37 protein-coding genes (1 of these 37 running past the window's edge) are annotated in these 40,705 nt (G+C 60.8%); 12 read left to right on the top strand and 25 right to left on the bottom strand.

The genetic code is table 11. The features are described from left to right. Positions 1 to 240 precede the first annotated feature (240 nt). The 13 genes from YA0848_RS04525 to yaaA all read right to left on the bottom strand — a co-directional run bounded on the left by YA0848_RS04525 (position 241) and on the right by yaaA (position 18,317). Positions 241 to 1,692: a mannose-1-phosphate guanylyltransferase/mannose-6-phosphate isomerase gene (locus tag YA0848_RS04525; RefSeq protein WP_169902778.1), complete on the bottom strand. Its 1,452-nt coding sequence runs from the start codon at positions 1,690 to 1,692 to the stop codon at positions 241 to 243. An 87-nt stretch (positions 1,693 to 1,779) separates the two neighbouring features. Further along, positions 1,780 to 2,436: an alginate O-acetyltransferase AlgF gene (locus tag YA0848_RS04520; protein WP_034095990.1), complete on the bottom strand. Its 657-nt coding sequence runs from the start codon at positions 2,434 to 2,436 to the stop codon at positions 1,780 to 1,782. A gap of 16 nt (positions 2,437 to 2,452) precedes the next feature. Continuing rightward, positions 2,453 to 3,628 carry an alginate O-acetyltransferase gene (locus YA0848_RS04515; RefSeq protein WP_034095991.1) on the bottom strand — a complete coding sequence of 392 codons (1,176 nt, stop codon included), beginning with the start codon at positions 3,626 to 3,628 and terminating at the stop codon, positions 2,453 to 2,455. 11 nt (positions 3,629 to 3,639) lie between these two features. After that, positions 3,640 to 5,172, bottom strand: a complete 1,533-nt coding sequence (locus YA0848_RS04510; RefSeq protein ID WP_034095992.1) for an MBOAT family O-acyltransferase — start codon at positions 5,170 to 5,172, stop codon at positions 3,640 to 3,642. A gap of 217 nt (positions 5,173 to 5,389) precedes the next feature. Continuing rightward, positions 5,390 to 6,499: a mannuronate-specific alginate lyase gene (locus tag YA0848_RS04505; RefSeq protein ID WP_034111835.1), complete on the bottom strand. Its 1,110-nt coding sequence runs from the start codon at positions 6,497 to 6,499 to the stop codon at positions 5,390 to 5,392. 8 nt (positions 6,500 to 6,507) lie between these two features. After that, positions 6,508 to 7,956 (bottom strand): alginate O-acetyltransferase, encoded by a 1,449-nt coding sequence (locus YA0848_RS04500; RefSeq protein WP_034096761.1) that lies wholly within the window; start codon positions 7,954 to 7,956, stop codon positions 6,508 to 6,510. A gap of 11 nt (positions 7,957 to 7,967) precedes the next feature. Then, a complete protein-coding gene (gene algG / locus YA0848_RS04495; protein WP_034095994.1) occupies positions 7,968 to 9,536 on the bottom strand; it encodes a mannuronan 5-epimerase AlgG in 1,569 nt (522 codons plus the stop codon). Next, positions 9,536 to 11,023, bottom strand: a complete 1,488-nt coding sequence (locus tag YA0848_RS04490) for an alginate export family protein (protein ID WP_034095995.1) — start codon at positions 11,021 to 11,023, stop codon at positions 9,536 to 9,538. The genes algG and YA0848_RS04490 overlap by 1 nt, the downstream gene beginning before the upstream one ends. Then, the gene (gene algK / locus YA0848_RS04485; protein WP_231980868.1) at positions 11,020 to 12,543 is read right to left on the bottom strand and encodes an alginate biosynthesis TPR repeat lipoprotein AlgK; all 1,524 of its coding nucleotides are present in this window, start codon (positions 12,541 to 12,543) and stop codon (positions 11,020 to 11,022) included. The genes YA0848_RS04490 and algK overlap by 4 nt, the downstream gene beginning before the upstream one ends. An 8-nt stretch (positions 12,544 to 12,551) precedes the next feature. Further along, entirely contained in the window at positions 12,552 to 13,718 is a 1,167-nt protein-coding gene (locus YA0848_RS04480; RefSeq protein ID WP_034095996.1) for an alginate biosynthesis protein Alg44, read from the bottom strand. A 38-nt stretch (positions 13,719 to 13,756) separates the two neighbouring features. After that, a complete protein-coding gene (gene alg8 / locus YA0848_RS04475; RefSeq protein WP_034095997.1) occupies positions 13,757 to 15,247 on the bottom strand; it encodes a mannuronan synthase in 1,491 nt (496 codons plus the stop codon). Positions 15,248 to 15,321: 74 nt separating this feature from the next. Continuing rightward, positions 15,322 to 16,638, bottom strand: a complete 1,317-nt coding sequence (locus YA0848_RS04470; protein ID WP_047881700.1) for a nucleotide sugar dehydrogenase — start codon at positions 16,636 to 16,638, stop codon at positions 15,322 to 15,324. A gap of 899 nt (positions 16,639 to 17,537) precedes the next feature. After that, positions 17,538 to 18,317 (bottom strand): peroxide stress protein YaaA, encoded by a 780-nt coding sequence (gene yaaA, locus YA0848_RS04465; RefSeq protein ID WP_040267337.1) that lies wholly within the window; start codon positions 18,315 to 18,317, stop codon positions 17,538 to 17,540. A gap of 120 nt (positions 18,318 to 18,437) precedes the next feature. Between yaaA and YA0848_RS04460 the strand changes: the two genes are divergently transcribed. The 5 genes from YA0848_RS04460 (at position 18,438) to moaE (ending at position 22,557) form a co-directional block, all read left to right on the top strand. After that, positions 18,438 to 19,562 (top strand): polysaccharide deacetylase family protein, encoded by a 1,125-nt coding sequence (locus tag YA0848_RS04460; protein ID WP_034095999.1) that lies wholly within the window; start codon positions 18,438 to 18,440, stop codon positions 19,560 to 19,562. A 339-nt stretch (positions 19,563 to 19,901) separates the two neighbouring features. Beyond that, positions 19,902 to 21,296, top strand: coding sequence for a PhoH family protein (locus tag YA0848_RS04455; protein WP_024073562.1), 1,395 nt, complete (start codon positions 19,902 to 19,904; stop codon positions 21,294 to 21,296). 96 nt (positions 21,297 to 21,392) lie between these two features. Continuing rightward, the gene (gene moaC, locus YA0848_RS04450) at positions 21,393 to 21,866 is read left to right on the top strand and encodes a cyclic pyranopterin monophosphate synthase MoaC (protein ID WP_034096000.1); all 474 of its coding nucleotides are present in this window, start codon (positions 21,393 to 21,395) and stop codon (positions 21,864 to 21,866) included. Continuing rightward, positions 21,863 to 22,105 carry a MoaD/ThiS family protein gene (locus tag YA0848_RS04445; RefSeq protein WP_034096001.1) on the top strand — a complete coding sequence of 81 codons (243 nt, stop codon included), beginning with the start codon at positions 21,863 to 21,865 and terminating at the stop codon, positions 22,103 to 22,105. Before moaC ends, YA0848_RS04445 begins: the two co-directional genes overlap by 4 nt. 2 nt (positions 22,106 to 22,107) lie before the next feature. Continuing rightward, on the top strand, positions 22,108 to 22,557 hold the full coding sequence (moaE, locus tag YA0848_RS04440; RefSeq protein ID WP_169902776.1) for a molybdopterin synthase catalytic subunit MoaE: 450 nt from the start codon (positions 22,108 to 22,110) through the stop codon (positions 22,555 to 22,557). 134 nt (positions 22,558 to 22,691) lie between these two features. Here moaE and rhlB read toward each other — a convergent pair whose 3' ends face one another. Together rhlB and YA0848_RS04430 are read right to left on the bottom strand one after the other, a co-directional pair. After that, the gene (gene rhlB / locus YA0848_RS04435) at positions 22,692 to 24,161 is read right to left on the bottom strand and encodes an ATP-dependent RNA helicase RhlB (protein WP_034096003.1); all 1,470 of its coding nucleotides are present in this window, start codon (positions 24,159 to 24,161) and stop codon (positions 22,692 to 22,694) included. A 96-nt stretch (positions 24,162 to 24,257) separates the two neighbouring features. Next, positions 24,258 to 24,914: an alpha/beta hydrolase gene (locus YA0848_RS04430; protein ID WP_034096004.1), complete on the bottom strand. Its 657-nt coding sequence runs from the start codon at positions 24,912 to 24,914 to the stop codon at positions 24,258 to 24,260. A 347-nt stretch (positions 24,915 to 25,261) separates the two neighbouring features. Between YA0848_RS04430 and YA0848_RS04425 the strand changes: the two genes are divergently transcribed. From YA0848_RS04425 to YA0848_RS04410, 4 genes are all read left to right on the top strand, one after another. After that, the gene (locus YA0848_RS04425) at positions 25,262 to 26,293 is read left to right on the top strand and encodes an amino acid ABC transporter substrate-binding protein (RefSeq protein WP_034096005.1); all 1,032 of its coding nucleotides are present in this window, start codon (positions 25,262 to 25,264) and stop codon (positions 26,291 to 26,293) included. Positions 26,294 to 26,365: 72 nt separating this feature from the next. Further along, positions 26,366 to 27,547, top strand: coding sequence for an amino acid ABC transporter permease (locus YA0848_RS04420; RefSeq protein ID WP_099312812.1), 1,182 nt, complete (start codon positions 26,366 to 26,368; stop codon positions 27,545 to 27,547). A 10-nt stretch (positions 27,548 to 27,557) separates the two neighbouring features. After that, positions 27,558 to 28,655 carry an amino acid ABC transporter permease gene (locus YA0848_RS04415; protein WP_034096007.1) on the top strand — a complete coding sequence of 366 codons (1,098 nt, stop codon included), beginning with the start codon at positions 27,558 to 27,560 and terminating at the stop codon, positions 28,653 to 28,655. Between the two features lie 11 nt (positions 28,656 to 28,666). Continuing rightward, positions 28,667 to 29,431 (top strand): amino acid ABC transporter ATP-binding protein, encoded by a 765-nt coding sequence (locus YA0848_RS04410; RefSeq protein WP_034096008.1) that lies wholly within the window; start codon positions 28,667 to 28,669, stop codon positions 29,429 to 29,431. Between the two features lie 66 nt (positions 29,432 to 29,497). Here YA0848_RS04410 and YA0848_RS04405 read toward each other — a convergent pair whose 3' ends face one another. Together YA0848_RS04405 and YA0848_RS04400 are read right to left on the bottom strand one after the other, a co-directional pair. Further along, positions 29,498 to 29,986 (bottom strand): type II toxin-antitoxin system MqsA family antitoxin, encoded by a 489-nt coding sequence (locus tag YA0848_RS04405; protein ID WP_169902774.1) that lies wholly within the window; start codon positions 29,984 to 29,986, stop codon positions 29,498 to 29,500. Continuing rightward, positions 29,983 to 30,294, bottom strand: a complete 312-nt coding sequence (locus YA0848_RS04400) for a type II toxin-antitoxin system MqsR family toxin (protein WP_169902772.1) — start codon at positions 30,292 to 30,294, stop codon at positions 29,983 to 29,985. Before YA0848_RS04400 ends, YA0848_RS04405 begins: the two co-directional genes overlap by 4 nt. A gap of 158 nt (positions 30,295 to 30,452) precedes the next feature. Between YA0848_RS04400 and YA0848_RS04395 the strand changes: the two genes are divergently transcribed. Continuing rightward, positions 30,453 to 31,112 (top strand): FadR/GntR family transcriptional regulator, encoded by a 660-nt coding sequence (locus YA0848_RS04395; protein ID WP_099312811.1) that lies wholly within the window; start codon positions 30,453 to 30,455, stop codon positions 31,110 to 31,112. After that, positions 31,102 to 32,367 (top strand): CynX/NimT family MFS transporter, encoded by a 1,266-nt coding sequence (locus YA0848_RS04390; RefSeq protein ID WP_034111844.1) that lies wholly within the window; start codon positions 31,102 to 31,104, stop codon positions 32,365 to 32,367. The genes YA0848_RS04395 and YA0848_RS04390 overlap by 11 nt, the downstream gene beginning before the upstream one ends. On the opposite strand, the gene YA0848_RS04385 is transcribed toward YA0848_RS04390, so the two are convergent. From YA0848_RS04385 to YA0848_RS04350, 8 genes are all read right to left on the bottom strand, one after another. Next, the gene (locus YA0848_RS04385) at positions 32,364 to 33,014 is read right to left on the bottom strand and encodes a DUF1120 domain-containing protein (RefSeq protein WP_034096012.1); all 651 of its coding nucleotides are present in this window, start codon (positions 33,012 to 33,014) and stop codon (positions 32,364 to 32,366) included. The two genes, YA0848_RS04390 and YA0848_RS04385, sit on opposite strands and share 4 nt — an antisense overlap. Positions 33,015 to 33,031: 17 nt before the next feature. Beyond that, positions 33,032 to 34,177: a DUF1120 domain-containing protein gene (locus tag YA0848_RS04380; RefSeq protein WP_169902770.1), complete on the bottom strand. Its 1,146-nt coding sequence runs from the start codon at positions 34,175 to 34,177 to the stop codon at positions 33,032 to 33,034. 11 nt (positions 34,178 to 34,188) lie between these two features. Further along, positions 34,189 to 36,603, bottom strand: coding sequence for a fimbria/pilus outer membrane usher protein (locus YA0848_RS04375; protein WP_169902768.1), 2,415 nt, complete (start codon positions 36,601 to 36,603; stop codon positions 34,189 to 34,191). 92 nt (positions 36,604 to 36,695) lie between these two features. Beyond that, on the bottom strand, positions 36,696 to 37,397 hold the full coding sequence (locus tag YA0848_RS04370) for a fimbria/pilus chaperone family protein (protein ID WP_034096013.1): 702 nt from the start codon (positions 37,395 to 37,397) through the stop codon (positions 36,696 to 36,698). A gap of 19 nt (positions 37,398 to 37,416) precedes the next feature. Further along, positions 37,417 to 38,043: a DUF1120 domain-containing protein gene (locus tag YA0848_RS04365; protein ID WP_052448334.1), complete on the bottom strand. Its 627-nt coding sequence runs from the start codon at positions 38,041 to 38,043 to the stop codon at positions 37,417 to 37,419. Positions 38,044 to 38,128: 85 nt separating this feature from the next. After that, positions 38,129 to 38,749 (bottom strand): DUF1120 domain-containing protein, encoded by a 621-nt coding sequence (locus YA0848_RS04360; RefSeq protein WP_034096014.1) that lies wholly within the window; start codon positions 38,747 to 38,749, stop codon positions 38,129 to 38,131. 32 nt (positions 38,750 to 38,781) lie between these two features. Then, the gene (locus YA0848_RS04355; RefSeq protein ID WP_034096015.1) at positions 38,782 to 39,396 is read right to left on the bottom strand and encodes a DUF1120 domain-containing protein; all 615 of its coding nucleotides are present in this window, start codon (positions 39,394 to 39,396) and stop codon (positions 38,782 to 38,784) included. 45 nt (positions 39,397 to 39,441) lie between these two features. Continuing rightward, on the bottom strand, positions 39,442 to 40,068 hold the full coding sequence (locus YA0848_RS04350) for a DUF1120 domain-containing protein (RefSeq protein ID WP_040267346.1): 627 nt from the start codon (positions 40,066 to 40,068) through the stop codon (positions 39,442 to 39,444). 379 nt (positions 40,069 to 40,447) lie between these two features. Between YA0848_RS04350 and YA0848_RS04345 the strand changes: the two genes are divergently transcribed. Continuing rightward, positions 40,448 to 40,705: the 5' end (the start) of a response regulator gene (locus YA0848_RS04345; RefSeq protein WP_034111851.1), read on the top strand. The gene runs 552 nt beyond the window's last position; only the first 258 of its 810 coding nucleotides appear in the window; the start codon lies at positions 40,448 to 40,450; the stop codon falls past the right edge of the window.

Genomic DNA, 40,705 nt, shown 5'->3' with positions numbered 1-40,705 from the left:
TGGAATGTATTCACAGATCAAAGGCAGTAGGGGGCTTGCCCCCGATAGGGCCCACACAGCCAGCGAAAATCCAAAAAAAGCCCGCACCCACACTGGAATGTATTCACAGATCAAAGGTGGGAGGGGGCTTGCCCCCGATAGGGCCCTCACAGCCAGCGAAAATCCAAAAAAAAGCCCCCACCCAACCCACTGCGGATAGGGGACGCAATGGGTTGGGCGAGGGCTTCTTGTACGACTGTTTTACTGCGCGATAGTTTTCACCGACACGCCACGTTCGATCGGCGTCGAGCGGCCGTAGATGTCTTCGAAGCGTTCGATGTCGTCTTCGCCCAGGTAGCTGCCCGATTGCACTTCGATGATCTCCAACGGGATCTTGCCTGGGTTGCGCAGGCGATGCACCGAAGCGATCGGGATGTAGGTGGACTGGTTTTCGGTGAGCAGGAACACGTTCTCGTCACAGGTCACTTCGGCGGTGCCGCTGACCACGATCCAGTGTTCGGCGCGGTGGTGGTGCATTTGCAGCGACAGGCACGCGCCCGGCTTGACCGAGATGTGCTTGACCTGGAAGCGGCCGCCCATGTCCACCGAATCGTAGGAGCCCCACGGACGATACACTTCGCAGTGGTTCTGGGTTTCGCTGCGGCCCTGTTCGTTGAGGGTGTTGACCATCTGCTTGACGCCCTGGACCTTGTCCTTGTGGGCAATCATCATCGCGTCCTTGGTTTCCACCACCACGATATTGTCCAGGCCGATCACCGACACCAGTTTGCCGTTGCCGTGCACCATGCAGTTGCGGCTGTCCTGGATCACCACGTCGCCTTTGCTCACGTTGCCGTTGGCGTCTTTGTCGTTGACCGCCCACAACGATGCCCAGCAACCCACGTCGCTCCAACCGGCGCTCAGCGGCACTACGCAGGCGCGTTGGGTTTTTTCCATCACGGCGTAGTCGATGGAGTTGTCCGGGCAGCAGGCGAATGTCGCGTCGTCGAAGGACACGGTGTCGGTGGTCTGCTCGCTGCGTTCCAGGGTCAGCACGCAGGTGTCGTAGATGTCCGGATCGTGTTTTTTCAGCTCTTCCAGGAAACGGCTGGCACGGAACAGGAACATGCCGCTATTCCAGAAGTAACCGCCGCTTTTGACGAACTCGACGGCGCGTTTTTCATCGGGTTTTTCCACGAACTGTTGCACGCGGCTCACGCCTTCGGGCAGCAGCGAATCGTTGGTGGACTTGATGTAGCCATAGCCGGTTTCCGGACGGGTGGCCGGCACGCCGAACAGCACCATCTCGCCACGCTCGGCGGCTACGGTGGCCAGGGCCAGGGCACGCTGCAGGGCTTTTTGATCGTCGATCACGTGGTCGGCGGGCAGCACCAGCATCAGCTCGTCGCGGCCTTCGTTGACCAGCATCATCGCGGTCAGGGCCACGGCCGGTGCGGTGTTGCGGCCAAACGGTTCCATCAGGATGCGCTGGCATTCGAGCTTACGCGCGGCCAGTTGCTCGTTGACGATAAAGCGGTGGTCCTTGTTGCAGACCACGATCGGGGAGTCCATGCCTTCGAACACCAGGCGTTCCAGGGTTTGCTGGAACAGCGTGTGCTCGCCGGTCAGGGCCAGGAATTGCTTGGGGAACTGTTTACGGGAAAGCGGCCAAAGACGTGAGCCGCTACCACCGGAAAGGATTACTGGGATCATGGGTGTTTCTCCTTGAATTGATTTGGGTCAGAGCCTGTGGGGGGGTAAGCCCGCGCCCACAGGGTTAGCGTCAATTTCAGAATCTAATCAGCGGGTCGACACAGGGCGTTTCACCCACACTGGCGACAGGCTCGAACCCGAGCCCGTTACATACAGCACCGCCGCTTCACCACGTTCCAACGCAACCGGCTTCACATCGCCGACTTTCTTGTCACCGTCATACAACGCCAGGCTCACCTTCACCGGGTTGATTTCGCGCTCGCCACGGCCTTTGGCGGCCACCGACTTGACCACATCGGTCTTGCCATCGGCGGTTTTCAGGGTCAGGGCCTTGTCGCTGAGGTTCTGCACGCGCACCAGGGATTTCTGCTTGTTCTTGAACGGCGGTTCTTCGATCAGCTGTGGCTGACCGCTACCGCTGTTGACCAGGGTGTAGTAGTGATCGGCGGCGAGTTTGACCGGCACGGTCTGGCTGCCGACTTTGGCGCTGTAGTCACCGCCAGGCATAAAGCTGAAGTCGCTGCTGGCCAGTGGGGCCACTTCGCTCAGGTTGGTGTTGCCAACGGTAGCGCTGACTTCCTGGTTGCTGGCGTTGTATACACGCACGAAGCTCGAACCTTTTGGCGCGGTCGGGCCGTACAGGGCTGCGTCACCACCGGCGAAGGCGGACATCGATACGACGCTCAGGCCGGCAGCGATGGCCAGAGTCTTGGCGAGACGACGAGGAGTTGTAGTGAAAGTCATGTGAGTTACCTCTCTTTCAGTTTTGCGCCCGTTCGGGCGTCTCGGATTTTTCAAGGGTGTTGAGTGCCATGTTTTGTTGGCGCGAACCGGCTTGTTTAAGTTGCGCAACCCACGATGGGTCGGCATCACCGATTTCGTTGTTGACCGGCAGATAACGTTCAGGGAACTCCCAGATCAGTACCTGGGGCGGGCTGTTCTTGAAGTCGTCGCTTTTGAGGTAGCTGAGCATCGGCAGGATCGGGCCGTGGCCGTCTTCGGCATAGCTGATCACATCGCTGCCCAAGGCTTGCTTGAGGGCGCCGACGAAGTTCCAGTTGGGGTTGGCGCTGTAGCTGGTGCCCACCAGCGCCACTGGGGTTTCGCTGTCGCTGAACAGCGCGTCGTCGCCTTTGGTTTCGGCCAGGTGCGTGACGCGTTTTTGCAGCGGCTCTTTAGGTGGCATCAGGTTTTCGAACAGCGGGTCCAAGGGCAGGAACAGACGCAGGTCGCCTTTATGCGGCTCGGTTTTTTCGGCCTCGGTGACAAAGCGCTGTGGCTCGCCACTGAGCGGGGTCTGCTCGGCAATCGCCTTGGCCAGTTGCTTGGCGGCGACTTCCGCGCCGTCCGGCGTCCAGTGGGTGTCGGTGCGCAGGAACACTTGCTTGCCGCTCAATTTGGCCTGTTGCAGCGGGCCAAGCAGGTCGGGGGCCGGGATCTTGTCGGCGGCGACACGGGCGTGGAAGTCCTGATACAGGTTGGCGTGGATGCTGGCCGGCTTCACTTCACCCAGGTGTTCTGGATACAGGCGTACCTTGGCCGGCACGATCGCCATCACCAGTTGAATGCCCTGGGCCTTGAGCTTCTGGCGCACACCTTCGACCAGCGCGTAGTTGCCTTCCAGGTTCTGGTCTTCGTTGACGGCGGGGTTGAACTCCTCGTCGCTGTACAACCAGTGATCGCGGCCCAGTACCACGCCAGGACGGCCTTCGTTGAACAGCTTGTAGTCCAGCGCGGCCCACAGGTTGGTGCCCAGGCGTTTGATTGGGAACTCGTCGTCGTAGTGGGTTTCGACGGCTTTGGTCCAGCGACCGTTGAGCACAGTGGCGTCGGCGTTGGTGCTAAAGCCGAAGAAGCTGCGCAGCGACCAGGCGCCCAGTGCCAACAGCAGCACCAGGAACAGGCCGATATAGAGGACGCGTAATGAACGGGTCATGGTCGGCTCCCTCAGAATTGGAAGTAAAGGAACGGCGAGAAACTCTGCGCCGACAGTTTGAGAATCGACGCCACGAATAGCAGCAGCACCGCAGCGCGCATGGCGTAGCGTGGCCAGTCAGCGGTCCAGTAGGCCGGTTGCACGGCAGCGTCCTGGCCCACGGTAAAACCGGGCTGGTGGATGCTGCCGGGGTTGTCGCCCGGTACGGCCTTGATCAGGCTCGGGTCGGCCGGCTTGGTTTTGTCGGCGGGGCGGTTGGTGTAGAAGTCGCGCAGGCCGAAGAACGCCAAAGTCGCATACGCCACCACCAGGGTTGCCACTTGCAGGCCAGTGAGGCTGGCGCGGTTGAGTTCCGACAGCGACCACTCGCCAAAGCTGAACATCGCACCGTACATACGGCCGGCGACGTGCAGGTTTTCGGCGCGGAAGATCACCCAGCCCATCACCACCAGCAGGAAGGTGAAGGCCCAGCGCAGCACATTGAAACTGCGCGGCGCGGTGTTCAGGCCGATGGCTTTTTCGATCGCCAGCCACATGCCGTGCCAGGCGCCCCACACGATGTAGGTGATGTTCGCGCCGTGCCACAGGCCACCGAGCAGCATGGTCAGGAACAGGTTGCGATAAGTAATCAGCGTGCCTTTACGGTTGCCGCCCAGGGTGATGTAGAGGTAGTCACGCAGCCAGGTCGACAGGCTGATGTGCCAGCGGCGCCAGAACTCGGTGATCGACTGGCTGATATACGGCTGTTTGAAGTTTTCCATAAAGCGGAAACCCATCATCAAGCCCAGGCCGATGGCCATGTCGCTGTAGCCGGAGAAGTCGAAGTACAGCTGCGCGGTATACGCCAGCGCGCCGAGCCAGGCATCCCCGGTGGTGGGGTTTTGCAGGGCGAAGCAATGGTCGGCCACCACCGCCAGGGTGTCGGCGATAAAGACTTTCTTGATAAAACCCTGCATGAACCGCGTGCAGCCCTCGGAGAACTTATCCAGGGTGTGGGTGCGGTTGTTGAACTGGTCGGCCAGGTCGCGGAAACGCAACACCGGGCCGGCGATCAGGTGCGGGAAAATCGCCACGAACGCCGCAAAGTCGATGAGGTTGCGCGTGGCCGGGGTGTCGCCACGGTATACGTCGATGATGTAGCTGATGGACTCGAAAATGTAGAACGAGATACCGATCGGCAACAGCACGTGGGTCAGGATGAACGGCTCCAGGCCCATCGATTTCATCATCACGTTGATGCTGTCGACACCGAAGTTGGCGTACTTGAAGTAGCCGAGGATGCACAGGTCGACGGCCACGCCGAGCAGCAGCCAGCGTTGGGCCGGTTTGGTGCGCACACCGGCGGCACCGACCTTGAGGCCGATCCAGTAATTCCACAGCGTCACGGCGGCGAACAGCGCCAGGAAGTCCACTCGCCACCAGGCGTAGAACACGTAGCTGGCAATCAGCAGCAGCAGATTGCGATAGCGTTGCCCGCTCAAGTAATACAAGCCGAGAAAGATCGGCAAGAACAGAAACAGGAACACATTGGACGAGAAAACCATCCCGATCTCTCCATGTTTAACCAACAGTCAAGGGCCAGAGCCCCCCCAAACCCCCCACGAAAAAAACGGGGGGCGGTACTACATTCCTACTGATGAAACCGGCTCAAAAATGTGGGAGGGGGCTTGCCCCCGCTGGCGGTGAGTCAGTCACCGGATGTATCAACTGATACACCGCTATCGGGGGCAAGCCCCCTCCCACATGTCTAACCGCGTTGCGTCAGGAGCCTTTATTGCCTTTCTCATGCGCCGGGTCGTAGACCTTGGTCAGGTCGCCGCCCAGGCGGAAGGTCTTGAACGGCTGCATGCCATGCTTGCGTTCGATCACATCCGGTGCACAGGTGTAGAGGTTGCAGAACGGTTCGAGCCAGGCGAATTTCATGGCCTGCTTCAGGTCCTTCATGTCCTGTTCCTTGCCGTTCTTCTGCTCGAAGATTTCCGGGTCTTTAACCCCGGCCAGCACCTTGTCGCCCAGGCGCTTGAGCGCGCTGTTGTTTTCCTGGCGCAGGTCCACGCCGTTGACCAGGGCGAAACTGGCGATCATCGACAGCGGCGGCAAGGCGTAGTTGTGGTACGACAGCGCGCGTTGCTGGCGCTTCAATTCGTTAGGCAGGAAACCTTGGTCGTCGACCTGGTTCACGCCGACCTTGTATTCCTTCACCGCCCAATCGAACAGGTCGCGGCGGTTGGTGGCGATGGAGGTTGCCATCACCGACCAGGCGGCCCAGTAGGAGTGGTTGTTGGTCTTCTCCAGCGGCAGGTTGTCCCAGTCGCTCACTACCTGATCGGCCAGTTTGTTGAACCAGGCTTCGATCAGCTGCGACTCCTGCTGGTGGTTGGCCAGCGGGTGCGAGTCGGAGAACTTCAGGCGCACATAGGCCGAGGCCATGCTGCCCAGCGCCCATTTGCGCATGGACTTGCCGGTGTGGTTGAAGTCCTTGGACATCAGCGCATCGGCCTTGGCCCAGGACACCAGCCAGTTCAACGTGCATTCGAGCTGCTCGGGGCGACCGTCGCGCATGAACTGCATCACGCGCTTGCTGGTGTCTTTTTCCAGCTTGGTAATGTCAGCGGTGCTGTCGCGGAACGCCTGCTCGGACTGCACATTCAGCGTGGCGCGTGCCTTGTCCGAACCTTCGTACTTGCTGCGAAATTGCAGCGGCCCGGTGTAGGGCGTGGGCATGGTGTCGCAGTTTTCCTTGAAGTCGCCGGTCTTGAACGCTTCGATCGGTGCGAAATAGCCCTGGGGCGGACGCAGCGGCGCGGCGGCGTTGACGGCGCCGGCGAACATCGCCAGGCCCAGCAGGGTAGGGAGCATCAGCTTTTGCATAAGTAACCTCACTTCCCGAGTTGGGCGGTCTGTTGACCACCGCTTGGGAATACGTTGCGTGTGCAAATTTTCGCTTCGACCTTCTGCGCGGCAGTGCCCTTCTCCGGGCCCTGCACTTCCACGGCCAGCAAGTTCTGCGAGGCCCAGTCTTCGTCGGTGCGCAGTTCAAAGGCGAAACGCCCGTCTGTATCGGATGTTTCGGGTTTCTCGATCTTGATGTCCTCGTGGCGCCCGTTCATGTACCAGAGGGTGGCTTGCAGGGTTTTCACCGAGGTGTCGGCGAAGCGGATGTCGACCTGATGGTTGGCGTTGCGCAGGTCTTTGTTCGAACTGTTGACCAGCAATTCGTTCTTGCCCGGTTTCAAGGTGGCGCTGGCGCTCATCTGCGCGGGCTTGCCTTCGCAGCCGTTGTCGAGCAGCGACATCATCTGGCGGTAGATGGTCTCCTGGTCGAGGCGATACAGCGGCGAGAATTCCCAGATCAGGATCTTCGGCGGGCTTTTCTGGAACTCGTCGCTGCCCAGGTACTGCAGCATCGAGCCTTCCAGGCCGCCGCCGGGGAAGGCGACGTTGAGGATGTCGGCGCCGATTTCTTCTTCCAGGAACCCGGCGAAGTTGTAGTTCTTGCCGCTATGGCTGGTGCCCACCAAGGTGATCTGCGGGTTGCCGGAATCGCCGAACAGGTCGCCGTCGCCCGCTTCGCCCTTAGGCTCGGTGGTGAACTGGTCCATGTACTGGATCGCGTAACTGGTGCCGCACAGTTGCCCGGCCATGTTGTGCAGGGTGCCGGTCTTGCCCATGCGCCCGGAGCGCTTGGTTTCGAATTCACGCTTGGGAATATCGGCGAATTCCGGCATTTGCTTGACCTTGGCCGCGACGATTTTCGCGGTGCGCTGGGCGCCGTATGGGGTCCAGTGTTGGTCGCCACGGAAGTAGAAATCGTGGGCCGGTAGTTCGTCGGGCAACTGCTCGTTGGTCAGCGGCGACAGGTCCGGCACCACGTAACCCATCTTGGCGAAACGGCCGAGCATGGTCTTGTAGTTGGTCAGGGCCTTGTCGAAGTCGTACGAGGCTTTCTCTGCGGGATTGAGCTTGTTGCGGTTCACCAGGCCACGGGTCGGCTGGTAGACCACCACCAGTTCCACGCCTTTGCTTTTGAACGCGTCATGCAACTGCTGCATGCGCTTGTAGCCGGCCGGGGTGGTGTCGAACTCGGTGCGCAGGTCTTCCTGGGTACGGAACAGCCAGTCGCCCTGGGCTTGCACCAGGGTGGTGAAGTTCTGCTGGTAGCGTGTGGTGTAGTTCTTCGCGTCGTGGGCGGCCGGGCACAGGCTGCAGCACGGTTCGGCGGTAAAGGTCGGTGCCTTGACTTCGTCGGCGCGCACGCCCTGGCTGGCCGCGAGCAGGCCGAGGGTCAGACCCGAGAGGCTCAGCAGTTTGATCATGTGTGGGTGCATAAGGGTCATCCTCAGTCCTGCATTTCGGTCTGGCGTTCGACAGGGTCGATCAGCACGGCTTTCTGCTGGCGCACCAGCAGGTCGAGAATTTCTTCCTGGCGATCGCCGAGGACGCCGGAGAAGCTGATGCCACTGGATTTGGTCGGCGCCAGCATCGACACGCGGTACAGCTCGATACTCAACGGCGAGTCGATGGACAGCGGCCCGCTGCCGTTCCCCGCCAGTTCACCGCCGACCACGATCAGGGAAACCTTGGCGTCGAACGGATCGAGGGCGATGTCGCGGTCGGTGTCGGTCAAGTCCTTGATGTGGCCGTAGACGCCGGTCAAACCGTTGGCCATCGCGACGTTTTCGTACAGCTTGATGTTTACGCTGTTACGCACGCGGATGCCGTGGCGGCGGTTGCTGATCACCTTGTTGCCCCACAGCAGGTTGTCGCCGCTCTCATAGAGGGTGATGCCGTCGGTGTGGTTGCGGTAGATCTCGTTGTCGGCGATCAGGTTGTTGACGCTGTTACGGTCGATCACCAGGCCCGAGAGTTTGTTGTCGTAGCTGCGGTTGTTGAAGATGAAGCTGTCGTTCACTTCCCGGGAAATGATGATGCCGTGCTTCTTCTTGGTGCCGTAGACGGTGTTGTCCGCAATGATCAGGCCGTGGGAACGGTCGTGGGGGTCAATGCCGTAGACGATGTTGTCTTTGTAGGTATTGCCCTTGATCACGAAGCCGGTGGTCTCGTAGCAGTAGAAGCCGTACCACATGTCCGAGAACTCTGAATCAATGATCCAGCCGGTCGGCTCAGGACGCTTGAGTACCTTGGCCATATTCGGCGTGTACTGGGAAATACTCACCCCGTACGACTTACTGTTGGCGTAGCCGAAACTGGCCATTTTGCTGTTGGCGACGTAGGTCTCGGTGCCGCCCCAGGCCAGCAGGAACGGGCGGAATTCCTTGGGCGACTTGAACAGCGCCGGGCCATTGGCCTTTTCGCTCCAACCGGTGATTTTGGTGTCGCGCACAAACAGCTGGCCGTCGTTGATCAGGAACGAACCGGCTTCCTGGGACAGGCGCAGCTCTTGGGTGCGCTTGTCGATTTCGAGGATGCCCTTGCGCCCGACCACGATCGGCAACTTGGCCAGGAACACGCCCGGCGAGGTTTCGCTCAGGTACTGCTTGGGCACTTTGCCCAGCAGGTCCTTGAGGTTCATGTAGCCGTCGTCGATAAAGATCGCCTGGGGAATGCCATGCTGGCGCACCACCCATTCGGCCATCTTGTTATCGCCGCCGATAAAGTCCTTGAGCGCGTCTTCCTGCATCATGCGACGGATGCTGATTTTGCCCGGCTTGGTGCGTACGATCTTTTTTTCCATGGCCGCGGCGGTGTAGCCCGACAGGTCGGGCAGGGCCGGCTTGGCCATTTCCAGCGGCGCGGTCGGCGGGCTGGAAATGGTGTAGGTCTTGGCCTGTTGCAGTTCCTTGGCGATGGTCGGCGCCTTGGCCGTCGTATCGGCAAACGCGGTGGTACTGGCCACCAGCATTGCCGCGACGAGTAGGCTTTGAGCATTCATTGCGCAGGCTCCCATCAGAATTTCCAGATCACGTCGACAAACGCGCGATGCATGTACGAGTCGACCTGGCTGCCGTAGGCGTCACCCGGTTTGAACACACCCGCACGCAAACGCACCAACGCCGACGGCTCGTCGATCGACTGGCTGAGCGCGGCCGGCAGCAAGCCGGTCTTGAAGTACTTGGTGACCACCAGGTCCATCTCCTGACCCAGGTCTTTCTTACCGTCTTCCAGCGGCAGGGACGTGCTGGAGAGGATCGCGCCGGTCACGTCGTCGGTGTTGTTCTGCACCGCGTCGATACCGTTGCTGCCCACCGGCTTGTTGCCGTCCACGCGCCAGAACTTGTGGTACACCAGGCTGGCGTCATAGTCCTCACGCAGTTGCCAGGAGCCGAACAGGCTCATGGACTGCATGTTGTTCATTTCGCCGCGAAACGCTTCGCCGAAGCGATGCACACGGGATTGGGTGCCGGTCCAGTTCGAACGGTTGCTCTGCAGGCCGTTCTGTTCGTATTCGGCGCTGGCGCGGGCATAGGCCGCACCCACTTGCCACTGCGGGTCGAGACGCAGGCGGATACCCAGGTCGGTGGCCCAGCCGTTCACGTTATCGCTGCGCTTGGCCTGGTCCGGGCGGCTGCCGTCTGCTTTGAGGGCGTTGACCGTGTCGCGGTCGCCCTGCATACCGGTGACGCTGGCCCAGTAGTTGACGGTGTTGGTGTTGCGCCAGTTGTAGGCGTCGCTGTTGGCTTCGATGCCGAGCCAGGTCAGGTCGCCGTTTTCGCGCTTGTCCAACGAGTCGGTGGGCACGCCCGGTTCCGGGTAATCCAGCTTGCCGTCGTCATGGGTGTGATGGCCGCGCAGGCCGATCCACTGGCCCGGCATCCACTGGTAGGAAGCGTCGGCGTAGAAGTGCTGGCGGTCCTTGTCCTTGGGCGACAGTTCCTTGAGGTCGGTGCGGTATTCGCTGAAGCGTTCGGCGGCGCCCACATTGGCTTTGAGCAAAGTGGTGTCGAAGGTCCAGTTCAGCGCTTCGATGTTGGTGTCGCGCCATTGGCCGTCGTCGTTGCGCAGGCGCTGGCGGCCGAACTTGAGGATCTCGCCGGGGTAGGGCGTGAAGCCGCTGTAGCCCACCCAGAACTCACGCATCGCCAAGTAGTTTTTCTTGGCTTTGCGGTCGTCATTGGTGGTGGGCTGGTCTGCGTCATCGGCCGACTGTTGCAGGGTGTCGGTCTCGATAATGTCGCTGGACACCACCGCCTGGCCCATGGCGTAGGCGCTCCAGTTGCCGCTTTCGCCGTAGATCCACGGGCGCAGGTCCAGGCCGACGCCGTTGACGTCGCCGCCTTTCTGGGTGCCCAGGTCGCGGTCGTCTTCGGATTGCGCGGTGGCTTTGACTTCCAGGCCGAAATTCTTGGCTTCGGTCAGCGCGGCCAGGGTCGGGCACGACCACAGCAGGGCGAAGGTCAGGCCAATACCGGCCTTGACGAATGGGTTGAGCTTCATAGGGATTCCTCGCCGTCTTCTTCTTGCAGGGCGTGCAGTTGCAGCGTGCTTTGGGCCAGGGTGCCGCGCGCGGCCAGCTCCTGTTGCACCAGGCGTTGGCCTTGGGCGCGTTGTTCCGGAGTCAGCGGGGCTTCGAGCTGGGCGGCCAGGTCATTGGCCTCCGGCGTGTCCTGGGCCTTGGCCAACTGGCTGAAGACATAGGCATTGACGGGGTCGGGCTTGGTGCCCTTGCCTTGGGAAAACAATTGGGCGATGGCGAAATCGGCGCTGTTCTGGCCGTTGCGCGCAGCGGTCAGCAAGTGGTCCAGGGCCTTTTGCGGGTAGACCTTGCCCAGGTAGCCACGGCGATAGATCTGGCCGAGGTAGTAATCGGCGGCCACTTCTTTGCCAACGGCTTTTTCGAAATGCGCTTCGGCGGCCTTTGCATCGGCCGGCACCCACTTGCCTTCGTAGTAGAGTTTGCCGAGCAACAGTTCAGCGCGCGGCTGGTCGGCGGCGCGGCCGTTGTCCAGGTACTTCATCATTTGGTCGACGTCGCCCAGTTCGGGGAAGTCGTAGAGCAGTTGCGCCAGGCTGACCCAGGACGCGGGGTAGCCGGGGGCGATTTTTTCCAGCAGCGCCTGGGCCGTCTTTTCGTCGGTCTTGCCCAGGGAGGCATCACCCAATACGCGGGCAACGCTATCGACCCGTTGAGCGGTGACGGTGCCACGGCTGTAGCCGGCTTCCATCTGCTTGAGCAGTTCGGCTTGTTTTTCTGGCTCGGCTTTCTTCTGATAGACCGTAGCCAGTTCGACGTAGCAAATATCGGTGGTGTTCAGCGCGGCTTTGCAGATGCGCTCCACATCATCCAGATGCTGATCGTAGGTGTTCTGGGTGCGATACAGCAGCACCTGGGCCAGGCCCGCTTCCGGATAACCCGCCGCCTGCCACTGACTGATCTGCTGCTGGGCATTCACATTGGGAAAGCTGTGAGGGTATTGCAGGTACAGCATCGCCAGTGGAATCAGGGTGTTGCCTTCGCCATTGGCAAAAGCTTTTTTCAGCAGGGTTTCGGCTTCGTGGTGCTCGGCCTCGGTGGCGCCGGGCTTGGCCACCAGCAGGCGACCCAGGCGCGCCTGGGCGCGGGGCGAAGTATCCGCTGCGGCGCGGTACGTGGCCTCGGCCTGTTTGATCTGCGCCGGGTCACGAGTGCCAACCTGGATATCGGCCAGGCCCACTTGGGCCTCGCTGTAACCCAGGTCGGCCAGTTGCTGGTAGTTCTGCTGCGCGGTGACGGTGTCGCCGCGCTTGAGCGCTTCATTGGCCAGGCGTTGGTCGGGCAGGCCGACGCAACCGGCCAGCGAGATGGCCAGGGCCAGCGCACAGTAGGCCGAGGCGAAGTGGGATTTGCGCTGTGCGGGAGATGGCTTGCCTGCGAGCGTATCGGCGCGGTCAGCCTGGTAAACCGAGTCGCCAGCATCGCGGGCAAGCCCGGCTCCCACAGGGGCCAGTGTTGTTGTCGAGATAAGGTTCACAGGCATGTCCTCGCTTACAGACCGTGAGCCATGGCTTTGTCGATCAGCCAGTTCAGCGATGGGCCGCGGTCGCTGATCACTTCCACCGGGCGGCCGGCGTAGGTGCTGTCCAGCGGGGCATCAGGCTTGATCTGCACGCGGATGTCGGAGGACAGGTCGGCGCTGTTCAGGCTGGTGCTGCTGACGATGGTGCCGGTGCGGGTCTGTTCTTCGTCGGCGACCTGGAAGCTCACCGGTGTACCTGGGCGCACGTCGGCGAACTGGCGATAGGTGAAGCGCGCTTCGACGTTGGCTTCGCTGCCGCGTGGAACCAGTTGGAAGATCACGTCGCCCTTGCTGGCGTATTGGCCGTCGGCGACCAGTTGCTGCGCCACCACGCAATCGCAGGGCGAAGTCAGGGTGCCGGTCATTTGCTTGCCGAACAGCTCTTCGACTTTGGCCGGTTGCAGTTGGTCTTCGTCGAGGTGGCCTTTGAGCACATCGAGCATGCTGGTGCTGAAGGTGGCCAGCGGCGCGCCCTTGGCGGCGACCGCATCACCTTTGAGCAGGCTCTGCACGGTGCCGTCGCGCGGCATGGTCACGTTCATGCCCGGTACGCTGACCAGGCCGGCCTGGGCGTGGCTGACAAAGTACATGCTGTAGATCGACTTGAAGACGAACCCGAACGCTGCCAAGCCAACCAGGAAGATCGCCAGGCTGAAGGTCACGGCACGCAAGCGACCGAAGGCGCTCATGTTGCTGCCGCCGTCCTTGACCTTGCGCGCCTTGGTGAAGTTGTCGCGCTGCAGAGTCGCCAGCACGTCGCCCATGGTCACGATGTCACCGGACAGGTGCGAGGTGATCAGGTGGCGCAGGGTGGAAATATCCTGGGCGTCGAGGTTCTGGAACTGGCAACCGGTGCGGCCGGTCTGGCGGTCGTAGGAGCGAATCTGCAGCTCGACGTCCATGGCCAAGCCAAGGTTATCGATGACGAATTGCAGACGACCCTTGTGCACTTCACCCACGTTCAGCGGCTGGGTGGCGGTGAACGCCAGGCCGCCGGCGGACAGGTCGATCACCCGTGCTTCGGTCTGGCTGCGGTCGGTGTTGAAAAAGCGCAGCTTGGCCGGGATTTTGACCCGGGCGTGCTGACGCTGGGCTTCGGATTCGTGGACAACGTTGGCGTTTACTTGGCTGTTCATGACTGTGTAATTCCTAGGTTAATTCAGGCTTGGCTGGGTCAGACCATCATCAGCAACACGGCGACGAAAATGCTGCCGGCGGAGAAGGTCATGGTCCGAGACGACCAGGTGTTGAACCAACGTTGAAAGCTGGCCAAATCGCGGGTCAGTTTGGTGTCCTGGCGGGTCCAGGACTGTTGATCAAGGCGGAAGAACACGTAGATCTTCACCAACGCGCCCATGATCTGGTTGTAATAGAGAATCAGCGGGTAGGCCGGGCCGATCTTGTGGCCGGAGCACGACAGCAGCAGGGTCAGGATCAGGCGGGTGATGCCGATCCACAGCAGGTACGCGAGGATGAATGCGCCGCCGTACTTGAAGGTGGCGATGATTGCCACGGTCAGGCCGAGCAGCGAAGTCCACATCGACACGCGCTGATCGAACAACACGATGCTGGTGAACAGACCCAGGCGACGCACACCCAGGCCCAGGGCACGGGAGTTCTGACGCAGGTTGTTGCCGTACCAGCGGAACATCAGCTTGCGGCTGGCCTTGATAAAGCTCTTTTCCGGCGGGTGTTCCACGGTGTTGATCGCGGCATCCGGCACGTAGAACGTGTCGTAGCCCAAGCGCATCAGGCTGAACCAGCTGGACTTGTCATCACCGGTGAGGAACTTGAAGCGGCCCAGGCGCCAGTGTTGCAGCGAGTCGCTTTCCACGTCAGCAATAAAGCCCGGGTCGGTGACCACGCTGGCGCGGAATACCGACATACGACCGGTCATGGTCAGTACGCGCTTGGACAGGGCCATGGAACACATGTTGATGTGGCGTTGGGCGAAGCGCAGCTTGTGCCACTCGCTCATGATGTAACCGCCGCGCACTTCGCAGAACTCGTTGGTGGTCAGGCCGCCGACGTTGCCGAACAGCTGGAACCACGGCACGGTCTTGCGTACAACGCCTTCGGCGAGCACGGTGTCGCCGTCGATCACCGCCACGACCGCGCGGTCATCCGGCAAGTGACGCGAAATAGCACGGAAACCGAAGGCCAGGCCGTCGCGCTTGCCGGTGCCAGCGATACGCACGAAGTCGAGCTTGACGTGTTCTGGTGGGTTCATCTTTTCCCACAAGCTCTTGACCAGCAGCTCATCGGACATTTCCACCAGGGAGCAGACCACGGTGGTCGGGAAGCCACAGTCGATCGCTTCACGGATCACCGAGCTGTACACCTGGGCAGTGGTCAGGGCATCGATGCGGAAACTGGTGACCATCAGAAACACATGGGACGGGTCGGCAGCCTTGCCCAGCTTGCGGACTTTGCGGCGCAGGTGCGGGTAGACCACATACAGGAACAGCATGCCGCGAAAGAAATGCGTAGCGCCCATCGAGTAGCGCCAGATACCGACGGCGCCAATCAGGAAAATAAAATTCTTCGACTCGGAGTCGAACGTACTCGCCGGCAACAGCAGGGCGAGTCCCATCAGCAGGCTCAGAAACAACAGCCAGCCGGCGGATTGGAGGAGTACGTGTTTTAGCGTGGACATAAGCGTCATCCGAAGGTGAAGAAGGCTTCAAGCTGCAAGCGCTGGGGATAAGGACGCTTGCAGCTTGAAACTTGCCGTTGCTGTTACCAGCAAATGCCTTCAGTACGGCCGCTCGCGCTGGTTGCCTTGGACATGAAGCCCACCAGATCGACCACTTGCTTACCTTCCGGCGCGTTATGGGCCAGGGAGCGGAACTTCTCGTCGCGGTTGCCCAGGATGATCACGTCGGAGTTGTTGATCACATCGTCGAAGTCCGAGTTGAGCAGGGACGACACGTGAGGGATCTTGCCTTCGATGTAATCCTTGTTGGCGCCGTGAACACGCGCGTATTCGACGTTGCTGTCGTAGATGCTCAGGTCGTAGCCCTTGCCGATCAGCATCTCGGCCAGCTCGACCAGCGGGCTTTCACGCAGGTCATCGGTACCGGCCTTGAAGCTCAGGCCCAGCAGGGCGACTTTGCGTTTGTCGTGGCTGGAGACGATGTCGAAGGCGTTCTGCACCTGGGACTCGTTGCTGCGCATCAGGGAGTTGAGCAGCGGTGCTTCCACGTCCAGGGAGCCGGCGCGGTAAGTCAGGGCGCGAACATCTTTTGGCAGGCACGAGCCGCCGAAGGCGAAACCTGGGCGCATGTAGTACTGGGACAGGTTGAGGGTCTTGTCCTGGCAGACCACTTCCATCACTTCGCGACCGTCGACACCGACCGCTTTGGCGATGTTGCCGATTTCGTTAGCGAAGGTGACTTTGGTGGCGTGCCACACGTTGCAGGTGTACTTGATCATCTCGGCGACGGCGATGTCCTTGCGGATGATCGGTGCGTCGAGTTCTTCGTACAGCGACTGCAGGACATCGCCGGAGGCTGTGTCGAATTCGCCGATGACGGTCATCGGTGGCAGGTCGTAGTCGGCGATGGCGGTGGATTCGCGCAGGAATTCGGGGTTGACCGCGACGCCGAAATCGACGCCGGCTTTCTTGCCGGAGCAGTCTTCGAGGATTGGGATCACCACGTTAGCGACGGTGCCCGGCAACACGGTGCTGCGCACCACGATGGTGTGGCGGGTGGTCTTGTCACGCAGGACAAAACCGATCTCGCGGCATACCGATTCGATGTAGTTGAGTTCCAGATCGCCGTTTTTCTTGCTCGGCGTGCCGACGCAAATCATCGACAGGTCGGTATCGCGGATGGCTTCGGCGAAGTTGGTGGTGCCGCGCAGTCGACCCGTTTGGATACCCTGGCTCAACAGTTCGCCCAGACCCGGTTCAACGATTGGCGATTTGCCAGCGTTGATCAGGTCGATCTTTTCCTTGGAGATGTCCACACCGACCACTTCGTGGCCACGGGCAGACAGGCAACCGGCACAGACTGCGCCAACGTAACCCAAACCAAATATGCTGATGCGCATCGCATTTACCTCATTGTCATTGAAGACGGTGTTAATCATGCCAATAGATGGCCGGAGTTCATGTTTGCAAGCGTCACTGTTTCCACGAAAGTTAGGCGAATAGACGCCGACTTACCGTGTACAGGCATGTTAAATAGTGAGTGTCTAACAATTGCACTCAAGTTGTGCGCAACGTGGCCTTGTTATTGGGGCCTGCCCTCAAATGCAGCCAGCCTTCCTGGGAGAAGGGCCTGGCGCCAGTGCCGCAGAGCTTTGATAAGGGCAATAAGCCTTTAAATATCAAAGCCTTGGGATGTGTCACTGACCCATTGGGGTAAGCACGACCTTGGCCTTATAGTTTGTGGCAATAATTCCTTATCGCCGCCTTTAACTAATCAGTTGGTAATATGACCCATGAGTCGAAGTTGAATATGACAACTTCGCTACTTCCGTTGGTCGCCATGTAAGTCATCTCTTACAGAAACCGAGAATTTCGTTACCGGTGGTATGAGCGGCGCTTTAGGATGAAGTTCCTAGCCGCTCATCCTGTTTCCAGAAATTTCTTGAAATACGAGAGGAGATGGCACTAGTACTATATTGATAGCACTTGCTATTTGGGCCAGTAGTTGTGGGGAGTTGGCGCGCGGGGATAGTTTTGTGCCACTAGTGTGAAAAAAAACCGGTGCCACTACGAAAAAAAACGATGAATGTCGAGTGAAACTATTGATAGGGTTGTGTCGTGATATTTTTTGACGTCAAATAAATGACGATTTCGATGTAAAGGGAAAACAAAAATGTGGGAGGGGCTTGCCCACCGATTGCGTTGGTCAGTCAATTTATGTATCGACTGATGCGCTGCCATCGGGGGCAAGCCCCCTCCCACATCTGCATTTTTTTGTCTGAGAGAGGCGGGTACGGCCTTATTCCGGTGCGTGGTCGCGTAGAAACACCAGGTTGTCCGGCTTAGACTGCTCTGCATTGAAGCGGTAGCCCTGTACATCAAACCCCTTGAGCTTTTCGGGGTCATTGATGCGTTCTTCGATCACAAAACGGCTCATCATGCCGCGCGCCTTTTTTGCGTAGAAACTGATGATTTTGTACTGGCCGTTTTTCAGGTCCTTGAACTCGGTGTTGATGATCCGCGCGTTCAGGGCCGTGCGTTTGACTGCCGAAAAGTACTCGTTGGACGCTAGGTTGAGTAGCACATCGTCACCTTGGGCGGCCAGGGCTTCGTTGAGCCATTCGCTGATGCGTGTGCCCCAGAAGGCGTACAGGTCCTTGCCACGGGCGTTGGCCAGTTTGGTGCCCATTTCCAGACGATACGGCATCATCAGGTCCAGCGGGCGCAGCAGGCCATACAGGCCTGAGAGCATGCGCAGGTGGTCCTGGGCGTAGCTGAAATCGGCGTCGCTGAACGTTTCCGCGTTCAAGCCGGTATACACGTCGCCCTTGAAGGCCAGCAGGGCCTGCTTGGCGTTTTCGGGGGTGAAGGCGGGCGTCCAACTGCCAAAGCGCGCGGCATTCAGGCCGCCGATCTTGTCGGAGACGTGCATCAATTCGCTGATCTGCGCCGGGCTGAATTCGCGCAGTTGCTCGATCAGTTCCTGTGAGTGATCCAGGTACTGCGGCTGGGTGAAGCGCGCAGTGACCGGCTTTGACTCGAAATCGAGGGTTTTGGCGGGGGAAATCACCATCAGCATGAAGTTGGCTCCTGTAATCGTGGGCGCGATTCTAGGGGCTTGGGCGATTTGACTCCACCTATGATGGCGATAGGCGCGATCCGCTATGATGGCCGGTAGTTCTGGAGAGGGAGACCCTGTGTGCGAATAGCGCTTTTATTGTCCGCTTGTCTGTTGTGCCTAAGCGCCCAGGCCGCGCCGGTGGACGTGGCCAGCCTGGACCGTGGCATCTGGCCCGAAAAGCTCAGCACGCCGGCGCTGTTCGATGTGGGCTCGCGCGCCGAAATCCTGATGTTCGCCCACAGCCTGCTGGCCAGCGAGTCCCAGGATGAAGCGGCTCTTAAACAACGCCTGGGATTGAAGATCATCAACCTGGCGGCCATCAACGACCTGCGCCGTGAGCTGTGGCAACGCTTGCTGGAGAACTACAGCGTCGCCCAGCAGAGTTGCGAGGTGGATGCGTCGTTCTGCTACCTGGTGGAAAACATGGACGACCTTCGCGAGGAGGCCGGCAAGTTCCAGATCAGCGAAAGCTCCTTCTATATAGATTGGGCCGCCCCCAGCCATGCCTTCCATGAGCGCTACCTGGACGAACTGCTGCGCAAGGCCGCGCTGTTTCCGCAGATCAGCAGCGAGGTTGCGCGGTTCGGCGACCATGAACGCAATGGCGATGAATTCAATGACCGCCTGTTCCTGCTGACCTTCGACGGCGGCCCCGCGCCCGTCAGCGGCAACACCGATTGGCTGGCCGACTATCTGCGCAAACAGAAGATGAACGGGGTGTTCTTTGTCCTCGGTAGCAGCCTGCAAACCCGCGTGGAGCGCAGCTCCGCCGCCGACGTGCAGGCGCTGTACCAAGGCCAGTGTGTGGGCACCCAGGGCTGGCAGTACCGTTCCCATAGCCATTGGGTGGACTGGCAAAGCTCGATCACCCGCAGCGCTGCGCTGGTGCAGAACCTGATGCCGGAAAACTACCTGCCGCTGTTTCGCCCACCCTATGGCCAGCGCCGCGCGGACAGCCAGGGGTTTTTCCAATCACAGGGCTTGCAGGTGGCGTTGTGGGACATCGATTCCCAGGACGAGCCGGGCAAGCTCAAGGCTGAAGAATCGGCGCAGCGCGTGCTCACGCTGATGCTGTTATGGCGCAAAGGCGTGATTGTGTTTCACGACACTCAGGACAAGGCGCGGGTGGCATTGCCGTGGTTGCTGCAGGCGACCGCGCAGAGCGGCCTGGGTTGGCAGGACTGTCGCGAAGCGTTTCGATGAAGTGCCCGGCCCTGTTGGGTTTGCGCAAGTTTCGGGGTGATTTTGTGCGACATTTCGATGCAGGCGGACTTCCGACTTTAACGGCGCAGCTGGCACTCGGCTAGTGCTATTCGTCATCCTGAAAAATAAACTTCAAAAAAGCGTCAAAGTGCTTTTTCCTGTCACACGTTTTGCGGTATTACGAAGTCAGATCGCCGAAACCTGCAGCACAGGTGGCGTCTTCCAAGACTCCTCATGTGGGCATGCACTTGACGTCACTCAGGTGCATTCGGTGGTCGAATCGAGGCGCAGCACCGCCCAGGTATTGCGTCGACTGGCTCCCACAAAAGGTGACCGAGTATGGATGATCATGGACGTAACCCTTCTTCCGACCAGCCAATCCTTTATGTGCTTGATACGAATGTATTGATCCACGATCCAAACGCACTGCTCAATTTCGAAGAACACCACGTCGCCATCCCGATGATCGTGCTTGAGGAGCTCGACAAACTCAAAAGCGGCCACCACAGCGTTGCCGCCGAATGTCGCCAGGCCATCCGCCTGATCGACAAGACCCTGGGCGAGGCCTCGCCTGAAGATGTTGAAGTCGGTGTGCCGATCCAGCGCGGCAAGAGCGGACCCAAGGGCTTGCTGTCGATTCTGATGAGCAAGCGCAGCGAGCCCAACAGCCTGCTGCCGGAAAACCTGAACGACAACAAAATCATCAACCAATTGATCGACCTGCACGCGCGTGACAAGGACCTGCGTCTGGTGCTGGTGACCAAAGACATCAATATGCGCCTCAAGGCTCGCGCATGTGGGATCGCGGCCGAGGACTACAGCACCGACCAACTGGTCGACGACGTTTCGATGCTATCCCGTGGGTATCACACCATGACCGGTTCGTTCTGGGACCGTGTCAGCAAGGTGGAAACCCGTCAGGACCATGGCCGCACCTGGCATCAGGTACAACTGATCGACAACCTGCCGGCGGTGCATATCAATGAATTCATCATCGACGAACAGGGCTTCGTGGGCTGGATCAAAGAGATCCAGGTCGACAAGCTGCTGATCCTCGACCTGCATCAGGAACCCCTGTTGCACCAGGAAGCCTGGGGCCTGAAACCGCGTGATATCTACCAAAGCCTGGCGCTGTATGCGCTGTTGGATCCGGATATCCATCTGGTGAACCTGACCGGTGCCGCCGGTTCCGGTAAAACCATCCTGGCCCTGGCGGCCGCCATCGAACAGACCATGGTCACCAAGCGCTATCGCCGCATCATCGCCACCCGCAGCGTGCAGGGCCTGGACCAGGAAATCGGCTTCCTGCCCGGCACCGAAGCGGAAAAAATGGAACCGTGGCTGGGGGCGATCACCGACAACCTCGAAGCCTTGCACATGGATGACGAAAACACCCATGGCAGCGTCGACTACATCCTCAGCAAAGTGCCGTTGCAGTTCAAATCCCTCAACTACATCCGAGGTCGCAGCTTCCAGCAGAGCCTGATCCTGATCGACGAATGCCAGAACCTGACACCGCACCAGATGAAAACCATCATCACCCGTGCCGGCGCCGGTTCCAAAGTGGTGTGCCTGGGCAACCTGGCACAGATCGACACTCCTTACCTGTCCGCGACCAGTTCCGGGCTGACCTACCTGACCGAACGCTTCAAGGATTTCCCGAACGGCGTGCATATCGCGCTGCAAGGGGTGCCTCGCTCGATTCTGGCGGAATACGCAGAGTCGCATCTCTGAGTCGCAAGCTTTAAGCTACAAGCTGCAAGTGGGTCCGGTGAGCTTTTGACCTGCCGCTTGCAGCTTTTAGCTTTTTTGCTGCCTCAAGGAGGCCTCGTGCTGACTCATCTCGATTCCCAAGGTCGCGCCCATATGGTCGACGTCACCGACAAGTCCGTGACGTTCCGTGAGGCGGTGGCCGAAGCGCGGGTGCGCATGCTGCCCGAGACCCTCAAAATGATTGTCGACGGTGCCCACCCCAAGGGCGACGTGTTCGCCGTGGCCCGTATCGCCGGGATCCAGGCGGCCAAAAAGACCAGTGATCTGATTCCCCTGTGCCATCCGCTGATGCTGACGGGCGTCAAGGTCGAGCTGGCCGCTGAAGGGGAAAATACCGTACATATCGTCGCGCGCTGCAAGCTCTCGGGGCAGACCGGCGTGGAGATGGAAGCGTTGACCGCCGCCAGCGTCGCCGCACTGACCATTTACGATATGTGTAAGGCGGTGGATCGCGGCATGACCATCGAAAACATTCGCCTGCTGGAAAAACTCGGCGGCAAGAGCGGGCATTTCAAGGCAGACCAGGCATGAGCATCAACGTATTGTTTTTTGCGCGTTACGCCGAGGCGGTGGGCTTCGATTCGCTGGAGATGGAAGGCGAGTTTGCCACCGTGGATGCCGTGCGCCTGGCCTTGGCCAGCGACCCCGAGTTCGCCGTACTTAACGAGGCGAGCCTGATGTGCGCGCGCAACGAGGAGTTGTGTGATCTGGACGAACCGGTCTTGGCCGGTGATGACGTGGCGTTTTTTCCGCCCGTGACCGGAGGCTGAACGTGGCCATTCGTGTGCAGGTGGAGGCCTTTGATCCGGGTGCGCAAGTCAATGCCATGCACGCCGCGAATGTAGGCGTGGGCGCGGTGGTGAGCTTTGTTGGCTACGTGCGCGACTTCAACGATGGGCGCGATGTGTCTGGCATGTTCCTCGAACATTATCAGGGCATGACCGAAAAGGCCCTGGCCAAGATCACCGCCGAAGCCGAGCAGCGCTGGCCATTGCTCAAACTGGAAGTGCTGCACCGCGTCGGCGCCCTGGAGCCGGGCGAGCCGATTGTGTTCGTCGCGGCTGCCAGTGCCCATCGCCAGGCGGCGTTCGACGCCTGTGCGTTTGTGATGGACTATCTGAAGACCCGTGCGCCGTTCTGGAAGAAGGAAAACACCCCGGAAGGTGCGCGCTGGGTGGAAGGGCGAGACAGCGACCACACTGCGGCGGATCGCTGGAAGTAGTACGGTCAAAAATCAGCTGAAATTAAATGTGGGAGGGGGCTCGCCCCCGATAGCAGTGTGTCAGTCAACAGAGGTGTTGAATGTGCCATAGCTATCGGGGGCAAGCCCCCTCCCACTTTTTATCGCATTTCAGCTTACGGGCGTTTGCGCTCTACGGCCCGCAATAGATGCGTCGGCGGTGTCTCGCAGCTGATCTTGCGCCCCAGCAGCGCTTCGATCGACGGCAACTGATACGAGTCATCTTCCCCGGCAAAGCTGATCGACACACCCGCCGCACCGGCGCGGCCAGTACGGCCGATGCGGTGTACATAGTCGTCCGGCACTTCCGGCAGAGTGAAGTTGATCACATGGCTGATGCCGTCGATGTGAATCCCGCGGCCTGCCACGTCGGTGGCCACCAGCACGCGAATCTTGCCTTCGCGGAAACCTTCCAGGGTCTTGATGCGCTTGTGCTGAGGCACGTCGCCGGACAGTTGCGCGGCGTTCACGCCGTCACGCACCAGGCGTTCTTCGATGCGGCGCACTTCGTCCTTGCGGTTGGCGAACACCATCACCCGCTCCCAACCGTTGTCGTTGACCAGGTTGTAGAGCAGTTTGTATTTGTCGGCACCGGCCACGGCGTAGATATGCTGCTCGACGTTTTCGCTGGCGACGTTTTCCGCTTCGATCTCCACGATCGATGGGTCGGTGGTCCATTGCTTGGCAAGGTTCATCACGTCTTCGGTGAAGGTCGCGGAGAACAGCAGGGTCTGACGCTCGCTTTTCGGCGGGGTCTGGCGAATGATCTGGCGTACCTGTGGGATAAAGCCCATGTCGAGCATGCGGTCGGCCTCGTCCAGCACCATCACTTCGACCATGTCCAAGTGCACGTCGCCGCGCTGGTTGAAGTCCAGCAGGCGACCCGGGGTGGCAACCAGGATGTCGCAGTGGCGGGCTTCGAGGTACTTGAGCTGCTTGTCGAAGTCCATGCCGCCTACGAACGTCATGACGTTGAGGCCGGTGTACTTGGTCAGGTCGGCGGCGTCCTTGGCGATCTGTACCACCAACTCGCGGGTTGGCGCGATGATCAGCGCGCGCGGTTCGCCCATGTAACGTTCTTTGGGCGGCGGCGTTTGCAGCAGTTGGGTAATGATCGAGATCAGGAATGCGGCGGTCTTGCCGGTGCCGGTCTGCGCGCGGCCGATGGCGTCTTTGCCGGCCAGGGTAAAGCCCAGCACCTGCGCCTGGATCGGCGTGCAGTACGGGAAGCCCAGGTCCTGGATGGCGTGCATCAGTTCCGGAGCCAGCTTGAAGTCATGGAAGCGGGTCTTGCCTTCCTGGGGCTCGACGACGAAGTCTTCGAGTTTCCATGGGGTGACCGGCGGTTTGGGCGCACGTTGACGGCGCGGTGCTTTGGCTTGCGGGGCTGGCGTGGCCTCAGCCGGTGCAGTCTGTTCGGGCGCGGTCACCGATGGCTTCCTGGGCGGGGCCACAGGTGCGGTCCGGCCGGGCTGTTGACCGTCATTGCGGCTGCCGGGCGTCGGGACAGGGGCGCTGGGAACAGGCGCGAGCGGCTCAGCCTCGCTTTTGCCGAACATCTTCTTGAGTGCTTTGAGCACGGTGATCTCATTAATTGGTTAAGGAATATACGCCGGCCAGTGTAATGCAAGATTCGGGCGCGGCGTAGTGCGTCTGTCATACGGCTACATAAAGCCAGGGTTTCAGCGCAGGCGGTCGCTCAGCCATTGCCCAATGTCTTGTATCTCTTCAGGTAACACTTCGTGTCCCATTGGGTATTCCTGCCATGTCACGGTGACACCATGGTGCTTCAAGTACTCCATTGCTGTACGACCCATGGCGTTCTGCACCACGTCGTCGTACTGGCCGTGCAGGCAAAGGGTCGGAATGCGCTGTTGACTGGCGGATAACTCCAGCTCATCGCTGAACGTGGGGGCATAGGTGGAGAGGGCGATCACGCCACCCAGCGGTCCCTGCCACTTCAGAAAAGCGGTGTGGTAAACCACGGCGCCGCCTTGGGAGAACCCCGCGAGGAAAATTCGCGACGCGTCTATCCCGGTTCTTTTTTGCGCTTCGATCAAATCCATTACGGTTTGCGCCGAAATTTCCAGCTCTTCCAGGCTGATGGAGCGGGCGGGGCTCATGGCCGTTATGTCGTACCAGCTGGGCATCTCGTAACCGCCGTTGATCGTTACCGGACGGATCGGTGCCTGGGGCAAGACGAATCGGGTGGACAGCAGATCTTCCTGTAGGGCTTCGGCTACGGGCATGAAGTCATAGCGATCGGCACCCAGGCCATGCAGCCAGATAACACAGGCATCGGCAGGCTTGGCGGGCTGAAGAATAAGGGGGTCGGTCATGTTCGCTCCATAAACGTGCGCTCGCTCCGATTGGGTGCGTCGGAACGGTGCGCAGCGGGTTGATTTGTTAACAAGATGTCGCAACGTTGAATCTTTTACACTTGAACCTGGGCTGAAACGACTCAGCCGTCACTCTGGTACGGCGCTTGCTATGTGTAGGTCGATGTCAGAACTATCCTCGGTCGGTAACACTATCAGTGAGTGCCGCTTGGGAGATAGCCGCTGGAATTAATGCGACAGTCCCATGCCGCTTGACCCTAAAAAAAGCCAACACGGGTCAATATCGCCTCATAAGGGTGCGCTGGGATTCGAGCTCCGACACAACAAGAGCAAAACTGGAGGTTTGAATGAAGGTATTGAAATCCACCCTGGCCATCGTATGCGCGGCCGCTGTACTGGGTGTCAGCGGTTTCGCCCAAGCCGGCGCAACCCTGGACGCTGTGCAGAAGAAAGGCTTTGTACAGTGTGGCGTGAGTGACGGCTTGCCGGGTTTCTCGGTACCGGATGCCAGCGGCAAGATCCTGGGGATCGACGCTGACGTATGCCGCGCTGTGGCGGCTGCCGTCTTCGGTGACGCCACCAAGGTCAAATTCAGCCAGTTGAATGCCAAAGAGCGTTTCACCGCGCTGCAATCGGGCGAAGTCGACATTCTGTCCCGTAACACCACCATGACCAGCTCCCGCGATGCGGGCATGGGCCTGAAATTCCCGGGTTTCATTACCTACTACGATGGCATCGGCTTCCTGGTTAACAACAAGCTGGGCGTCAAAAGCGCCAAGGAACTGGACGGTGCAACCATCTGCATCCAGGCCGGTACCACCACCGAGCTGAACGTTTCCGACTACTTCCGTGGCAACGGTCTGAAATACACCCCGATCACCTTCGACACCTCCGACGAAAGCGCCAAGTCGCTCGAATCCGGGCGTTGCGACGTGCTGACCTCCGACAAGTCCCAACTGTTCGCCCAGCGCAGCAAGTTGGCCTCGCCGAAGGATTACGTGGTACTGCCGGAAACCATTTCCAAGGAACCACTGGGCCCGGTCGTGCGTAACGGCGACGACGAGTGGCTGGCCATCGTGCGCTGGGTAGGCTATGCCATGCTCAACGCGGAAGAGGCCGGTATCACTTCCAAGAACGTCGAGGCTGAAGCCAAGTCCACCAAAAACCCGGACGTAGCTCGTCTGCTCGGTGCTGACGGTGAATACGGCAAAGACCTGAAAGTGAAGAAGGACTGGGTCGTACAGATCGTCAAGCAAGTCGGTAACTACGGTGAAGTGTTCGAGCGCAACCTGGGCAAGAGCACCCCGCTGGAAATCGACCGTGGCCTGAACGCACTGTGGAACAACGGCGGCATTCAATACGCACCGCCTGTGCGCTGATCGCTGATGGTTCTGTCACCCGGTGGGCCAACCGCCGGGTGATGTTCTGTTCCATTCTTTCCGGGGCACTTCATGCAAAATCAAATCGGCGCACCCAAGCAGAAGCTCAGCTTCAGCGACCCCAAAGTGCGTGCGTGGCTCTTCCAGATCATCACGATTGTGGCGGTGGTCTCGCTGGGCTGGTACCTCTTCAACAATACCCAGACCAACCTTCAGCACCGGGGCATCACCTCGGGTTTCGACTTTCTTGAACGCAGTGCCGGCTTCGGCATCGCGCAGCATTTGATCGATTACACCGAATCGGACAGCTACGCCCGGGTCTTCGTGATCGGCCTGCTCAACACCTTGCTGGTGACGTTCATCGGCGTGATTCTGGCCACCTTGCTGGGCTTTATCATCGGCGTGGCGCGCCTGTCGTCGAACTGGATGATCAACAAACTGGCGACGGTATACGTGGAAGTTTTCCGCAACATCCCGCCGTTGTTGCAGATCCTGTTCTGGTACTTCGCCGTGTTCCTGACCATGCCAGGGCCGCGCAACAGCCATAATTTCGGCGATACCTTCTTTGTCAGTAGCCGTGGCCTGAACATGCCGGCGGCGCTGGCCGCTGACGGTTTCTGGCCGTTCTTGGCGAGCATTGTGCTGGCCATCGTGGCAATCGTGATGATGGCGCGCTGGGCCAATAAACGCTTTGAAGCCACGGGCGTGCCGTTCCATAAGTTCTGGGCGGGCCTGGCGCTGTTCATCGTGATCCCGACACTGTGCGCGTTGATCTTCGGCGTGCCGCTGCACTGGGAAATGCCCAAGCTGCAAGGCTTCAACTTTGTCGGCGGCTGGGTATTGATCCCCGAACTGCTGGCGCTGACCCTGGCACTGACGGTGTACACGGCAGCGTTTATCGCCGAGATCGTGCGCTCGGGCATCAAGTCCGTCAGCCATGGCCAGACCGAAGCCGCTCGCTCCCTGGGCCTGCGTAACGGTCCGACGCTGCGCAAGGTCATCATCCCGCAGGCCCTGCGGGTGATCATTCCGCCGCTGACCAGCCAATACCTGAACCTGGCGAAGAACTCGTCGTTGGCCGCCGGTATCGGTTACCCGGAAATGGTTTCGCTGTTTGCCGGCACGGTGCTCAACCAGACCGGCCAGGCGATCGAAGTCATTGCCATCACCATGAGCGTGTACCTGGCGATCAGCATCAGCATTTCCCTGCTGATGAACTGGTACAACAAGCGCATTGCGCTGATCGAGCGGTGAGGAAACGCACATGAGTTCGCATACTTTCAAACCTGATATGCCGCCGCCGAGCAAAGTCTTCGGGCCGATGGCATGGATGCGCGCCAACCTGTTTTCCAGTTGGCTCAATACACTGCTGACCCTGCTGTCGATCTACCTGGTGTACCTGGTGGTGCCGCCGATCCTGCATTGGGCCATCCTGGACGCTAACTGGGTTGGCACCACCCGCGCCGACTGCACGAAGGAGGGCGCCTGCTGGGTGTTCATCCAACAGCGTTTCGGGCAGTTCATGTATGGCTACTACCCCGGCGATCTGCGCTGGCGCGTGGACCTGACCGTGTGGCTGGCCATCGTCGGCGTGGCACCGTTGTTCATCTCGCGCTTCCCGCGCAAGGCAATCTACGGGCTGAGCTTCCTGGTGCTGTACCCGATCATCGCCTTCTTCCTGCTGCATGGCGGTGTATTTGGCCTGGCCACCGTGGCCACCAGCCAATGGGGCGGCCTGATGCTGACCCTGGTCATCGCCACCGTCGGCATCGCCGGCGCCTTGCCCTTGGGTATTGTGCTGGCCTTGGGGCGGCGTTCGAACATGCCGGCGATTCGTGTGGTCTGCGTGACCTTCATCGAATTCTGGCGCGGCGTGCCGCTGATTACCGTGCTGTTCATGTCCTCGGTAATGCTGCCGTTGTTCCTGCCCGAAGGCATGAACTTCGACAAGTTGCTGCGGGCGCTGATCGGCGTGATCCTGTTCCAGTCGGCCTATGTGGCCGAAGTGGTGCGTGGCGGTTTGCAGGCCATCCCTAAAGGCCAGTACGAAGCGGCCGCAGCGATGGGCCTGGGCTACTGGCGCAGCATGGGCCTGGTGATTCTGCCGCAAGCCCTGAAGATGGTGATTCCGGGGATCGTCAACACCTTCATCGCGCTGTTCAAGGACACCAGCCTGGTGATCATCATCGGCCTGTTCGACCTGCTCAACAGCGTCAAGCAAGCCGCCGCCGACCCTAAATGGCTGGGCATGGCCACTGAAGGCTACGTGTTCGCCGCCCTGGTGTTCTGGATTTTCTGTTTTGGTATGTCGCGCTATTCCATGCACCTGGAACGCAAGCTCGACACAGGCCACAAGCGTTAGGAGTTCTTTTGATGAGCGAAGCAATCAAACAGCCTGTGGGCCCTGAAGGCATTATCCAGATGCAGGGCGTCAACAAGTGGTACGGCCAGTTCCATGTGTTGAAAGACATCAACCTCAACGTCAAGCAGGGCGAGCGTATCGTCCTGTGCGGCCCGTCGGGTTCCGGCAAGTCCACCACCATCCGCTGCCTCAACCGCCTGGAAGAGCACCAGCAGGGCCGCATCGTGGTCGATGGCGTGGAGCTGACCAACGACCTCAAGCAGATCGAGGCGATCCGCCGCGAAGTCGGCATGGTGTTCCAGCACTTCAACCTGTTCCCGCACCTGACCATCCTGCAGAACTGCACGCTGGCGCCGATGTGGGTGCGCAAGATGCCCAAACGCAAGGCCGAAGAAATCGCCATGCACTACCTGGAGCGCGTGCGCATCCCGGAGCAGGCCCACAAGTTTCCGGGGCAACTGTCCGGCGGCCAGCAACAGCGTGTGGCGATTGCCCGTGCCCTGTGCATGAAACCGAAAATCATGCTGTTCGATGAGCCGACTTCGGCACTGGACCCAGAGATGGTGAAAGAAGTACTCGACACCATGATCGGCCTGGCCGAAGACGGTATGACCATGCTCTGCGTGACCCACGAAATGGGCTTTGCCCGTACCGTGGCCAACCGCGTGATCTTCATGGACAAAGGCGAAATCGTGGAACAAGCGGCACCGAATGACTTCTTCGACAACCCGCAGAATGATCGGACCAAGTTGTTCTTGAGCCAGATTCTGCATTGATCCTGCGGTAAAGCTTGAAGATAAACCCGGCCTTGGCGCCGGGTTTATTTTTGCCTGTCGACCGTGTCAGGACGCCTGAGCTGAAAGCTGTTGCGCGTCTTTGGCGATGAGCAGCCGGTTAAGATCTTCGCCACCGTTGAGCGTCTCTATCTCCGCCAACAGGTGGGGATGTTTATCCAACAAGCGCATCAGGATGAGTAATGGCTCAGGTGGAAACACCTCGGCCCTTTCGTACCGGGAAAACGCGTTGTGGCCGCGGCCAATCAACAGCCTCACAGCCTCCTTTTGGGTCAGATGTAATTTGCGCCGAATTCGCTTTATTTCGGCGGCGATGACTTTTCGCGCATCGACCAACAGTTGATCACTGGCAGTGGAATAACGCTCTGCACTGTCGGTGTCCATATCGAACTCCCTTTCATGGCAGACCTGGCATTCCCAGCCGGCGATATCAGGAATCTTGCGCAGCATGCCGCGGGTATTGATCGTGAAGGTGCGACCTTCGAAATGCTGCATGCCTTCAGCAGCGCCGCAGCTCACGCATTGTCGGGTTCTCATGAAGTTTTCTCCTTGAAGGAGATTACCGGCGGCCCACCGCTTGGACGGTAGGTCACTTTGATGTAAATCTCCGTGCCGTAAATCTTGATCAGATAGACGTCCTGCCATATCCGATGGTCTGCGTATGTCGTCATTGACTTGTACAACATTCGAGCTTCCAGAGCGCAAACGGCAAGTCGCATCTGACCGAGGCTCAACTCCAGCTGCCGCCCTCCCTCTCGCGCGCTGGCGGTGAAAGCGCGCGCACCTAGCCGGATGACCTCTTCCTTGACTTGAGCTAAATCAAAATGAGGTGTGTGCTTTTCCATAAGACACCTAAGTTGATAATTACCCTTTAAGGGTAATTTTACCAATCGAAAATCTTGCTTCGTTTTCCGCCTGATAACCCTAGTGCGTTGCCTTTGTAGCTGAGTCCTAATAGGCTGTAGGAAAATTCATCCTATGATTGGACGAAAGCGCGAAATCCATGACAGACAGCGTCCCATTGATCAAACGCTCGCTGGTCGACCAGGCCCTTGAACAGTTGCGCCTGCGCATCGCTCAGGGCGTATGGGCTGTCGGCGAGCGCTTGCCTACCGAGCCGGAGTTGTCCGCCGAGCTGGGGATCAGCCGCAATACCGTGCGGGAAGCCATGCGGGTGCTGGCGTTTTCCGGGTTGATTGAGATCCGCCAGGGAGACGGCAGTTATCTGCGCTCGATGACTGACCCTTTGGGGGCGATGCGTGCGTTGTCCCACTGCACCTTGGCGCAGGCGCAGGAGACCCGGCAGATCCTCGAAGTGGAGGCCATTGGTCTTGCGGCGCAACGCCGTACCGAGCAAGACCTGCAGGGGTTGCATCAAGCCCTGCGCACCAGCGCCGCGCTGTATCACGGTGACCTGGAGGCCTATATCCACGCCGACTTGGTGTTCCACACCCGCCTGGTGGATGCCGCGCACAACCCGGCGTTGAGCGAGTTGTACCAGTATTTTTCCGCCATCGTCGGCGCCCAGTTGCGTCAGACCCTCAGTGTTTCACCACGCCGCCAGGCGGTGTTCGACCTGCACAGCGCCTTGCTTGAAGCGGTGGAGCAGCAAGACCCGGAACGCGCCAAATCCCTCTGCCGACAGTTGATCCATGAACCCTGAAGCCCAACGCACACCCGAACTCGAAGAACTGCTGATCGATGCCGAGGCCGATGACGACGAGGTCCAGCACACCCCGCCGCAGGTCAGCCGCCCGTGGCTGTTGCTGCTGGGCCTGGTGCTGGTGGCGTTGAACCTGCGCCCCGCGTTGTCGAGCATGGCGCCGTTGCTCAGCGATGTGTCGGCCAGCCTGGGCTTGTCGGCGGCCAAGGCCGGTTTGCTGACCACTTTGCCCGTGCTGTGCCTGGGGCTGTTTGCGCCATTGGCGCCGATCCTGGCGCGGCGATTCGGCGCCGAGCGCGTGGTGCTGGGGATCGTGCTGACACTGGCCGGTGGCATCATTCTGCGCAGTGCATTCGGTGAGGTCGGGCTGTTTGCCGGCAGCCTGATTGCCGGGGCGAGCATCGGCATTATCGGCGTGTTGCTGCCGGGCATCGTCAAGCGTGATTTCGCTCGCCAGGCCGGGGCCATGACCGGCGTGTACACCATGGCGTTGTGCCTGGGCGCCGCGCTGGCGGCGGGGGCGACAGTGCCGCTGAGCCATGTGTTCGGCGACCGCTGGAGCATGGGCCTGGGCTTCTGGATGGTGCCGGCGGTGGTGGCGGCGTTGGTATGGTGGCCCCAGGTCGGGCAACGACACGGCGCCCATCGCGTCGCGTATCAGGTCAAAGGCTTGTTACGCGATCCGCTGGCCTGGCAGGTGACCTTGTACATGGGCCTGCAATCGTCCCTGGCGTACATCGTGTTTGGCTGGCTGCCGTCGATTCTGATCAGCCGCGGCCTCAGCGCCACCGAGGCCGGGCTGGCGCTGTCCGGCTCGATCATCCTGCAATTGATCAGTTCGCTGGCCGCGCCCTGGTTGGCCACTCGTGGCCGCGACCAGCGCCTGGCGATCGTGGTGGTGATGCTGCTGACCCTCGGCGGGTTGTTCGGTTGCCTCTATGCGCCGCTGGACGGTCTGTGGGGCTGGGCGATCCTGCTCGGCCTGGGCCAGGGCGGCACCTTCAGCCTGGCATTGACCTTGATCGTGCTGCGCTCGCGGGATGCCCACGTCGCCGCGAACCTGTCAAGCATGGCTCAGGGTTTCGGCTATACCCTGGCGTCCCTCGGCCCGTTTGCGGTCGGCCTGGTGCACGACTGGACCGGCGGCTGGAGCGCCATCGGCTGGATTTTCGCGGTGATCGGCCTGGGCGCGATCATTGCCGGCCTGGGCGCAGGGCGTGCGCGTTATGTGCAGGTCACCAGCGAGAAACGCTAGAGATAGATCACTTCCAGAGTCGCCGAGCCGTCGAGCAGGGTGTCGGTGCTCAGGTCCAGGTTCTGCCGTGCGTTGATCACCGCTTGGACCTTGACCGTGCTGATCAGCTCCTGGATCGCCGAAGGCCCGGCGGTGCTGCCCTGCCTGGCGGTAAAGCCCAGGTAGCTATTGGCGCCGATATCAATGGGGTTGAGGTTGGCGGTGCGCCAGGCCAGGCCGCCGGTGGTGGACTCGGTGCCGTACACCGTCACGGTGCTGTCCACCAGCGTGTTGCGGGGGTCGAAGGTCATCGAGTAAAGCCCAAGCCGGTTGCCGCTGTTGTCCAGTCCGAGCCCATAGTAAATCTCGCTGTTGACCGTTGCGGTGCCCTCGCGATTGTCGCGCATGCGCAGCGCAAAACGACTTGGCGCCGTGCAGGCGATGCTCACTTGCAGGTGTTTGATCGGCAGCCGCGTGCTGGTCTCCAGGTTCAGATCCTGCTGGGACATCTTGCCGTAGTCGATCAGCCCGCCGCCGGACAACTGAGGGTCGCAGGCGGTGGGCGTGACCACGCCTTTGACCGTCAGATCGACGCTGGAGGCGGCCTGGGTGTGGGCCGTGGCGGTCAATAACAGCAGGCTGTAAAAAACGATGGGATAAGCGTTCATGGCGTCAATTCCAGAAGTTAGAGGTAGATGATTTCGAGGGTGCCGGAGCCGTTGATCTGCACCACCTGACGCAGATCCAGGGATTGGGTCGGCGCCAGGTAAGCCTTGATGCGTAACGTGCCGCTCAGGTGCTGGATCTCCACCGGGCCTTGGGTGCTGCCCGCCAGGTGGGTGAAGCCCATATAGCTGTTGGCGGCGATGGGGATCTGCCGCGCACTGGCGCTGCTCCAGGCGGCGCCGTTGCTGGTGGAGTCGGTGCGATACAGCGCGCCGTAGGCATCGGCGGAAAAGTCTTCCGGGTCGATGTTCACGTAGAAGCGGCCGATCTTGTTCTGGCTGCCGTCGCGGTCCAGGCCGTAGGCGGTCTCGTCGGTGCCGCCGGTGGCCGAGCCTTCACGGTTGTCGTGCATGCGCAAGGCGAAGGGCACGGGCGCGTCGCAACTGACGGTCATTTGCAGGGTGCGGGTGGGCAACGGGGTTTCGTTTGTGACGCTCAGGTCCTTGGCCAGCAAGGTGCCGTAATCCACCAGGCCGCCGTTGGACAACTGCGGCGTGCACGCCACCGGCGCGAAGTGCGCGCGCAGGGTCAGTTCACGGTAACGACCGCTGCGCTGGGCCTCGAACGTCCCGCTTACCTCCCAGGTGGTGGCGTCCCGCACGTAGGTTGCGGCCCTGTCGGCCCAGGCGCTGAGGCTCAGTTGCAGGGAAAAGGTTTTACCCTGTACCACCGCGCCGCCTTGCACGGGGGCCACCAGGTGACCAGTGCGCCATTTCAAGCGCGGGCCAACCACGGCTGGCGGTTGCCCGGCCACGGGCATCAAGCCCAACTCCACCGAACGGCCATCCATTACGCCGTCACTGAGTTCGAGCGCGTAGCTGCCGTGTTCGGTGAATTGCAGGCGTTCGGCACTGGCGGCGAGGGCGCGATAAAACACGCTCAGGTCCTGCGCTTGCGGGCACGCAAGGGTCAGGCGCAAGCGGCGCTCGCCGAGCAGGCGCTGGGGTGCGCTGTCGGTTTGCGCCAGGCGGTTCATCAGGCCCAGGTCCAGCAGCGATTCGCTGAGGGTCAACTGGCACTCGTCGTTGGCCAACGCGTTGGCTGTGGCGCCGACGATGAGCAGCGATGCGGCCGTCAACTGCCGCAGCAGGCGAATAGGGGGCATGGTTACGGTCCTCATGATGGGGTACAGCGCGCGGGGGCGGTTTCGAAATACACCTCGGGATCGCCCTCATCCGGCAGCTCGAACTGCAAGCGACAACGGGGCAAACCGGGGGCACTGACCCACAGGCCGGACGAGGCCAGCACATTGGGCAGAAACACCTGGCCGCCGTCCTGAACCAAGGTCACGAACTCGCCGTTGGCGGTGCTGACACTGGCGCCGCGAGGCAGCAACACGCCCTGTTCGGTGCGGGCGGTGAGCAGCACGCGACGGGTCAGGCTCACGCCGAACTCCACGCGGTCCACGGCGCCGCGTCCGGCCGCGAGCATCGCCAGGCCGTTATTGATATCGGCATTGCGCGGCAGCGAACGGGTTTGCACTTCCACCGGGCTGCGGCCATAGGGGCTGATCTGGGGGACCACGGCCTGGCCTTGCCAGTCGGTCCAGACCGGGCCGCTGGGGGTGCTGAGCTTGATGCCGCTGATGTCGCCCACCGAAACCAAGGCAAAGGTGTCACGCACCGGATAGGGTGACAACGTGACCCCGCCGCCATGCACCACCACGCCACCGCGAGCGCTGCCCTGATAGCTCGAACGCTCGGCGTCGGAGCGGCTGTAACTGACATCCAGCTGGCTGTAGCGGGGCAGGGCCGAAAGGCCGAGGGTGGTTTCCACTTGTTGGTCGCGGGTGTCGTGTTCGGCGCTGACGCGGTAGCTCAGTTGGTCGTCGATCTGCTCGTTCACCCCCACGCCGGTACGGTGCTCGCCCCCTGAATTGCGCACCCAGGCCCGCACGCGCCGGTTATCCCCCAAGGGCAGGCTGACGTTGAAGTAGAACGCGTTGTCCTGCTGTTGGCGCCCGCCCATCTGCCACTCGGCACTGGCCGATAACGACACGCCGCTGACGCTGGTGCCCCAGGACACCAAGCCCCGGCTGCTGCTGTCGCCGTCGAAGTTGCTGGAGCGCGACACCCCGGCACTGAATGCACCCAGCCACGGATGCGCCCAACCCAGGCTGGCGCTTTGTTGGTCGCGATAGCGCGAGCGGCGCTGCTGGGTGGTCTCGGCCTCGTAGGTGGCCTCCTCCAGTTCGCGATAACCCGGCGTGCGCCAGGCGTTGGCCACGCTGAACGACCATTGATCGTTCAGGCGCTGGGACCACGACAGGTCGGTCTGCACCCCGCGCACCTGGTCCCGTGCATGCGTGTCGGCCACTTGGCTGGCCAGTTGTACCTGGCTGTCCAACCCCGGCAACCAGCCCAGGCTCACACCGGCGGCGCGGTATTCGCTGGCGGCCAGCACGCCGCTGCCCAGCGACAGTTGCGGGTGTACGGCACCGGTCCAACCGGCGCTGACCACCCAGGGATCGTCTCCCTGGGCATCGCCGATGTTGCGCACGCGCCCTGCCGACACCGAGTAACCCGGCGCCGGCAACCCCAGGCCGAGCATGGCGGCCGGAACGGTAAAGCGCCGTTCGCCACCGTTGCTTTCCTTGACCGTCACCTCGACGTCGGAGCGCGAGTTCAGGCGCCGCACGCCCGTCAAGGAAAACGGCCCGGCGGGAACTACCGTGGAGTGAATCAACGTGCCGTTCTGGCGCACTTCGACTTGGGCCGGGCTGTTGGCGATACCGTCGATGGTCGCGCCCTGACTCTGCTCTTGCAGCGCCTGCTCGGTCAGGACCTGCACACCGGTGATCTGCGCGCCGGGCAATACCGGGTTGTACAGGTTGACCTGCCCCGCCTGCAGCACCGCCTGGTGGCTGGCAAAGGTGCGCTGGGCATAGGCCTCCAGGTGCGTACTGCGCGAGAGGCCGTCCTGCCAGGTCTGCACCTGACGGCTGCGTACGATCCAGTCGCCGGCATTGAAGCCGACCTCGGTGTTGGCCGAGCCGAAGCGGCTGTCGCTGTCGCCGAAGCGGTTATAGAACCCGGTCAGGTCGTAATTGAGCAGGCCGGCCACGCCACCGGTTTCATAGCCCGAGACATCCTGTTGTAGCGGGCGCAGCGCCTCGGTCGGCACCACCAACGCCACCGTGAGCGTGGCTGGGTCCGGTTCCACCAGGCTTTGGGGATACTGTGCGAGAAAGTCGTGGCAGGGGCCGCTGTCGTCAGGTAAGCGCAGGTTGGCGGCGTCCAACAAGGCACGGTCGAAGCACAAGGCACCTTGTTGATCGAAGTTGACGTCAAGCCGACCGCGGTGCTGGCCGTTGACCCGCAGGCTGACGGCATGCCGCCCTGCGGCAAAGCGCGGAGCTTCCAGCAGCAGGCTGGCCAGGTGCGGGTCAATCCCGCGTTGCCGCAGGGTGGTGGCATCGAAGCCTTGGCGTGCATCGGCGCTGGCGGCCAAGGGTGCCAGCGTACAGGCCAGCAGCAGCGTGATAGTGACGGGCACAGTGGCGCCGTCACGGTAACTCAATACTGTTTTCACAAAGGGCACTCGAATGATGGACGCTGGAGCGTCCTGGTGACGGTCATCGAGCCGTCACTTCGATGCAGGCGGTAACCGCCTGGGGTTGTTCGTCAGGTAATCGGTGCTTCGTATGCCGCCACGGCAAAGCCGTACACCGTGGCCGGTTGCAGCCGGACCTTGGTGGCCGGACCACCGCTGGCCGGCACACTCAGGGTTTCCCCCGGCAACACATAGGTGCGCGGCAACATCGCCTTGCCGTCGCCGGGCAGCAGGCGCAGCTCCTGGGCCAGGCGCACCACATAAGGGCTGGTATTGCGCACCTGCAACGTATTGCCATGCTGTGACCACGTCAGCTCAGTCCAAGGTGTGCGATTGGGCGCCAAGCCCTTGGGATGAATGATCACCGGCAGGTTCTGGCGTACCGTCACACCCACCCGGGCATGCCCGGCTTGCGTGGCGGGGCGGCCCTGTGGCATGCCTTCGAAAATCGCGCGTTTGAGGCGCTGGGTGAGCAGCGGTTGCTGGCTTTGCAGGATGAAGCGCACCAGTTGCGATTTGGACGGCTCCACCCGCGACAGCGGCGGCGTGACCACCAGCAAGGGTTCGGTGTCTTCGGGGATGTCTTGCAACGTGACATGCAGCAGCGCCAGTTGGCTGTCGGTGTTGGTGACCGACACGGCGGCTTCGCCCTCGGCTTCGTGAACGATCACCACGGAGGTGTCAGGGACCATGCCGTCAGCCCGTGCGCCCGTGCCGCCGAGCAGCAGCGCCAGGGCCATAAGGCAGGTTGCGGGGTTGAGCACTGTGGTCATGAAAGGGGTTCCATAGAGGTCAGAGGTAGCGCAGGTCCAGCACCACGGAGCCATCGAGCGGCACCGCCTGATCCAGGGTCAGGTACTGGGTCGCGTTGATGGACGTGTCGATCTGGAGTTGGGCGCTTAACTGGCCGATGAAATCGGGCTGGCGATCCCCGACCGGAGCAAAGCCGATATAGGTTTTGGGCCAGGCTTCGGACGCCGGGCGCCAGGTTTCGCCGCTGTCATCGGAGGCCAGCACTTGCAAGACTTGGGCGTCTCCCACCGGGTTGCGATATGACAGGGCCACCGAGCCCAGGCGCTCGGCCGGGGCATGGATATTTCGGCCCAGGCCATAGAGCACATCAGGGTCCAGGGAGGATTGCGCTCGGTTGTCGAGCCCCACCAGGGCGAACAGCATCGGCCGGCCGCACTGCACATGCAGTTGCAGTACGCGACTGGGCAGCTCGGTGACCACGTCGTCGCTGAGGGTATGGGAAAGAATTTTGCCGTGGTCGATCACGCCTTCGTCGGACAGCGTCACCAGGCAGGCGTCCGGGGTCAGCCGACCGGTCACGGTGACATCCACCTTCGATGCGGCGTGGGCCGCAGCGGCGCTGGTCAGCCAAAACACGATCACCGCAGTGCAGGGGTAGGTGTTCATCGATTGCGCCATTGGCCGAGGCAAGCTCGGCAGATCCGAAAAAAAGCCCATGCCGCACGCGTCAGCCAGGCATGGGCACCCAGGGTTACAGGTACTTCACTTCAAGCGTGGCGGAGCCGTCGATGGTGACCTCGTTGCTCAGGTCCAGGCCATCGGTACGGGCGATCACGGTTTGCACTTCCAGGTCCGTGACCAGTTCCTTGACCGAGGCCGGCTGGCTAGGGTCGGCCATGGTGGCGATCGATACGTACAGGCCGGCATCCCAGGCGTTATCGCCGTACCAGGTATTGCCGCCATCGCCGGAGACAATCGACTGCATCTGCGCGCCGTCGGCGACCGGGTTGCGCACGGTCAGCAGAAACCAACCCAGTTTCTGGGTGCCGTTTATCAGGCCCAGGCCGTAATTGGCGGGAGAGGCCGATGAGCCGGCACGGTTGTCGACGGAATGCAGGGCAAATTGAATCGGTGCATCGCAGATGACCGCCATGGTCATGGTGTGGGTGCCGATCAGCGTTGGGTTGTCCGGGCGCAGGTCTTTGGCGGAAATCTTGCCGTGATCGATGACGCCGCCCCGGGTCAGGCTCGGCGTGCAGGCGCTGGGTACGATCAGGCCCTTGACGGTCAAGTCGACCGTGGACGCCGCATAAGTGGCGGCAGAGCCGAGCAACAACAGGCCGGTGGCGAGGGGAGTGAGCAGGCTTTTCATCGGGAGCGAGTTCCTTTCGAGTCAATGGGCAGTTAGAGGTAGTTGAGTTGTACGGTGACGTGACCGTCGATGGGCACCTCATCGATCAGCGTCAACTCGTCTGCGGGGGCAACCCGCGTGAATAATCTGAGATCGGCGTTAAAGTCCTTCACCGCAATGGGCGCCAGTTGGCCGGAATCGCTGGCGACCGCACTTTTGAATGCGTAGCTCAGGATGTCGCTGGGGTTCCAGGTCACACCGTCGCTGGATATCACCATCCTCACCACGGCGCCATCGGCCACGGGGTTGCGCACGCGGAAGGCCACGCCGCCGAGTTTTTCGTCATGGGGCGTCATGCCCAGGCCATGCCAATGTCTGGGGCTGGCGGAAGTGCCAGCGCGGTTGTCGATGGTATTTAAGGTAAAAAACGTCGGCCCCTCACACACCACGCTCAGGTGCAGGGACTGGCCCGGCAAAGAGGTGTAGTGATCCGAGTTAAGGTCCTTGGCGGTCATTTTTCCGAAGTCGATTTCGCTGCCGCCGGACATCAATGGCGCACACGCGCTGGGGGTGATGCTGCCCTTGACGGCGAGGTCGGTGGAGCTGGCGGCGAACGCCGGCGGTACACACAGCAGTGTCAGCAGGAGCCGGTAAGCAAAGGCTTTCATGGGCACAGAGTCCTTTCGGGAGAGGTCAACGCAGTGTTGAGTGGGTTACAGGTACTTCAGCTCCAGCGTGGCGGAGCCGTCCAATGCCACATCGTTGGTCAGAGTCAGGTCGTTTGCCGGGGCAATCGCGGTGTTGAAGACGAACTCTGCGGCGGCATTTTGCAGGGGATGGGGTAGCCAGCCGATTTGGGCGTCGAGGCTGCCGAAAGCCACCAGCATGCCGGGGATGATCGCCTCGTCCTCATCCACGGGCGACCATCGATCCGTCGTGTACTGCCCCAACAACGTCGACGGAATATCCGCCACGGGGTTGCGCAGCGACAGGAAATACCGGCCCAGTTTCTCCGTGGTGCCGTCCACCAGCCCCAAGCCATAAGCCCCGGAGCGGGTCGAGGTGCCTACCCGGTTGTCGACGGGGTGGATGGCAAAGAGCGTCGGCGCTTCGCAACTCACCGTCAGTTGCAGGGTTTTGACTTCCAGCACGGTGTGGTTGTCGGGGGTCAGGTCCTTGGCCGAGATTTTTCCAAAGTCCACGGCCCCAGGCAGGCTGGGCGTGCAGGCGCTGGGGGTGATGGTGCCCTTGACGGTCAGCTCCACGGAGCTGGTCGCAAACGCGGATGAGGCACTGGCGAGCAAGAGGGCGGCACCCACCAGGTTTAACGACGTGTTCATTTCAGGTTGTTCCAATACAAAGTCGGTGGTTGGCAAGCATGTCGGTTTCGAGGCGCCGCGGTGCGGTCGTCCGTTCCCTGTGATCGGGGTGGGGTGCAATCTAGCGACGGGGCACAGGAGGGGGAATGCAACTATTACGAGAATGATCAAGCGGCAGACGTGTGTCGGATGCTTGTCGGAATAGGTTTGCCGAATATGTAGGAAAGTTGGTTTTTTCGTAGTTTTTGCATCGTCATGACGCCACCCATGGAGATAGCGTGACGTCGCGATAAGTAGTCATGTGAGTGTTTCGACTCTGTTTGCCTGGCTGCTACGTCAGCGCTGTCGGTTTGTTGCGAATGCCGCGTGCTGCAAAAACGACCGCAACCATGAGGTGACCATGGAGACTGACGTATCTTCGGACGCAGTGCTTTCCCGTGAATTGACACCTTCGACCGAGCCGCCCCTCCATTGGCGGCACCTGAAGGTCCTGGTGGTGGAAGACCATGCGACATACCGCGTCTTGATGGGGTGGCTATTGAAAAAACTCGGCTTGGGCCACCAACTGGCAACTGACGGGCAGCACGGTTTGGCGGCTCTGGCCGAGACCCCCTTCGACCTAGTGATCAGCGATTGCCAGATGCCGCAGATGGACGGC

Source organism: Pseudomonas sp. S4_EA_1b, assembly GCF_016307435.1.
In the GTDB taxonomy this organism is placed as follows: domain Bacteria; phylum Pseudomonadota; class Gammaproteobacteria; order Pseudomonadales; family Pseudomonadaceae; genus Aquipseudomonas; species Aquipseudomonas rhodesiae.
The sequence above is the reverse complement of the archived record's forward strand: the minus strand, read 5'-3'. Positions and strand labels throughout refer to the sequence as shown.

Bases quoted from the DNA above. Each gene is read 5' to 3' on its own strand.
- alg8 (WP_034095997.1), bottom strand. From the start codon at position 15,247: ATGACGCTTATGTCCACGCTAAAACACGTACTCCTCCAATCCGCCGGC.
- YA0848_RS04390 (WP_034111844.1), top strand. From the start codon at position 31,102: ATGAACCCTGAAGCCCAACGCACACCCGAACTCGAAGAACTGCTGATC.
- YA0848_RS04490 (WP_034095995.1), bottom strand. From the start codon at position 11,023: ATGAAGCTCAACCCATTCGTCAAGGCCGGTATTGGCCTGACCTTCGCC.
- YA0848_RS04360 (WP_034096014.1), bottom strand. From the start codon at position 38,749: ATGAAAAGCCTGCTCACTCCCCTCGCCACCGGCCTGTTGTTGCTCGGC.
- YA0848_RS04445 (WP_034096001.1), top strand. From the start codon at position 21,863: ATGAGCATCAACGTATTGTTTTTTGCGCGTTACGCCGAGGCGGTGGGC.
- YA0848_RS04500 (WP_034096761.1), bottom strand. From the start codon at position 7,956: ATGCACCCACACATGATCAAACTGCTGAGCCTCTCGGGTCTGACCCTC.
- YA0848_RS04480 (WP_034095996.1), bottom strand. From the start codon at position 13,718: ATGAACAGCCAAGTAAACGCCAACGTTGTCCACGAATCCGAAGCCCAG.
- YA0848_RS04365 (WP_052448334.1), bottom strand. From the start codon at position 38,043: ATGAACACCTACCCCTGCACTGCGGTGATCGTGTTTTGGCTGACCAGC.
- YA0848_RS04350 (WP_040267346.1), bottom strand. From the start codon at position 40,068: ATGAACACGTCGTTAAACCTGGTGGGTGCCGCCCTCTTGCTCGCCAGT.
- YA0848_RS04395 (WP_099312811.1), top strand. From the start codon at position 30,453: ATGACAGACAGCGTCCCATTGATCAAACGCTCGCTGGTCGACCAGGCC.
- YA0848_RS04455 (WP_024073562.1), top strand. From the start codon at position 19,902: ATGGATGATCATGGACGTAACCCTTCTTCCGACCAGCCAATCCTTTAT.
- YA0848_RS04370 (WP_034096013.1), bottom strand. From the start codon at position 37,397: ATGACCACAGTGCTCAACCCCGCAACCTGCCTTATGGCCCTGGCGCTG.
- YA0848_RS04505 (WP_034111835.1), bottom strand. From the start codon at position 6,499: ATGCAAAAGCTGATGCTCCCTACCCTGCTGGGCCTGGCGATGTTCGCC.
- algG (WP_034095994.1), bottom strand. From the start codon at position 9,536: ATGGGAGCCTGCGCAATGAATGCTCAAAGCCTACTCGTCGCGGCAATG.
- YA0848_RS04385 (WP_034096012.1), bottom strand. From the start codon at position 33,014: ATGAACGCTTATCCCATCGTTTTTTACAGCCTGCTGTTATTGACCGCC.
- YA0848_RS04510 (WP_034095992.1), bottom strand. From the start codon at position 5,172: ATGGTTTTCTCGTCCAATGTGTTCCTGTTTCTGTTCTTGCCGATCTTT.
- YA0848_RS04380 (WP_169902770.1), bottom strand. From the start codon at position 34,177: ATGCCCCCTATTCGCCTGCTGCGGCAGTTGACGGCCGCATCGCTGCTC.
- yaaA (WP_040267337.1), bottom strand. From the start codon at position 18,317: ATGCTGATGGTGATTTCCCCCGCCAAAACCCTCGATTTCGAGTCAAAG.
- YA0848_RS04515 (WP_034095991.1), bottom strand. From the start codon at position 3,628: ATGACCCGTTCATTACGCGTCCTCTATATCGGCCTGTTCCTGGTGCTG.
- YA0848_RS04415 (WP_034096007.1), top strand. From the start codon at position 27,558: ATGAGTTCGCATACTTTCAAACCTGATATGCCGCCGCCGAGCAAAGTC.
- YA0848_RS04520 (WP_034095990.1), bottom strand. From the start codon at position 2,436: ATGACTTTCACTACAACTCCTCGTCGTCTCGCCAAGACTCTGGCCATC.
- algK (WP_231980868.1), bottom strand. From the start codon at position 12,543: ATGCCTGTGAACCTTATCTCGACAACAACACTGGCCCCTGTGGGAGCC.
- YA0848_RS04525 (WP_169902778.1), bottom strand. From the start codon at position 1,692: ATGATCCCAGTAATCCTTTCCGGTGGTAGCGGCTCACGTCTTTGGCCG.
- YA0848_RS04355 (WP_034096015.1), bottom strand. From the start codon at position 39,396: ATGAAAGCCTTTGCTTACCGGCTCCTGCTGACACTGCTGTGTGTACCG.
- YA0848_RS04400 (WP_169902772.1), bottom strand. From the start codon at position 30,294: ATGGAAAAGCACACACCTCATTTTGATTTAGCTCAAGTCAAGGAAGAG.
- YA0848_RS04470 (WP_047881700.1), bottom strand. From the start codon at position 16,638: ATGCGCATCAGCATATTTGGTTTGGGTTACGTTGGCGCAGTCTGTGCC.
- YA0848_RS04410 (WP_034096008.1), top strand. From the start codon at position 28,667: ATGAGCGAAGCAATCAAACAGCCTGTGGGCCCTGAAGGCATTATCCAG.
- YA0848_RS04430 (WP_034096004.1), bottom strand. From the start codon at position 24,914: ATGACCGACCCCCTTATTCTTCAGCCCGCCAAGCCTGCCGATGCCTGT.
- YA0848_RS04405 (WP_169902774.1), bottom strand. From the start codon at position 29,986: ATGAGAACCCGACAATGCGTGAGCTGCGGCGCTGCTGAAGGCATGCAG.
- YA0848_RS04420 (WP_099312812.1), top strand. From the start codon at position 26,366: ATGCAAAATCAAATCGGCGCACCCAAGCAGAAGCTCAGCTTCAGCGAC.
- YA0848_RS04425 (WP_034096005.1), top strand. From the start codon at position 25,262: ATGAAGGTATTGAAATCCACCCTGGCCATCGTATGCGCGGCCGCTGTA.